This window comes from Bacillus sp. ISL-46 (genome assembly GCF_018613205.1).
This window is the reverse complement of record NZ_JAGGQR010000010.1, coordinates 115344-173014: the sequence shown is the minus strand read 5'-3', so window position 1 is coordinate 173014 and position 57671 is coordinate 115344. Positions and strand designations below refer to the sequence as shown.

Here is a 57671-nt window from a genome sequence, read left to right as displayed (position 1 = left end):
GAATTGTCCCTTCATTGCTAATCGGTTCGGTCATCAATATTTTAATTGCACTGGTAGCAATTCCACGGCTTTCTTCATTGGACACTTTTGGCTTAGCGAAGCGGGAAGAAAAATTATGAGAGATATTATAACCATTCCTTTTAACAATATGGACTCCCTCATTATTGCTTGTGATAATAGTGGAGCCATCGGGAAGAAGGAACAAGATCTAGTTCATGTCCCATACGAAACGGTAGCTTATTTTTCGTTTAGAGTTGCCGTTATGGAATGTATAGCAGCCGGGGGTGAGCCCATCTCAGTGGTGCTCCACAACTTCTGCGGAAATGAACCCTGGGATGAGTTAGTTTCAGGAATACAAAAAGGGCTGCGTGAACTAAATTTATCGGATGTACGGTTAACTGGTAGTACAGAAAGTAACTTTTCACTCATGCAATCTGCTGTTGGTTTAATCGTTCTCGGGAAAAAGTCTATTGCTCGAACGATAGAGATAGCTTACTCTGAGCAATTGAAGTTTGCAGTGGTAGGCAGGCCTCTTGTTGGAAACGAAGTGATCGAACAAAAGGATCAAGTTGCCCCTCTGTCCGTTTTTCAGAAGATCAGCAAGATTCATGATGTCATGGTCTGGCCGGTTGGTTCCAGAGGGATATTATATGAGATCAATCAGATGTTTCCTATTGAAGGATTTTCACAGGAAATGATCATCTCAAACGTGGATATTTTAAAATCTGCTGGTCCAGCTACCTGCTTTTTGGCCGTGTATGATCCAGGACAAGAAAAAACAGTAATGAAAACAGCAGGAAGATTTTTCAACCTATTGGAAATAAAAAAATAGCACGCATCGATTGCGTGCTATTCACGACTATTCTTAACTTTTTCAACTAATGAATTTACGGCCTCGCCGAGCTTATATAAAGCCTTATCCAAGCCCTTTTTCCATCCAGGGGCTTGTTCTTTTATGCTCTCACCTAGTTTTTGAGCATTTTCATTTAGTTCCTTGCTAATCTTCTTCGCCTGTTCATTGAATCTTAAATTAGGAGGAGCTTCACCGGCAAGCTGTGCATTAATTGAAGAAACTTCGAATCGTTCTTTCGGAAGATGCTGAAGAGATTCTTTCATCATCTCTTTAAAAATCGGCACCACATTGGCCGAACTCGCACTTGGCAGGTAATGCTGTCGGTCGGTTTGGTCAAATCCAATCCAGATTGCTCCGACAAGATTTGGGGTATATCCAACCATCCATTGATCCTTAGTTCCACTCACATTATTAAATGGTAATTGGGTAGATCCAGTTTTTCCGGCCAGTTGCACTCCGGAGATTTGGGCGCGTCTACCCGTCCCGGATTCTACTACATTTAAGAGCATCGAAGTCATTTCATCCGTGACCTCTTCTGACGTCACTTTTGTGGTTTTCGCTTCCCGCTCTGCTAAAACATTTCCAGTCGGCCCAACTATTTTAGTAATTAAGTGGCTATCTTCCCGCTTCCCGCCATTTGGGAAAGCTGAAAAAGCGTTTGCCATTTGAAGGGGAGAGACCCCTTGACTCATCCCGCCCAGTGCAATTGCCAGGTTTTTATCTTCTTTTGTAACAGGGATGCCAAACCTTTTTAATGAATCGATCCCTTTATCTAGGCCAATCTTATTTAACAGCCAGACAGCCGGGATATTCAGCGATTTCTCAAGTGCCTTATACATTTCAACCTTTCCTTCGTATGTTTTTGAAAAATTTTCTGGTTTGTAATTTCCGAAGGTGGTTGGTTCATCGACAAGCTTGGATGAATAGTTGTATCCTTCTTCAAGGGCAGGTGTATATACTGCCAATGGTTTGATCGTTGATCCCGGCTGTGCACGTAATTGTGTTGCTCGGTTAAAGCCTCGGAATACATGCTCACCGCGGCCTCCAACAAGGGCTAGTACTCCCCCTGATGCAGGGTCCATTAAGACTGAACCACTTTGAACTAATTTCCCCCCTTGGCTCCTTGGGAACAAGTAGTTTTTACTATAGACCTTTTCAAGGCCAGACTGAAGATCTTGATCCAAAGCAGTGTAAATTCGATAGCCTCTTGTTAAAATTTCCTCCTGTGTTATGCCATATTTATTGATAGCTTCATTTAAAACAGCATCCACATAATAAGGGTATTTTCGTTCAACAAAGCTCCCCCCGCCATCGTGAAGGCGAATCTTTTCTTTCTTAGCCTTCGTATACTGTGAATTATTTATCATCCCTAGTTCTTTCATTTTTGCTAACACTGTATTTCGTCTTTTCATCGCTAAATCATAGTTTTTATAAGGGTCAAGATAATTCGGTGAATGCAATAGTCCGGCTAGCATCGCTGCCTCACTGACCGTTACATCCTCGATATTTTTATTAAAATACTTTTTTGATGCATTGCTAATACCCCAGGCACCGCTCCCGAAGTAAACCTGATTGATATACATTTGCAGAATCTCGTTTTTGGTATAAACCTTTTCGATTTTTACAGCTAAAAATAATTCCTCAGCTTTTCGCTTATAGGTCCGTTCTGGTGAGAGAAGCGCATTCTTCGTTAGCTGCTGGGTTAAGGTACTGCCACCGCCTGTAATTCTTCCCGCAAACAAATTACTGAAAAAGGCACGGGCAATTCCTTTGATATCAAAACCACCATGCTGATAGAAGCGTTCGTCCTCAATGGCAACGACAGCATTGGGTACATACTTTGGCAAGTCCTCAATTTTTACGCCTTTCGTCCGATTAGTAGCGACATTGCTAGCTACTTTTCCATTTTTATCATAAATAACCGTCGGCTGGCTGAGACCCTGCTTCAAAGATTGGACATTTGCTCTCATCGCGAGCCAGCCGAAATAGAGGATGGTCGCTAAAACAACCACTAGAATAATTAATAAGAATATTTGTGTTAAATGTTTCTTTTTCCAGAAACGAACGATTTTTTCCCAAAATGGATGCAATTTCTCCATGTAATCTCCTTACTTTCAAAAAAGTAATTTTTAATTCTTTTATTATAAATTTTATCGAATAAAAAGACTAGCAAAAGCAATTTGACTAGTATTATTCCCTCTTGTCACAAATAAAACTTAGATACGTCTAACAAGTTAATAAAAAAATATTTTGAATTTGTGTAGGGTTCATTAAAAAAACCTTCGTCTATAAGGTGTAATGAATGGGAAACAGGAGGAAATAATGATTACAATAAAAAATTTAAGCCATGATTTTGTGATTGGAAAAAAAGGAAGACAAACGATTATTCCGGTACTCAGAGATATTTCTTTGACGGTCGAAAAAGGTGAAATTGTTACAATTGTTGGTAGGAGCGGATCGGGGAAATCGACGCTTCTTAATTTAGTGAGTGGCTTCATTCATCCGAAAGAGGGTGAAATTTGGATCAGCGGGGAAAAAGTATCAGATTTGAATGAAACGAAATTTGCAGATTTCCGGATTAATAATCTAGGATTTATTTTTCAAAGCTTTCAATTGATTCCGAGCATGACTGCCTTTCAAAACGTGGAGCTGCCGCTAATATTAAAAGGTATTAACGAAAAGGAACGAAAAATCCAAACGGATGAAATGCTTAAAAAAGTTGGGCTCCTAGATTACCAGGATCATTATCCAGGAGAATTATCAGGTGGGCAGCAGCAGCGGGTAAGTATCGCCCGTGCCTTAATTGTTAATCCCCCGATTATTCTTGCCGATGAACCGACCGGCAGCCTTGATAGTGAAACAGAGGAAGAGTTATTGAAATTCATTAAGGAATTAAATACGGATTTAGGAATCACCTTTTTGATAATCACCCATGATGACAAGGTGGCCGATATCGGCGACCGAAAGATTAAGTTAAAAGATGGCCGCATTGTCGAGGGGGTGCTGTTATGAAGTTAAAAGATCAATTCCGCTTCGTCCGCCAGAATATGAAGAAAAATAGAACGAGAGTATTTATGACGATTCTTGCGACAGCAATGGGTTGTGCCTTCCTAATTGTTCTCGCCTCTGTCGGGTTTGGCTTACAGAAATCAGTGGTAAAGGAAATTACTGAACGCAGGGTCATTACCCAAATTGATGTCCATGGCAAAGAAACAAAAGATCAAGGGATTTTTCGTCCTTTAAATGATAAAGATATTCAAATTTTTGAAAAAGTTAAAGATGTCAAAGCTGTCACAAGAAGGAAAATGTTGCAACAGGAAAGCACCTATACGATTGGGAATTATCAAGAAGCAACGCAAACTTTTGTGGCGAATTTTCCGGCAGAAATAAAATCCGGTTTTGAATTATCTGAGGGCAGGCTGCCAAAGGGGAAAGATGAAGTGGCTGTAGGCTATAATTTCCTAACTAATCTTGCAGATAAGGAGGCTGGCGATGATTTGTACGATGAGAAGGGTCAGGTTAAAGCGGAGTACCTCTATAAAGGCGAATTACTTGGCAAGGAAATTAAGTTAACGATCAGGCAGTTTAAAGAGGGCAAACAAGTAGTAAAAACGATTCCATTGAAGGTTGTTGGCATCTCTAAAAAGCCAACGAAAGAATGGGCCGAAGATAGAAGTGTGTTTATTTCGGATGAAATGCTAACGGAAATTGAGACGTTTACTGGAACACCAAAAGGGTACCAGCTCGATGCCAATGGTGTAGTACCTGTCGGCCTGAATGTCAATAAAAACTCGTATGATGAAGTTAAAATCTATGCTAAAAACATAGAAGCCGTCCAAAGTATCTCTGATCAATTAAAAGACAAGAATTATGCTTCGTATTCAGTGGTAAATGAATTAAAAGAGGTAAATATGGTGTTTATGATTGCAAAAGCAGGACTCATATTTATTGGAACGATCGCCATTTTAATCGCTTCTATCGGAATTTATAATACGATGACGATGGCGGTGACCGAGCGGGCGCCTGACATTGGAATTATGAAAGCAATCGGTGCGAATCCAAAAACGATTAAACGAATTTTTCTGCTTGAAAGCAGTTATATTGGGTTGATCGGTGCACTCATTGGTACAGTCGTTTCCTATGGGATTAGCTATGCGGTGAATTTTGCGATTCCATTAATTATCAAACAGGCATTTGGTCAAGAATCGGACTTAGACTTAATCTTTAGCGACATCCCGCTTATTTTACCAATCATTTGTATTGTAATTTGTTATGGTGTTACGATTATCTCAGGATTTCGACCAGCACAGCGGGCAACAAAAGTTGATGTATTAAAAGCAATGCGGAGAGAAGTTTAGTTACGAGGTTATCCAATGAAATTCCGCACCATTCGCGGACAACCAATTCCTAGTCCAAGCATATGTTAATAGAAAGATTGTTTAACATAAAGGAAAGGGCTGGGGAAGATGATTAACTGGAAGGTCCGACTAAGAAACCGGAACTGGGTTATCGCGTTTGTATCTCAAATTATGATTGTTGCTCAATTGGTGTTTGCGTGTTTAAATTCCTTTGGGATCATTGATTTTCAACTCACTGATGCTATTCAAAATTCTGTGTTAACCTTTTTAAATGCTGTATTTGTATTGCTGTCTATGTTAGGAATCGTACAGGATCCAACCACCAAGGGCTATGGGGACAGTGAACGGGCATTAAAATACAAGGACCCAAATTAATTAACCCATGTCAGTTCCAAATTGGAACTGACTTTTTTGTTAGTTATAGAGGAACAGTGAGAAAATTCTTTACATTATCCACTCAAATTGTTTTACTAGATATTGACTAAATATTCGTGAGAGGCAGTACATATATGTCAAAAGTAAAAAACTATATTGGGCAATTTCATCCAATTGTATGGGTTTTGTTATTAGGTACAGTTTTGTCAAGGGGCTCGGCTTTTATGACGCTCCCTTTTCTATCAATCTACTTATCGAGACATATGGACTTGTCACCAATCGTTATTGGGTTAACCGTTGGGATGAGTCCATTAATGGCGACCGTCGGCGGTTTTATTGGCGGCCACTTATCAGACCGGTTTGGTCGAAAACCTATTATGCTGACGGCTTTGTTTGCGCTAGCAATTGTTTATTATGGGTTCACCCTAGCGACAGGACAGGGGTGGTTTATCCTCTTAAATGCACTAAACGGCCTGTGTACCTCATTCTTCGAACCAACTTCGCAAGCCTTGATGGCCGATTTAACTAGCAAGGAAAAGCGGATGAAGGTTTACTCTTTACGCTACACAGCGATGAATATCGGAGCATCTGTAGGACCGCTTATAGGTGCATACTTGGCAAGTACGGCTGCTAAGCTTTCCTTTGCGATTACAGGAACAACTTATCTTATCTATGCGATTGTATTAGTTTATTTTATGAAAAAACTGGTTATCCAAGCAGAGAAGATTAGTAAAAAAGTGGTATCTCTTGGGGATGCTTTTTGGATTATTAAAACAGATAAGGCCCTAAGGTATTTAATCATTGGGATTATTTTAGTTAACATTGGTTATGTTCAAATAGATTCCAATTTACCGCAGATTTTAGAAGGTACGGTTGAAAATGGCATTGTGATTTTTTCCACGCTCATAACGATTAATGCCTTGATGGTTGTTTTCCTGCAGATGCCAATTAGCTATGTTGCTGAAAAGTTTAGATTAATGCAGGTAATGGTAATCGGTGCAGTCTTTATGGCGGCAGGTTTAATCGCATTTAGCTTTGTAAGTGGCTGGGTAACAGCTATTCTTGCTATCGTGTTATTAACCCTGGGTGAAATATTAATCTTTCCTTCCAACAGTATGATGATTGATCAATTGGCCCCTGAGCATTTGCGCGGCACTTATTTCGGAGCAGCTCAATTCCGGAAAATCGGGAATTTTCTTGGGCCAATCATTGGCGGCTACCTACTTAGCCAGTATCAAGGACAGATCATGTTTTGGTTTATTGCTCTAATAACACTAGGAAGTATCGTGTTCTTTACAGCTGGAAACAAAGTTTTCATTGACACTAAAGCTAGCATTGAAAAAACGACTTAAAAAGATAAAAAATGCCTCTGGTGATGAAAACCAGAGGCATTTTTTACATCGTGACCCAAAATAAAAACACTACATTTATTACTAAGATGCCCACAATTTCCCAAATTTTTGTTAAAATAAGGATGAGAGATATGGTAAGAGAAAAACTTAGGTTTGACCCTTTATAGTACTTCTTTGTTGCTTTAAGAATAGGATTAATTATCCATTTGAAAAGGGGGTCTCAAAATGTGGTTTTGGATAACTATTTCGGTTATAGTTTTCGTCCTATTGCTGATTGTAGAGGAATTCATCTACTATTTTTGGAACCGTTATGTGTATGGTGCAAATTATGAAAGACAGAGGAGATGGTGGGGTAGACTGTCTGCCTCAGGTGTTATATTTAAACGGTTGTTCCATAAAAGAGAAAAGGAAAGATCGAATACTAATTCAGATAAGGGCTTGCAATTATAAGGTAAGCACTTATCTTTTTTTTATTTTAAATTCTAGTTAGAAGAATTTCCCTTTTTCCTATTTAAAAAAGCACCTATGGAATCAATGACGAAAAACAATATAAATAATAAAACAATGATATATTCAGCTGCCTCCATTACCCTAAAAGGGTTAATAGCCTTCCAAATAATTCCTGAAATACTTACGCCCATCAAAAGATCCAACGAAATAATTAGTATTAAGCTGCCAACCGCCAGCAGGGTCGTTACAAACAATATTTTCAACCTCACCACACCCTTAGGAATTATCTTGTTTTTATTGTTCTTTTCTAAGCTGTTCCTTATTCTAACCTGTATATTTTAATTATGGTTGTATAAAAACCACTTTCAATGGGATAAAGTGATATACCTTGGGCAATATATCCAGTATTGGGAGAAAAGTGTTCAAATAATTTTTAAGGAGGCCGGTATTGTGTCGATTTTGTCTAAGATGCTTAAAAATAAACAAAAAAAGAGACAGGATGATAATTATAGGCAAAAACAAGATCCGCAAAAACCGGAGGACTTGCCGATTTTAAGAGACTATCAAGAGAATATATCTCGTCTAAAAGAGGAAGTTGGCAATAGTAGCGATATTAACGTTCGCGAGTTTAAAATTGGTCCACATAAAGGTGCTCTTGTTTACGTTGACGGAATGGCTAGTTCTGATGCAATAGCCGACTATATATTAGAAACAGTAATCGAAACAAAGGTACCTGATGAACCAGTCGATCTAATACAATACATGCTGGATAAAACAGTAGCACTTGGAAGTGTCAAGACAATTGATAATTGGAATCAGGTATTTGATTCATTGTTCTCAGGAGATACGGTCATCTTTTTACAGGGATGCAATAAAGCTATCAGTGGTGAAACAAAAGGATGGGAAAGGCGTTCGATTACGGAGCCTACCACACAATTATCAATTCGAGGTCCAAAAGATTCGTTTACGGAAACACTCCGTACGAATACGGCTTTAATTCGCCGCCGTATAAAAAGTCCAAATTTACGGGTGGATTCCATGAAACTAGGGTCTGTTTCCCAAACTGATATCGCCATTATGTATTTGGAAGGGATTGCCAATGAAAAAATTGTTGGAGAGGTCAAAGAAAGGCTTCAACGAATCAATATCGATTCCATCCTTGCTTCTGGATATATAGAGCAATTGATTGAAGATCAAACTTGGACAACATTTCCAACCACGTACCACTCAGAAAGGCCAGATGTCGTGACATCACATTTACTAGAAGGGAGAATTGCCATAGTAGTCGATGGGACTCCGTTTGTTGTTACAGTTCCAGCTATTTTTATTCAATTTTTCCAAGCACCGGATGATTACTATTCACGATTTGACATATCAACAGGAGTTCGATTGTTAAGAATTTTAGCATTTCTTATCGCAGTTATTGGACCTTCTGTTTATATTGCTGCGACCACCTTTCATCAAGAGATGATCCCGACGACGATGGCGATTGCTATTGCCGCTCAACGGGAGAATGTTCCCTTTCCTGCTTTTGTTGAGGCATTAATCATGGAGGTTACATTTGAAATTTTAAGGGAGGCGGGGCTTAGGCTTCCAAGGGCTGTTGGTCAGGCCGTATCCATTGTCGGGGCCCTCGTAATTGGTCAGGCAGCCGTACAGGCTGGGTTTGTCTCTCCTGTCATGGTTATTGTCGTTTCAATCACTGCCATCGCAAATTTTTCTACACCCGTTTTTGCAATGGCGATTGCGGCACGATTAGTTCGCTTTGTCCTGATGGGATTAGCTACAATGTTGGGCTTTTATGGAATCATGTTAGGGCTGATGTTCATGTCACTTCATTTATGTTCGCTGCGCTCGTTTGGAATTCCATACATGATGCCGCTCGCACCTTTCAACATCCATAATCAACAAGACGCATTTGTTCGCTTTCCAGTCTGGGCTATGAAAAATAGACCGATGTTTATTAGCAAAGGCAATATTAATAGGACCGGAGAAAATCAAAAGCCTGGACCCCCAAAACAAAATGAAAATCAACCTACAAATGGTGAAGAATGATGAAAAAATGGTTCATTATTATGTTGATATTAATAATGTCTCTGCCGGTACTGAGTGCTTGCTGGAATCAGAAAGAGTTAACTGATTTGGCCTTTGTGATGGCACTTGGTATTGATAAAGGAGAGGACGACTTGTACCATGTTTCGTTTCAGTTGGTTAACCCCGGGAACGTTACAGCTGGGCAAGGTGGAGGAGGAGGCCAGGGGCTGCCGATAGCCGTTTATAAAAGCACTGGTAGAACCATTACTGAAGCATCTAGAAATGCAACGAAAAAGGTTTCGCGCCGTTTATATTATGCGCACACCAATGTAGTCGTTGTTAGTGAAGAAGTGGCACGTGATAGAACTCTAATGCTTAATATGTTAGATGCCTTTGCAAGGGATCCTGAGTTTAGAACAACTACAGAGTTCGTTATCGCAAGAGATTCGACGGCAGAGGAGATTGTCACTACTCTGACTATTCTCGATAAACTGCCTGTTACCCTGATTACAAAAGAAATCGAATCTACTGAAGCTATGAAAGGAGAAAATATAAGTATAAGTATAGATGATATCATTGATGGAATTGTCGGCAGTGGGAAAGAGCCTATTGCAAACGGTTATCGACTAATTGGTATGAAAGAAGAAGCCAATAAAGCAGCTAATTTACAAAAAACAACAACCGATGCTTACCTCTCAGCTGATGGCTTAGCGGTTATTAAAGACGGTGAATTGATCGGTTGGATTGAAAGTAACAAGGCACGTGGAGTGACCTGGGTCTTGGATAAAGCGAAGAGCACAGATATAACTCTTAATTGGAAAGGGAAAAAAAATGCCATTAGTATGGTGCCTATTAGGTCAAAAACCAAAGTTTCAACTATCGTTAAAAATGGAAAACCTGTAATAAATATTAAAATTGAGAATGAGGGCTGGATTAGTGAAGCGAATATAGCAATTGAATTGATGGATCCAAAAACAATTGGAAAAATTGAAAAGTTAGTTGAAAAAGAGATTAAAAAGGAAATACAGTCTTCAGTAAAGGAAGCCCAGAAACTAAAATGCGATATATTCGGGTTTGGTGATGGTGTTCATAAAGCTAACCCTGAATTATGGAAGAAGCTAAAGGGGAATTGGAACGATTATTTTGCAGACCTGGAAGTGAATGTTAAGGTAGATTCTTACGTGCGGCGTGAAGGGGTTCGGACAAATCCATTTTGGTCAGACATTAATAAATAACCTTATATAAGGGCGGGAGGGGGGACAATCGTACATGGAAAAGGCAAAAATAAGTGGATACCAATTGTTCGTGCTGATCGTTTTGTTTGAAATGGGTAGTGCAATTCTTCTGGGTCTCGCATCAAACGTGAAACAGGACGCCTGGATAGCGATATTGCTCGGTTTAGCAGGCGGAATTCTTGTTTTTTTTATTTATTACCGATTATATATGTACTATCCTGACCTGCCCTTAACGAGTTATCTTCAAAAAATTTTAGGAAAATGGCTTGGACGGTTGATTGGGTTCTTATATATTGTCAATTTTATTTATCTTGCATCAAGGGTATTACGAGATTTTGGAGAGTTATTAACCACAACTATTTATAATAGCACTCCACTATTTGTGATCAATACTTTGATGATCCTTACTATTATCTATGGGCTCCATAAAGGGTTTGAAGTAATAGCCCGAGTTGGAGAAATTTACTTTGAAGTTATCTACCTGACGGCGATATTAGGCATGATGTTAATTACCTTTTCGGGTTTAATTCATTTGAGTAATCTAACCCCGATCTTAGAGAATGGATTGAAACCTGTTATTAAAACCTCTTTAACTCAAACCCTCAACTTTCCTTTTGGAGAAATGGTTGTTTTTACGATGCTGCTCCCGTTCTTAAATGATAAAAAAAAGGCCAAAATAGTCTGTGTGGGTGGGATGATATTAGCGGGAATAAATATTGCCATTACAGCGGTAGTAAATATTTCTGTTTTGGGAGTGGATCACTTTTATCGGTCCACTTTCCCCTTATTAACCACAGTAGGAAGAATCCAAATTGCCGATTTTATCGAGCGTTTAGATGTATTATTTATGCTCTATTTAATCATTGGTGGTTTCTTTAAAATTGCCATTTATTATTATGCTGCAGTGGCCGGAGCTGCCGATATCTTTCAATTTAAAGATCAACGCAAGCTTGGGTTTCCAATTGGAATGCTCGTTTTATTTTCATCAATAACGATTGCATCAAATTTTGCAGAATTTATAAAAGAAGGGCTGATTTTTGTACCAATTTATTTGCTTTGGCCTTTTCAAATTATCATCCCCTCAATCTTACTAATCATTGCTTTTATTCGTAACAGGAAGAAACAAACAAGCCCGGCTTAAATAAATAACCCTTTATAAGGGGGGATCAATTATATGGAAAAGGCGAAAATAAATGCAACCCAATTGTTCGTCCTGGTCGTTTTGTTTGAAATGGGAAGTGCTATTCTTGTTGGGATTGCATCAGATGCAAAACAGGATGCTTGGATAGCCATTTTGCTCGGTTTAACTGGCGGTATCATGATCTTTTTTATTTATTACAAATTATATATGTACTATCCTGACCTTCCCTTAACGAGTTATGTTCAAGAAATAACTGGAAAATGGCTTGGACGGTTGATTGGGTTCTTATATATTGTCTATTTTATGTATCTTGCAGCAAGGGTATTGCGAGATTTTGGCGAGTTATTAACATCAACTATTTATAATAGTACTCCACTGTTTGTGATCAATACCTTGATGATCATTACTATTATCTATGGGATCCATAAGGGATTTGAAGTAATAGCCCGAGTTGGTGAAATTTACTTTGGGGTTGTCTACCTGACGGCGATATTAGGCATGTTGTTAATTACCTTTTCTGGATTAATTCATTTGGGAAATTTAAAACCGATTTTAGAGAATGGGTTGAAACCGGTAATAAAGACATTTTTAACCCAAACCATCAACTTTCCTTTTGGAGAAATGGTTGTCTTTACAATGCTGCTCCCGTTTGTAAATGATAAAAAGAAGGTTAAAATAGTCTGTTTAAGTGGAATGATATTAAGCGGAATAAATATTACCATTACAGTTGTAGTAAATATTTCAGTATTAGGGGTAAATCTCTTTAGTCAATCCACTTTCCCACTATTAACGACCGTAGGGAAAATTCAAATTGCCGATTTTATCGAACGTCTCGATGTCTTGTTTATGCTCTATCTAATCATTGGAGGTTTTTTTAAGATTGCGATCTACTATTATGCTGCAGTTGCTGGTGCCGCTGATATCTTTCAATTAAAAAACCAACGAAAGCTCGGGTTCCCACTCGGAATTATCGTCTTATTTGCATCCGTTACGATTGCATCTAATTATTCGGAACATATAAAGGAAGGGCTGGTTGTTGTACCCACTTATTTACATTGGCCCTTTCAAATTATCATTCCTTCCATGTTATTAATTATTGCTTTTTTCCGAAATCGGAAGAAAAAGAAAAGCCCGTCGTAGTGGACGGGCTAATCACTTATTCATTTTACACTCCTTCAGGAATCGAGCGCTGGTTGTTTTTAGGGTCTTTTTGCTTGATCGGTAATGAAATTTGAACAGATGTCCCTTGATTTTTCTGACTATCAAAATGGATATTGCCTTGATGGGATTGAACAATCTTGAAACTAACCGTTAAACCTAACCCAGTCCCTTTTTCTTTAGAAGAGTAGAAGGGTTCGCCAATTTTCTCTAATCTTTCTTTAGAAATACCGCAGCCATTGTCTTTAATGGAAATTAACACATGACTATTTTCTATTTGCTCTAGAATAATGGAAACCGTTCCTCCATTTTGGCTTGCTTCTATCGAATTTTTAATCAAATTGATAAACAATTGCTTGAGTTGATTTGGTTCGCATTCAATCCATATGTCGTTTTCAGGAAAAAGAGCTTCAATTTGAACATTATATAAACTCGCTTCGGTGTTTAATAATGAAATGACATCCATTAATAGCTTTTGAAGATCTGCTTTGGTATATTTTAAAAGCTGAGGTTTTGCCAATAACAAAAGCTCACCAACAATGTCATTGATACGATTTAATTCGTCGAGCATAATTTGATAAAAAAATTGATGCTTATCATCTTCCATTTGTAAAAGTTGGACAAATCCTTTTAATGACGTCAGCGGATTCCGAATTTCATGGGCAACGCTGGCAGATAATTCACCAACGATTGATAGCTTTTCTGTCCTGCGAAGACGTTCTTCTGCATCCCTTAAGGTGGTCACATCACTGCCATAGCCAATAATTCCAGCGATATTTCCATTAATAATGATCGGAAGGGAAGTACATTGTAAGATAATCCGATTCCCGTTTGCATGTGGTATATACACCTCATACATGACCGGTTTTATTTCTTCCACAACAGTGGAAATGAACTTTGGAAGATATCGTTTATACCTTTTTGGTAATAATTGTTTTACATTTTTCCCAATCGCTTCTTCCCGTTTGAAGCCTGTAATGACATCATACTGTGGGTTTAAATTGGTAATAGTTCCGCCTAAATCCATCATATAAACAATATCTGGACTGTATTCAAATAATGACTTATATTGTTGCTGACTCTCTGCTAATTTTAATGCCATTTCCTTTTTTTCGGTAATATCACGTCCAATGATGACCAAACCTTGTCGACTGCCATCTTCGTGAAATAGTGGTACTTTAATCGTGTCAAATATTTTTACTGATCCATCTGGAACAGGAAGGACTTCCTCTATTCGAGTGATTTCTCGATTAATCCAAGCATCTTCATCAGAAGTTTCACAAAATCTGAGAGCATCACCGTAAAAGTCTGTATACTCGGCTAATTCCGAATCCTTTTTCCCCCGATAATCCACATTCTCAAGCTGGAACAATTGTAAACCAAATTCATTTGCTTCAATCCATCTGCCTTCACCGTCTTTAAAGTTAACAAAATCAACCATTGAATTGATTAAAGTAGATAGACGTTTCTGATCTTCCTGGGAAACATCTAACTCCTCTTTTTTACTAATGAAGAAATAAATGAACCCTCCAGTCATGGCAACATAAAAGATCTCTTTTGACCTTAACACCAACTCAATAAGTGAAGAAGGCACATATTGTTCGATTACATAATTGGACCCATATATCCAAATAATACTTGTAAAAAAGTAGAGGATGATGATCTTTATTTTATTCATGGAAATCTCCAGTTCTCTTCAAGGAATAAAGTTTATTAAAAACAAGGAGTAGTGAGTATTTATTACTCCTTAGTCTATAGTACTAGATAATCCATTATTTTGGAATAATGCAACGCTTGAAATATTAATAACTATAAAAACTTTTGCTACATTATTATCTGATTGCCTACATGGAAAAGGCTTATGGAGTGTATTCCATAAGCTATCTGTTCTTCGATTTCAAGATTTTTAGAAGAGTCTTTTTCCAAGGATAACTAAATCACGTTCAATCCCATCCAGCTCAGCCACATTCGGAAGCTGTGCCCATTTTTCAAATCCAAAACTTGAGAAAAGTTTAATGCTAGGTTCATTATGACCAAAAATAAAACCTAGTAAGGTTTTGATTTGCAGACTTGGACAGGCATCGATTGCTTTTTGGATTAAATATTTACCAAGTTTCCTGCCTCGAAAGTCGGGATGAATATAGATACTAATTTCTGCTGTCGCATTATAGGCGGGCCTGCCGTAAAAAGATTGGAAACTAACCCATGCGCAAATTTCTCCTTGATTTTCTACAACCCATAATGGACGAAAGGTTGATGAATGTTCGTTAAACCATTGAACTCTGTTTTCTACTGATATTGGTTCAAGATCGGCTGTAACCATCCTACTTGCTATGGTTGTATTGTATATATCAACAATTACAGGCAAATCACACATATCGGCATCTCTAATCGTAAAGTCATCAAACATGTTATGTACCACTCCCGTTTTTTTCTTAATAGATTTTATAATATCTTTTGGAACAAACATTATCAATATTGTAATAACAAATTACTTTGAAAAAGAAAAACCTTTTCTCGAAATTGCTGTTCGAGAAAAGGTCATTTCTAATGACAGTAAATGTTTATGCTGCCATTACTCGTTTCTTTGCCTAAGCCTTACCAACGGTGGGCCTTGGCATTGCTCCTTAAGATGATCGTGTTATGCGTCACTTGAGTTTGCCCATTCACTTGTGAATTTTGACGTTTTGGACGCGTCGTATGGTGGTGAAAGAGCTCTGAGTGCGGATCTAAATGGTCTTTATAACTCATCTAAAATCACCTCATCAAAGGATTTGAAACGACGATATTCTAATGAATATCACCATTATCTTTTGTAAAATGACAGGAAAATAGTCATCAAACTTGAATTTAATGAGAAATATCTTCAAAAACGTTAATAAAACGTTCACATGCATAGTCATGGAAATGAGTTAAAATGAATACATCGAATGATTGTGATTCAATTCACAAAACAAATTATTTTTAACAGCATGTCAAAACAATAAAAGAGGCGAATTTAAAATGGTTAGTTTATCACTTGGCGGACTGCTTCTTCGATTCCTTTTGGGAGGTCTAGCTGTAGTTGCCTGTACTGTCGTAGCAAAGAAGTTAGGGGAAAAAGCTGGGGGAATATTTGCTGCATTTCCTGCTGTTTAGCTGACAGCATTACTCACCATTAGTCTTGATTTTCACGGCGGTCAGCTTATTACCCATTCGATCATGTTATCTAAAGGCGCCATTTTTGGGATGGCAATCAATATTCTTGTCGCCATCCTCGCAGGCTACCTGCTTCCTAAGATAGGTTGGAAAAAAGGAATCCTACATGCAATGGCTTGCTGGTTTACTGTATCAATTGTTGTTGTATTCATTACATCTCATTAAATGAAAAAGGTGGACAACATGAATAAAAAGGACTTATTTATTCGGTTTTTACTAGGTGGGGCAGCAGTCTCCCTAAGTTATCTTATAACTATTATTTCCCCATGGAAGATTCTTGCCGGTATTTTTGCCGCTTTTCCAGCCGTTATGTTGACAGCCGTTATTATGGTGGGAATTGCCTCGGGGACTAAGAAAGCAACAAATATTGCTAGAGGCTCCGTATATGGAATGATTGGTGGAATCATTTGTGTAATAACAGTTTTAATAACATTGGAAACCAGTGAAAATTGGATTTTTAGTATCATTCTAGGTCTCCTATTTTGGCTTGGAAGTTCACTTACCATTTCCACCTTAAGAGAGCGGACAGCAAGAAAAGTAATTAGTCATGTATAGTTAACAAAAAATTCTTTGGCGCCATAGCTAGAGGATTTTTTTTATTAGGAAAATATTAACTTGTATTATCTGAAAGTTCGGAATAAAATAAAGTTAACATACCAACCGGTAGGTATGCCTACAATCGGTTCAGCATATTATAAATTAACGGCATTAAACTTGATGTTAAGAATAAGAATGGAGTGAATGGTATGTATTTACGATTGACTGATGAACAAAAAATGGTACAAAAAACAATTAGAAGATTCGTAGAAAAAGAACTTATTCCCCTTGAAAACGATGTACTTCGCAATGAACGAGAAGGTAAACCGAGTCTTCCTGCAAGTAAACTAAAAGAGCTGCAACTAAAAGCGAAGGAAGCAGGTTTTTGGGGAATTAACACTCCAGAGGAATATGGTGGTGCAGATCTTGGTCAAATGATGATGGCAATTGTGTTAATGGAAGTGTCAAAAACCTTTGTCCCATTCCAGTTCGGCGGTGGTGCAGATAATATTCTTTACTATGGTAATGAAGAACAAAAGAAAAAATACTTAATTCCGACGATTAATGGCGAGAAAAAGTCTTGTTTTGCAATGACCGAGCCAGGTGCTGGTTCTGATACCAGAAATATTAAAATGACAGCAGTGAAAGACGGCAGTGAATGGGTTCTTAATGGTGAAAAAACGTTTATTACCGGCGGAAACGAAGCGGACTTCGTTATGGCGATAGCGATTACGGATAAAGAACTACATCAATCAACACAAGGCCGCGAAGGGGTTACATGCTTTATTGTCGACCGTGATATGGGCTGGAAATCAGAGTATATACATACAATGGGAGAATGGGGTCCAGCCGGCTTAGTTTTTGATAATGTCCGTGTTCCGGAGGAAAATATCCTGGGTGAATTACACAAGGGCTATAATCTTGGTCTCGAGTGGATTGGGTTTGCACGCTGGGTTGTTGGGGCAAGAGCAGTCGGTGCCGCTGAACGCTTGCTGCAAATGGCGATTGATTATGCAAAGGAACGGGTTACATTTGGGAAACCTATTGCTGAAAGACAAGCAATCCAATGGCAAATCGCAGATTCTGCGGTTGAAATTGAAGCGGCAAGATGGCTAGTCTTGAACGCTGCCTTTACTTTAGATCATGGGGAAGATAATCGACACTTAGCATCGATAGCAAAATTATATGGTGCAAATATGGGCAACAATGTCGTCGACCGTGTCCTTCAAATTCACGGCGGGATGGGGTATACAAGAGAATTACCGATTGAGCGCTGGTATCGCGAAGCAAGACTATGGAGAATTTACGACGGCACAGACGAAATCCAACGAATGATTATCGCACGTAACCTGATTAAAGGTCATGTGAAGATTGGTCAATACGTGTAAACATTGTCTCTGTTATATTTCGATGTTCAAAATAAAGTCGTGAAGAGACATATTTATTGTATTTGTAAGGTCCAGACGATTGGCAACAGAAATCAGGGAAAAACAAAGAAAAGTGTCTCCAATGAGGGCTATTGGCAACAGAAATCAGGAAAAACAAAGAAAAGTGGTTCCAATGAGGGCTATTGGCAACAGAAATCAGAGAAACACAATGAAAAGTGTCTCCAATGAGGGTTATTGGCGACAGAAATCACGGAAAAACAAAGAAAAGTGGTTCCAATGAGGGCTATTGGCGACAGAAATCAGAGAAACACAATGAAAAGTGTCTCCAATGAGGGCTATTGGCGACAGAAATCACGGAAAAACAAAGAAAAGTGGTTCCAATGAGGGTTATTGGCGACAGAAATCAGAGAAACACAATGAAAAGTGTCTCCAATGAGGGTTATTGGCAACAGAAATCAGGGAAAAACAAAGAAAAGTGGTTCCAATGAGGGCTATTGGCGACAGAAATCAGAGAAACACAATGAAAAGTGTCCAATGAGGGCTATTGGCGACAGAAATCACGGAAAAACAAAGAAAAGTGGTTCCAATGAGGGTTATTGACAACTAAATCAAATGAAACTATAACATAGCCACAAATTAAATGTAAGCGCAATCTATAATTTTATTAAACTCAGGAGGAATAGAAATGGCAGGGAGATTTAAAGGAAGAGTTGCTTTTGTTACGGGTGGAAGCCGTGGAATCGGCAAAGGGATTGTCGAGCTTTTTGCACAAGAAGGAGCAAAGGTAGCTTTAATAGATTTGAACGAAGAGGCGTTAAGTGAAACAACCAGTGAATTAAAAGAAAAAGGTTATGACGTTTATTCAAAAGTTGCAAACGTCGTTGATGCCGAGCAGGTTGAAGATGCCATGAAAGAGGTTTATGAGAAATTTGGCTCCGTAGATATCCTCGTGAATAATGCCGGGGTAATCCGCGATAATCTATTTTTTAAAATGACCGATTCAGATTGGCAGACCGTTATGGATGTGCACTTAAAAGGATCATTCAATGCGGCCCGCGCTGCTCAAAAATATATGGTCGAAAATAAATATGGGCGTATCATCAATATTTCTTCGACATCAGCACTTGGAAATCGCGGTCAAGCTAATTATGCGGCGGCAAAGGCCGGCTTGCAGGGCTTTACAAAAACACTCGCAATTGAGTTAGGAAGATATGGGATTACAGCAAACTCAGTGGCGCCTGGATTTATTGAAACGGAGATGACGAAGGAAACCGCTGCCAGAATCGGCATTCCATTTGAGCAATTAATTCAAGCGAGTGTGGCACATATTCCAGTCGGCAGAAGTGGCAAGCCAGCAGACATTGCCAATACGGTAGCCTTCTTTGCTGATGAAAAATCGTCTTTCGTAAATGGCCAAGTAATATATGTTGCCGGTGGACCAAAATGTTAATAAGGTGAGGTGAGGATGAATTGTTTAAAGACCAGATAGGCAAACAATCAAACAAGGTTAAAAATGACGTTGAAAGAGGAGCCGTCAAAAAATTTGCGGAGGCGATTGGTGACCTTCATCCCATTTATTTTGATGAAGAAACTGGAAGAAATTCAAGAAACAAAGCCAACATTGCACCTCCTACCTTTCCAAGAACTTTTGATTATGGTGTCATCGAAGGATTAAATCTTCCCAATAAAGGTTTAATCCACGGAGAACAAACATTTCATTACGAGCGGCCATTAAGAGTTGGCGAAACAATTTACTGTTATACCAAAGTAAAAAGCTACTTTGAGAAAAAAGGGAACTTTGGGGAGATGGGATTCCTGGTTGTGGAAAATTACGGCGAGGATCTATCCGGCGCTTTAATTTTTAGCTCGTCCTCAACGATTGTCATCTCTGAAGCTGTGAGGAAGGTGTTGGCACGATGAGTACTCTTACTGAATTACAAGTTGGAGAATCGGTCAAAGAAATTCAACTGGCGCCTGTATTGCGGCTTGACTTAATCAAGTATGCAGGTGCATCAGGAGACTTTAACCCAATACACACGATTGATGATGAGGCGAAAAAAGCGGGATTACCAGGTATAATTGCCCATGGAATGTGGACAATGGGGAACCTTGCAAAGCTTTTTACTGCTTATTATGAAGAAGGCTTCGTACAGGATTACTCGATCCGTTTTAAAGGAATGGTATTTTTAAATGATGTGATTACACTGAAAGCGACACTGAAAGAGAATGAGGAACAAAATCTGCGCTTTACTGTCCAAGCGGTCAATCAACAAGGTAATGAAGTATTAAAAGGTGAGGTAGTTTATCGCCAATATTAATTACATGATGTGAATTTAGACCCGGCACCAAGAAGAAAAACCCCTTCTTGCTGCTGGGTTTATTGTTATCAAATTAGATGTTGAATATATGAAAATTTTGGTATTATAAGAAACATCTACATACCAACTGGTTAGTATTTAGTGGTTGTCTATAAAGGGACGTGCAGGAAGCTTTTCACCGGTTTCGGTGGTAACGGGCTCAATGAACAATGACGCTTGTAATAGGGGGAACGATCAATGAATGTGAAAGAGTTGTTTGATTTAACGGGAAAAGTAGCTATTGTAACAGGCGGCGGCAGGGGACTTGGCCAGCAAATCGCTGAAGGCTTTGCGGAAGCAGGTGCAAATGTAGTGGTTTGTTCAAGAAAATTGGAAGCCTGTGAGGAAGTAAGCGAAGGCATAAAAAGACTGGGTGTGGAGAGTTTTGCCTTAAAATGTGATGTCACCAGCCCCGAAGATATCAAGAATGTCGTCGAGCGGACGATTAAACGATTTGGGAGAATTGATATTCTTGTAAATAATAGCGGCGCCTCTTGGGGAGCACCGGTCGAGGAAATGCCGCTCGAAGCTTGGAAAAAGGTCATGGATGTCAATGTTACTGGTACCTTCTTAATGTCCCAGGCGGTTGGTAAGGTGATGCTCGAACAAAAATCAGGAAAAATAATTAACATTGCATCAGTGGCTGGTTTAAAGGGAAGTAATCCAAAGTATATGAATGCAATTGGCTATAACTCTAGTAAAGGAGCTGTGATTACTTTTACTAAAGATTTGGCTGTCAAATGGGGTCCAAGCGGCATTTATGTAAATGCCATCGCACCAGGATTTTTTCCGACGAAAATGTCAAAAGGGTTGCTGGATCAGGGGGGAGAAGCAATTCTTGAAGGCACCCCATTAAGAAAATTTGGTACTGATAATGACCTTAAAGGCGTTGCCTTATTCCTAGCTGCACCAGCTTCCGATTTTGTAACGGGAGATATCGTTGTTGTCGATGGAGGGGCGCATGCGATGTAGATATTGTCACCAAAATGAAATTCGCTGATTGAATACAATAACTACTGATAGAATCCTATTTTATGTAATAAATAGCTCTTAAAAGAGTTCTTCCTACGGAAAAAATCAATATTTTTCCTGAAAAATAATAAATTCAAATCCTAGGGGTGAATAGTGTAATGAAAAGAGATGCAGTCATCGTTTCAGCCGTCAGAACCGCGATAGGCAGACAAGGAAGTGCTCTTGCAGGTGTTCCTGCCCACGTATTGGGAGCAGAGGTTATTAAAGAAGCAGTTAAACGCGCAAATATTAATCCGGAAATCATAGACGATGTTGTATTTGGAAATGTCTTGTCCGGCGGTGGAAATATCGCTAGATTAACAGCCTTACAGACGGGGTTATCGCTAGATTTGCCAGGAATAACAGTAGACCGTCAGTGCGGGTCAGGACTGAATGCTATCAATCTTGCTGCCCAAGCAATACGTGCCGGGGATGGTGATGTCTATATTGCTGGCGGGACAGAAAGCATGAGCCGGGCCCCTTATTTGATGGATCGACCAGAAAAACCGTTTAGCCCGGTGCCGCCAAGTTTCAGGAGATCACAGCTGTCACCAAAAGAGATTGGTGATCCGCCCATGGGCATAACTGCTGAAAACCTTGTGGAAAAATATCAGATTACGAGAGAAGAACAGGATCAATTTGCCCTTCAAAGCCAACAGCGAATGGCGATTGCGATGGAGGAGGGCCGATTCGATGAACAAATTGTCCCAATCTCGATTCCAGTTAAAAAGGGAGAACCATTAATTTTTAAAATGGATGAACACCCGCGTCCGCAAACGACCTATGAGGCATTGGCGAAGCTGCAGCCAGCTTTTCTAAAAAGCGGTACAGTTACAGCGGGAAATAGCTCGGGCTTAAATGATGCAGCATCGGCACTTGTGATTATGTCGAGAGAAAGGGCAGAGGAATTAAATCTTACCCCTCTAGCCGTGATTCGCGCTTATGCCGTTGCGGGTGTAGACCCGATCTTTGTAAAATAAAAAAGGATACTCACCAAACTCGGCGATATTTGTTTCCAGCAGGTCTTTCAACTTCACAACATCCGCTCCTTTTTTAAAAATCTTATAAAACACCCGAAGGTATAGGACTACCACTATTACTAGATCGAACGATAAATAACAACTGAATCTTTTTGCTCATAACTAACCTGCTGTCTTTCTTCAAGCAAATCCAAGTGGCCTTGTATTTGTGATAGCCCTAAGAACACCGTATTTCCGTGCAAACGCGGATACATTTGCCTGCAGATTTCATAGATGCATTTTTCTCCTGTTGTAAGAGTCGCTAGAATTTGCTCACATCGTTTTTCTTGTTCTAGTAATCTTGTTTTGATCAAGGATAAATGTTCGCTAAATGCTTCGCCATGACCAGGGTAGATTGTTTTCAGCGGCAGTCTGCCTACTTTTTCAAGCGAGTTTCGGTATTGCATTAACGGCCGCGGACGATTGACCTCGCCTGGATTAGGCGGCTCGATAAAAGCATTCACGGAAAATGCCTTTAATAGATGATCACCGGCTAAAGTATCGCCAGTTTTTTTGTTCCATAGTAAAATATCAGATTGGCTGTGGCCGGGAACATGAACTACTTCAAACTCCTTCCCGCCTAACGGTAAAACATCACCTTCATTTAGATAGGTAACATTCCGCCACTTTTCCTCTTTAAATGGACGTTCGAAGATGTGATTGAATGGGTCAGCACCACAGCTCGATAAAAACTGATGAAAAAAAGCCTGCACTCGTTGATACTCGTCCATACCAACATTAATCGACCCTCTCGCCTGTTCATGGACATAGATTGGCAAATCTATTTCTTCCAAAATGTAAGGAATTGCACCCGCATGGTCGATATGGATGTGGGTAAGGACAATTTGATCAATCTCCTTCAATGTAACTCCGTGCGTATGTAGTTTGCTTTTAAGTTGTTGAAATGACGCTTTCCCAGGGTTACCTGTGTCGATTAACGTAACGGAATCTCCAATCGCCAAAAAGGCATTGACCGTCCCCTCAGCAAAATGGGTTTCTAATTCAAGCGGTACAATTCTATACAATTTAATATCCCTCCCTTCCAAACATTATTTAACTATCACTTTGACAGGAGGATTGACCTAAGCACTATCAAAACTATATTTCACTTTCACTAGAAATATGAATACGATTCATCCAAAAAATGAAAATTTTTATTTTTTTCAAAAAATGTTTTAATCACCAGAACCCCCATGATAAAAACGTAAATTATGTAATATTAACAAGGGGGTATTCACTAATAAAACTGTTATTTCTTCAACTTAATTGGGACAATTTTTCCATCCTCAAAAATCCTTTTACTTTTTTAACTCGGAAGGAGGCATGTCTGCCTCTACTTCCCCCGAGGTGACTAACAGCACGAATTATTCGCGTTCAATGATCGTTGCAATTCCTTGTCCGCCTCCAATACAGGCGGTGATCAGGGCATATTTTCCAGCTGATCGTTTTAATTCATAGATTGCTTTGGTGACGAGGATGGCGCCTGTTGCCCCGAGTGGATGTCCGTGAGCAATAGCGCCGCCGTTTTTATTTACTTTTTCAAGGTCCATCCGGAGTTCGCGATTACATGCTATTACCTGTGCCGCAAACGCTTCATTTATTTCAATGACGTCTATATCATTTAATGAATATCCTGACTTTTGAAGCACTTTTTTCACAGCAGGAACAGGTCCGATTCCCAAAACGTTCACTAATATTGAAACGAAGCAATTCTCGGACCAATTTGCATGTGGTTTGCGAAATCTTGGAATTGCTAAGGGCGACAGAGTAATAGTTTGTATGCCCAATTGTCCTGAGGTCCTCTTTGCCTATCAAGGAATTACCAGAGCAGGAGCAACGATTGTCCCGGTTATGTTTACTTTGCATCCAAAGGAGCTTCACTACATCGCACGAAATTCTGGCGCAAAAGCAGTAATTACCTCCTCCGCAGTAAGGAGTAATGTTGAAAGTTCATTAGAAGGATTACCGGCTAAACCACAGTTAATTGTTGTTGATCTGCCATCAGATGAGCGTGCGAAAAACTTCTATGACATGTTTGTCCCCGCCGAAAATCAACTTGTCGATGGTGGGAACTCAGATGATACAGCAGTCATTCTATATACCTCAGGTACGACTGGAAATCCAAAAGGGGTGCTATTAACCCATAAAAACTTATATTCTAATGCCGAGAATTCAGCAAAGCATAATGAAACAGAGCGGGGCACAACACTTGGAGTCCTGCCGCTTGCCCATGTGTATGGCTTCACGATTTCGAATATTTGCTTTCTAACAGGCAGTTCTATCGTTATTTTTTCAAGCTTTGATACAAAAGAGGTATTTAAAGCGATTGAAAGACATCAGGTTAAGACGTTCTCAGCTGTTCCCGCGATGATTCATGCCTTAGTATCTTATCCACATGCCGACCAATATAAAATCTCCAGTCTTGAATCAGTCGGATCAGGTTCTGCACCGCTGCCGGTTGCCTTATTGCACGCTTTTGAACAAAAATTTGGCGCAAAAGTGTATGAGGGCTATGGGTTATCAGAGGCTGCACCGGTTGTTACTGCTCATCGCAAAGGAATCGAAATAAAACCTGGCTCTGTTGGGATCCCGATTCCTGGGGTAGTGTTGAAAATCGTCGATGAAAATGGCGAGGAAGTTCCTGTTGGGGAAGTGGGTGAATTAATCGTCCGCGGTGATAATGTCACGCCTGGCTACTATCAAAATGCCGAAGAAACCAGCCGTGTCTTAAAAGATTCGTGGTTATTTACCGGGGATATGGCCCGGATGGATGATGAGGGCTATGTCTATATCGTTGACCGAAAGAAGGATTTAATTATTCGCGGCGGATTTAATGTGTATCCTCGTGATGTCGAAGAAATATTAAATGCTCATGAACAAGTTTTTGAGGTAGCGGTTGTTGGTATTCCCGATGAACGAATGGGCGAAGAAATGGTTGCCTGTGTCGTGAAAAAACCTGGTGCAAAAGTAACGGAAGAGGAGCTAATTCACTATTGCCAGGACCATTTAGCAAAAAACAAAACACCACGCAGAATCGTTTTCCTAAAGGCACTGCCAAGAAATGGTGTCGGGAAAATATTAAAGACGCATCTCCGCAGGCAAGCTTCAGAAATTGTAATCAAACCGTAAAAGAAAAAAGGAGGAGAACATATATGGAAAAAAGAACCATATTAACAACTAGCAGTCGAGGTTTGCTTGAAGATTCTTTCCCGTACCGCTTATTCCAAAAAGCAAAACGGTTAGGAACCTGGAACCCAGCAGATATAGATTTCAGTCAGGACCAAAAGGACTGGAAAACACTAAATACGGAACAACAAGCAGATATCTTGCGGCTTATTTCTCAATTTCAAGCCGGCGAAGAAGCGGTTACATTAGATCTTCTTCCACTGATTATGGCGATTGCGAAAGAAGGGCGCCTTGAGGAAGAAATGTTTTTGACGACCTTTTTATACGAGGAAGCGAAACATACAGAATTTTTCCGTCTAGTTTTGAATGCAATCGGGGAGCGAGGGGACTTATCTCACTTTCATACCGAAACCTATCAGAAGATTTTCTATGAGATTCTCCCAACAACAATGGAACGGTTGATTTCCGACCAATCCCCAGAAGCGATCGCCGAGGCATCCGTAGTGTACAACATGTTTGTTGAAGGAGTATTAGCAGAAACCGGTTATTATTCTTTCTATCAAACATTAGAAACCGCGGGTATCATGCCAGGATTGCTTGAAGGTGTTGGTAATTTAAAAAAGGATGAGTCCAGGCATATTGGCTATGGGACATTCCTTTTGCAACGGTTAATTTGTGAACATCCACATCTCTTTGATTTTGTGGCCGCCAAGATGGGCGAGCTGACCCCTTTAGCGATTAGGCTAAATCAAGAAGGCATCGCAGGAAGGGAGGTAAGTGCATTCGGCGGGGATCCTGAAGATATCATGAACTTTACCTTAAAACAACTCTCGGTCCGAATGGAAATCTTAGCGCGGGCACAAGGCAAAAAAATCGAGGAGATTTATAGATACACAGATAGTGACTTAGGAGTTCTATAAGTGATTTTAGAAAAGGAGGAATTATCATGACGGTAAAGGTTGATGTTCAAACATTTCCCCACTTTATTAACGGAAAGTGGGAACCAGCCTCCAGTCAAGAAACGTTTGATGTATTGAACCCGGCAAATGGTGAACTTGTAGCTAGAGTAGCAAAAGGAACTACGGAAGATGTTGACCGTGCTGTAAATGCGGCCCGTGAGGCATTTGATCAGGGTGACTGGAAAGACATGAAGCCAAAAGGCCGAGCCAAGGTGTTATATGCGATTTCCTATCAAATTGCCGAACATGCCGAGGAACTAGCATACTTAGAAGCGATTAGCTCAGGTGGAACGGTACGCCGAATTGGCAATAGTGATATTTTGCAAATGGTTGACTTGTTCCAAACATTGGCCAATTTTACGGTTGAGTATCCATTCTCGGAGACACTGCCAGTGCCGCCATTCCCAGGACCAGCACATAATTTTATTTGGCGTGAACCAATCGGTGTATGTGCAGCGATTACTCCTTGGAACTTGCCAATGGTGATTGCTACCTGGAAGATTGCTCCAGCACTGGCGATGGGGAATACAAATGTGATCAAGCCTGCCAGCTACACGCCGCTGTCCACTTTGAAGTTAGCAGAAATTATTTCAACCGTGGTCCCTCCAGGTGTAATTAACGTTGTCTCAGGTTCTGGTGCAGAAGTGGGCGAAGCTTTAGTTAACCACCCAAAGGTCGATAAAGTGGCATTCACTGGTTCGACTGAGATTGGCAGACGGATTATGGGACTTGCTGCAAGGACGATTAAGAAAACCACACTAGAACTAGGTGGAAAATCACCTAATATCCTTTTAGAGGATGCCGATCTTAGTATTGCTCTGCCTGGAAGTCTATTTGGAGTATTTCTCCATTCCGGTCAGCTTTGTGAATCAGGGACGCGTTTATTTGTACCAGATAAGCTGTATGACCAAGTGGTTGCAGGTTTAGTTGCTCTCACAAGTAAATTAAAGCTTGGGAATCCACTTGATCCGACCACCGATGTTGGTCCAGTAATCTCGAAAAAGCAAAAGGAAACCATCCTTTCCTATATTGAAGCAGGTAAACAAGAAGGCGCGACCCTTGTCTGTGGTGGCAAGGAAGTTAAGGTTGATGGCTGTGAGGAAGGATATTTCATCGAACCAACGATTTTTACAAATGTCACCAATGATATGAAAATTGCCCAGGAAGAAATTTTCGGCCCAGTCCTCTGTGTGATTCGTTATTCTGATCTGGACGATGCGATTCGAATGGCCAATGATACGATTTATGGCTTAGCTGCAGGAGTTTGGACACGTGATGTCAATAAAGCCTACGCGGTGGCTAGAAAACTGCAGGCGGGCGTGGTCTGGATTAATGACTGGCATATGCTCAGAAGTGATGCCCCGTTTGGCGGGTACAAACAAAGCGGAATTGGCAGAGAAATGGGACAGCAATCACTCGATGCCTATACCCAGGTAAAGCATGTCCACACATCGATGTCGCCTGAACTAGATCGACGCAATTGGTATGGAATTCTGTTTGGCCAAAACTAATGAAGAGGTGAGGATGAAAATGAAAACAACCTTATCACAGTTTATGTTACGTACGGGTATATACTGCGGTTCAAACTCAAGGGCGATGGTCCCAAGTCTTTTTGCTGGTCTGGGTGCCAAACGGGTGCTCCTTTTAAGTGATAGAGGACTAGAAGCAGCAGGAATTGTTGAAAAAGTGGCCGATATTTTTTCGCTGACAGGTCATGGCTCTGGCCCAGAACTTGTCGGTCAATTTCTTGATATCAAACAGGATGCCGAAAGCAGCTGCATCAATGAAGCTGTCCGCTATGCAAGAGAAATAGGTGCAGATTCCTTACTTGCAGTTGGCGGGGGCAGTGTTCTGGATACCGTAAAAGGGGTAAAGTATGCGCTCCACAAAGGATTGACAGATATAAAAGAGGCGATCCCTGGCGGTTTGTTGTACGAGTCATTCCCAAAAGCAGATTACATGCCGATTCCCCATATTGCCATTCCGACTACCGCGGGAACTGGTTCAGAAGTGTCACCGATTGCCGTTATTTTTAATGAAGAAATTCAAATGAAGACGAATATCATCAATCCGTTTATTAATGCCGATATGGCGATATTGGATCCAGATTTAACCGTCGGACTACCACCAGTCATTACGGCATTTACTGGATTTGATGCCTTAACGCATGCCATCGAGGCGCTCGCATCACCAACCGCAACAGGTCTAACCGATGCCTATGCCCTCCATGCAATTCGCCTTATTGAAAAAAATCTACCAGTTGCCGTTGTTGATGGTTCGAACCTTGATGCCCGCATGGATTTATTGCAAGCTAGCTTAATGGGGATCACAGCTTTCAGTTTCGCCTTAAATGCGATACCTGTTCACAATATGGCTCACGCGTACGGGGCCTTGTTCCGAATTCCACATGGCTTAGCAAATGCAGTCTTTTTGCCGGTGGTCATGGAATTGGTACCTGAGTTATATTTGCCAAAGGCTGCTGAATTAGCACAAGCCTTGAATGTGGATGTAAAGGGTGATACCCCACAAACGGCATTAGCAAAAGTGATTGGGAAAATTAAATTGCTTCAGTATAAGGTTGGATTACCGGCTGATTTCAAGCAATTTAACATTAGCGAAGAGGCACTCCAGTTAGCGATTCCAGCGGTCATGAAGGACCCAGCTGCATTAAGCTTCCCAATGCCAAAAGAATTAATTGCGGCAATTGGGCAAAAGGTTGTTCCCTTGACAGTGAAATAGATTTTTAATGTGACCCAGCCAGCGCAAAGACAAGCTGGCTGGGTTTAATAAATTGCTGAATGTAGTTATACATACCAAAGGAAGAACCTAGTCGCCATTAAAAAGAGGCCATCTACCAGTAAAAGGAGCCATCCACTAGAAAGGGTTGAAAATATGAAAATTACATTTAAAAGATTAACAGAATGCACCATACAAGATACGATAACGGCTGGTTAATGAAGAATTATCTTTGAAGCACTCTTTAGTTGCTTTTGATGGAGTAGAACCTGTAGCGATTGTATTAAATGGATTTCGTGTGATCGACGGAAAAAAAACTGCATGGAATGGCGGGACAGGAATCGCCCCCAAATACCGTGGAAGGGGTGTGTCAAAGCTTTTAATGGAGGCAGCCATAAAAGATTACTCCGAAGAAGAGGTCGAGGTTGCCACACTAGAAGCCATTAAGGAAAATGAAAGGGCCATTCGATTATATAAAAGTCATGGCTATGAAATAATTAATTCACTTGTTTATCTAAATGGGACCATATTGTTTGATCACACTCCCATTGCCTTAAAATCTATCCGGCCCGAGCAACTGCCAACTTTCCATTTTTATAATGAAAAGGTTCCATGGCAATGTCAGTGGCAGAGTGTTAAGTCGGGTGAAACACAGATCTATTTCGACAGTAAACAAAAGCCGTTAGGATATTCATTATTTAAAAGAGTGTGGAACCAAGACGGGCAACTGGAAAAAGTAATTTTATATCAGCTTGAACTATTCAATGACATTAAAAAGGAAACGATAAAGTCTATTTTCACTTCTATATCTGGAGAACATCAAAAGCCTGTCAGCTTCATGATAATTAATTCCATATTATCAAATCCTGTTATTCCATTCTTACTAGATTTAGGCTTTGAGAAAAAAACGGAGCAAGTCCAATTGATAAAAAAATGTAATTAATAAAATTTTTTTGAATCCTAATTCATAATATTATATAATTTTCGTTAGGGCCATTCTCAGGTAGATTGGGCTTGATCTACATAAATTCATTGGATTAGGAGAAATAAAATGGAAAAAGTACTTATTTTCGGTCATAAAAATCCTGACACAGATACGATTTGTTCTGCAATTGCCTATGCAGACTTAAAAAAACAATTAGGTATGGATGTTGAACCAGTGCGCTTAGGACAAGTAAATGGTGAAACACAATATGCACTAAACCAGTTTAATGCAGAGGCTCCACGCCTTGTTGAAGCAGTTTCGAGTGAAGTGAACGCGGTCATCCTAGTTGATCACAATGAGCGCCAGCAAAGTGCAAATGATATCGCTGATGTTCGTGTATTAGAAGTAATCGATCACCACCGGATTGCTAACTTTGAAACAAGTGATCCGTTATATTACCGCTGCGAGCCAGTAGGATGTACAGCAACAATCCTAAATAAAATGTACAAAGAAAACAACAAAGAAATAAGCAAAGAAATTGCCGGATTAATGCTTTCTGCGATTATTTCTGACTCATTATTATTTAAGTCCCCAACTTGTACGCCAGAAGACGTAGCAGCAGCACGTGAGTTAGCTGAAATTGCTGGTGTCGATGCAGATGCATATGGACTTGAAATGTTGAAAGCTGGAGCAGACGTTCGCGACAAATCAATTAACGAACTGCTAAGCCTAGATGCTAAAGGATTTGAAATGGGCTCAAGTAAAGTAGAAATTGCTCAAGTCAATGTGGTTGATACGGCAGATGTGCTTGCTCGTCAAGAAGAATTAGAAGCGGCGATCTCTACGATTATCGAAGAAAAGAACTTAGATTTATTCCTGTTTGTGGTAACTGACATTTTAACAAACGATTCAGTTGGTTTAGCTTTAGGAAGCAAAACAGTTGCAGTAGAAAAAGCATATAATGTTACACTTGCTAATAACACTGCTACCTTAAAAGGTGTCGTTTCACGCAAAAAGCAAATCGTACCTGTGTTGACTGATATTTTTACTAAAGGTTTATAAGATAGACCGTCCATGGACATTTTCATGGACGGTTTTTTCTATCCCTATAAATACTCAAAATTAATTCCTTCTTTCCATCAACTGACTTTTGTTGTAATCTATTAAATATTTAGAAAATCGAAATTCTCTAATATTTTAATTGAGAGGAAGGAATAATCGCATGCTGTTTTTGTCACTGATCAGTTCTTTTTTTAATGCACTGAATGCACTTTATGCAAAGAAAATTGTTGGAGAAATGAAGGATAATAATAGTTTCATCGTTACATCATTTGCATATATAGGTTTGTTTCTTGGACTTACATTACCATGGCTTTATTTATTTAAAATGAACGCGATCTCGATTTCCTTGCTAATTTTGGTTGTCCTGCTAGATATGTTAGGAAATTTACTATTCTTTAAAGCAATGAACAAAATCGAGGTATCAGTCCTTTCCGTTTACATGGCATTAACACCATTATTCACATTTATTCCGAATAGCGTCTTATATGGATTTCATCCATTTGTACTTGTGTCTGTTTTATTTATCATGGTCGGTGTTTATTTTTTAAATTTGAAAGGTCGGAACCCGCTGACTCCATTTCTTGAATTAAAAAAACCTGGAAATTTATTGGGGATCGCATCAGCAGTTGTGTTTGGAGTTAGTATGGTGCCTTCGCAGCAGTTACTTGTTCATGGATGGGTAAATCCAGTGACGCTTTACTTCTATCGAGCCTGCGGTATTGCCCTAATTACCTATCTAGTTTACCGTCCAAAGGTGTGGTTTCCTAGCCTGCATAAACATCTAAGTTTACGCGGAATTACGGTCATCATCCAATGGATTTGTCTTTTTACTGCCTTAAAATTTGCCGATGGAACACTTGTTGTGTCACTCGCTTTCACTTCACCGTTATTTGCTGTTTTCCTAGCATGGTATTATTTTAAGGAGCAAATTACGCCCGCTAAGCTAACTGCTTGTGTGATTACGATCTTAGGTATTATTATTACAGTCGTATAAAGGGAACAATGAACAAAGGAGGGATGAACAGTGAACCGAATGCACTCGACCACCATGTTCTTGGCTGGTCTGCAATGGTTATTTTTCATGTTTGCAAATACTGTGGTCATCCCGTTAACTATCGGGGATGCCTTTGACTTATCATCAGTTGAAGTGGCTAGTACACTGCAAAGATCATTTATCTATACAGGGACAGCCTGTATCCTGCAAGCTGTTTTTGGGCATAAGTATCCACTTATGGAAGGACAATCTGGCTTGTGGTGGGGTGCCATCCTAAGTCTTTGTGCTTCAGCTTCTTCAGCGGGAATCAGTTTGACTGAACTAGGGGGTGGTCTTGCGCTTGGTATTATTATTTCAGGCGCTTTAGTTATCATTCTCGGAGCTTTAGGAATGGGACAGGTGTTAGAGCGGTTATTTACACCCGTAGTTATGGGTACCGTGCTATTTCTGCTTGCAAGCCAGCTTATTGTCATTTTTACAAAAGGGATGCTCGGATTGGGAACAGCAACTCAGATTGATATACCAACAGCAGGATTATCGGTCCTGTTAATTATACTCGTTGTATGGATTAATCTTAAGGGGCATGGAGTGATTCGGAATTTTTCCATCCTAATTGGGATTGTAACTGGGTGGGTGGTTTACGCAATATTTTTTCCATCAACCCCAACTAATCCGAGTACATCAACGGAACTTTTTCAGTTATTTCCTTGGGGGAAACCTAGTTTTAGCTTTGGTCTAATTCTGATGGCAGTCATCACTGGTTTGGTTAATACAACGAATACTATGGCTTCCATAAAAGGGATTGAGCCAATCATAAAGACGAAAACCACAAATAATCAATACCGCCGCTCATTTGTTTTAACAGGGATTAATTCGATCGTATCGGGCCTATTTGGTTTGGTTCCGTATGCACCCTATATTTCTTCACTGGGATTTTTACAGTCAACGCTCATTTTTGATCGGGCACCAATCGTCATTGGAGGTGCTTTGTTTATATTACTTGGTTCGGTGCCTGCGATGAGTCAACTGTTTTCTACTTTGCCCATCAGTGTCGGGGATGCAGTTTTATTTGTAGCCTATTTGCAATTATTTAGCGGAGCACTTACAAATTTGAATGGAATTCGCTTTAACCAAAGAACAATTTATCGAATCGCTGCACCTGTTCTACTAGGAATTGCGATCATGAATATTCCTGCTGAAATGTTTGGTTCCATCCCGATGCTTGTTCGACCGCTATTAAGCAGCGGTTTACTTGTAGGAATTTTGCTTGCGATTGTGCTTGAAAATACAATTGATTGGTCCAAACTAGAGAAATCGATACCAAGTCCCAAAAAAAAGATCAGTTGAATAAATAAAAGGCGCCCCGTTTAAATTAGGAGCGCCCTGTTTTTTAATATCGGTATTAAGCGAGTGGAGTAAGCTTTTCTTTTATAAAAGGATAAAGGCTTACTGCTAGATGAATATTCAAAAATTGTTGACTATCAGATAAATCAGTGGAAAGAATTTCTTCAATCCTTTTTAACCGATACATCAATGTATTGGTATGAACATGGATGGATTCTGCTGCTTCTTTCGCATTTTGATTGTGTTCAAGATATGCAAACAACGAAGGTAGCAGTTCGCCTTTACGGGATTGGTCATATTCAAACAGAGGCCCGAGTACTTCCATGATAAAATCAATAAGTTCTTCTTCGGTATTTTGTAGCAAAAGTCTTTGAACGCCAAGTTCTTTATAACTAATTACTTGGTTTTTCCCTCCATAACTTTGAAGGAATTGAAGACATTTCGCTGCCTCCTGCATCGATTTAGTAACTTTTAATAAGCTGGAATGAATTCTCCCAATACCTATCGAAACATTAGTGCCCCAATTTTTAACTTGGATTTCCTGTTGAAATTTAGACACCAGCTCTTTAACTTGATGGTGTGCATAGGCAGGTGAAACCTTTTGTTGAAAAGTAAGCAGTACAACGATTTGGTCGTGATTTCTAACCGCCATCCCTTTTAAAGAATTTTTTAAAAATACTCGGTTGGCCAACTGAACAAGGTGGCGAATGATGCTGTTCCTTTTATGTGTATTGTCCATTTCGTCTAACCGGATAATAACAGCTAAATAATCACCCATCGGATCGAAATCCATCTGTTTCGCTTTTTGAAGAATGGTGCCGTCTACTTTTCCGGAAAATAGAACATCAATGAGCTCCCCATTTATTTTTTCCTGTGCATCAAAAATAGCTTGATCCTTTACAAGTTCGAGTGAGATAACGGTACATGCATGCTCCAATGCTGCGATATCAACATCACGCATTTTTTCAGGAGAAACGATAATTAGTGAGCCATAAAGCGTTGGCTTGGCCCCAATTGGAAGGACGGTTATACACTGATTTGCTTTATTCATGTTGGTTTCAATGAATGAACGGACGTTTCCAGGTGTTTTTATCGCATTCTGTGCCAATTCTCTTATTGTATATAACTCATCATCGGATAGCTTATCTTTATATGCATAGGAGATCAGTTCTCCAAGATCATCATATAACAAAACATTGTGTCCGGTTGTTTCATTCAAATAAGTGATAATCGAATCGAGCCCTTCACCGTGTAAAACAAGGGCAGCCAATCGATTATGGATATCCACAGACCGTGATAGCATCTCATTTTGTTTGGAAATCGTGTTATTTAATTCCTCCAGCTGTCTTACCGTCTCTTCTTGCTCACTGTAAAGGTTTGCTTTCTCAAGTGCTACAGCAGCTTGATGGGCAATAGCAGTTAGAAGATTAATATCCTCAGGGATAAAGTGAAGGGACTGATCAAAAGAATCAAGTGTAATAACTCCAATACATTCTCCTTTTAATAGGATTGGTGCACAAATAGATGAATAAGGAAGTGTGGGGATCGATTGATCCATGAGCATATGATTCGTTTCTGACAGGGTTGCCGTTGCTTTTTCCACTTCCGTTCTGTTATGAAAAATCAAGCATTTTTGGGCGGTGAAAGCCAGGCCCGTCATAGATTCACCTGGTTTTAACCGTACCCTTGTAATTTCTGACTTAAAATTGCTGTCAGACTTTGGAATAAGCAAATCTTGTTTAGGGTCATAAATGAATAAAACCCCACCGTGGGCTGCATCAATGACTGAGACCGTTTGTACCATAATTGAGTCTATAATCGTATCGATATCTAAGGATGAGTTTAATACATTGGAGACGTGTATTAATGACTGCAGCTGGCGATGACTAAGAGTTTCCTTCATGGTGCACCTCACAATCTAATGATAGGAATAATGAAAAAATTAAATTTCTTTTGTCTATTGTAACAAACTCTTCTCGACAATGTGTGATTTTTATCAGTAATTATTAGGTAAAAGTGAGATTTATGTGATTTTTTTGTGTTTTTACACAAATTGTTTATTAAGAATTTTGTAGAAAACAACATAACAAATAATCTGATAAGTTTTATAATTATAAATAAATAAAAAATTACTTGCCATTCCATTAAAGCGACAAACTAATCGGGAGTGTGGCAGAAAGGATAGGGCATTGATTAACAAAGAAAGATTATGGAGTCGGTTGAATCTTCTAAGCGAAATTGGGAAAACAGACACAAACGGAGTCACTCGCTTATCTTTCACTCCAGAAGAAAGAGCAGCGAAGGATCTTGTAGCTGCATTTATGATAGAAGCAGGGCTGAAAGTTCGTGAGGATGAAGTTGGAAACCTAATTGGCAGGAAAGATGGAGGAAATCCAAATGCATCTGTGGTTTTAACTGGTTCCCATATAGATTCTGTCCTTAACGGTGGGAATTTTGATGGACCACTGGGTGTTCTTTCAGCGGTTGAAGCACTTCAAGTCATGAATGAGCAGAATATTGAGACAGAGCATCCCATTGAAGTGATTGCTTTTACGGATGAAGAGGGGGCAAGATTTAGTTTTGGGATGATTGGAAGCAGGGGTATCGCTGGCACCCTTACGCAAGAAGAATTGCTTAATAAGGATAAACACGGGATCACGATTGCAGAAGCGTTTGTCGCTAGTGGTCTAAAGCCAGATACGATAGGAAAAGCAGCACGCAAACCTGAGGATGTTAAAGCATATATCGAGCTTCATATTGAACAAGGGAAAGTCCTTGAAGGTCAAAACCTCTCTGCCGGGATTGTTTCAGGATTAGCTGGTCCGTTATGGCTCAAGTTTATTTTAGAAGGAGAAGTCGGTCATGCAGGTGCGACCCCGATGTCCATTAGGCATGATGCATTGACTACAGCTGCAAGAGTGATGCTAGTGATTGAAGCAGAAGCAGCTAAAACTGGAACTACAGTTGGTACAGTGGGACAAGTTCAGGTACAGCCAGGTGGAATTAACATCATTCCAGGTCGGGTTGAATTCTCATTAGATCTTCGGGATATAAGTGAAGTAGTCCGTGATGAGGTAGAGCAGAATATTAGGGAACAGGCGCAACAGATTTGTGAGACCCAAGGTGTTAAATTGACGATTGAAGACTTACAGCGGGTTGCACCAGCCCCATGTTCTGTAATTGTAAAGAATGCAGCAAGAGACGCTTTTGAAAAATTAGGACTAGAAAGTTATTATCTTCCAAGTGGAGCAGGACATGATGGGATGCAATTGTTGGATTTATGTCCAATGGGAATGATATTCATCCGCTCCAAGAATGGAATTAGTCATGACCCAGCTGAATGGAGTTCAAAAGAGGACTGTGCAGACGGTGCGAATGTTCTTTATCATACGGTTCTAAATCTAGCGGTTCAAAAAGTGAATGCAGCAACAAACTAATAGGAGATGACAAGCATGAGTATTAGTACAACAGTAAACCTTAACCAATTAGCAGAAGAAACAAAAGAGCAAGTCATTGCCTGGAGAAGGCATTTGCATCAAAATCCGGAACTATCCTTCCAGGAGGAAAAAACATCTCAATTTATTTATGATACGTTACAATCGTTTGGAAACATGGAGATTTCCCGTCCAACAAAAACTAGTGTGGTTGCACGTTTGATCGGCCCTGTGCCAGGAAAAACACTTGCCATTCGTGCGGATATGGATGCACTGCCAATCCAAGAAGAGAACACATTCGAATTTGCTTCCCAAAACCCTGGTGTGATGCATGCATGTGGTCATGACGGTCATACAGCAATGCTACTCGGTACAGCCAAAATTCTTTCGGGCTTAAAGGAGCATATTAAAGGGGAAGTTCGTTTCTTGTTCCAGCATGCAGAAGAGTTATTCCCTGGCGGTGCTGAGGAAATGGTGCAAGCAGGAGTAATGGACGGGGTAGACCTTGTAATCGGTACACACCTCTGGTCACCAATTGAAAAAGGCAAAGTTGGGGTTGTCTACGGTTCGATGATGGCTTCTCCAGATACCTTCTGGATCACTGTGAATGGAAAGGGTGGACATGCAGCACTTCCACACCAAACAATCGATTCAATCGCCGTTGCTGCACAGGTTGTAACCAACCTTCAGCATATTGTCTCAAGGAATACAGACCCGCTAGATAGTTTGGTTATTTCTGTAACCCAATTTATTGGTGGGACAACACACAACGTGATTCCTGGACAAGTTAAAATTTGGGGGACTGTTCGCAGCTTTGATCCAACACTTCGTGAATCCATTCCTGCAAAAATGGAGCGCGTCGTCAAGGGAATTACCGAAGCGCATGAAGCCACTTACGACTTTAAATATGAATTTGGCTACCGTCCTGTCATCAATGATAATGAAGTGACAGCTGTGATTGAAGAAACGGTTCGAGAAGTATTTGGTGAAGAGGCACTTGATATGATGAGACCCAATATGGGTGGAGAAGATTTCTCTGCATTCATGGAAAAAGCTCCAGGCTGCTACTTCTATGTTGGAGCCGGTAATGAGGAACAAGGTATTAACTACCCGCATCATCACGAACGCTTCACAATCGATGAGGATGCACTAGAAATTGGTGTAAAAACATTCCTTCATGCGACATTTAAGTTTTTAGCTTAAGTTATCATCTGGATCTTCGTGAAATAAAGAGACCAGCGAAGGTCCGGTTAAAAAAAAGGCATGATTATTATCAATTAAAATTAGGGGGTTATTTTATGAAATTACATCAGCTTATCGCAATTATACCGTTCATTGGTTTACTCGGCGGAGTTCCTTTCGCCAATAAAGTCACTCCCTATGTGTTCGGGATGCCTTTTGTGCTCTTTTACATTGTTTTGTGGGTAGTAATTACTTCTGGAATTATGGCAATTGTTTTCAAATTGGACCCCAAAAATAAGGAGGAGGAAATCTAATGAATACAGCATTAATTATCATTTTCGGATTTTTAGCATTATCCATCTTCCTTGGTGTACAAGCTCAAAAGGGCAAGGACATGAGCCTCGAGCAGTGGTCAGTAGGGGGACGCGGGTTCGGAACAATCTTCGTATTCCTATTAATGGCAGGGGAGATTTATACAACATTTACGTTCCTTGGCGGAAGCGGATGGGCTTACGGTAAGGGTGGCCCAACTTATTATATCTTAGGGTACGGCTGTTTAGCTTACATCATGTCCTATTGGTTACTTCCAGCCATTTGGAAATATGCGAAAGATAACAAATTAATGTCACAATCCGACTTTTTTGTTAGTAAATATAAAAGTCCATTACTTGGTGTTTTTGTATCTATAGTTGGTGTAGTTGCATTGATTCCATATCTTGTCCTACAATTAAAAGGACTAGGAATCATTGTTTCTGAAGCTTCTGGTGGTTCGATTTCATCTACTGCAGCTATCTGGATTGGAGTTATTGCTGTAACGGTTTACGTAATGATTTCAGGAATTCACGGTTCTGCTTGGACAGCTGTTATTAAAGATATCATGATTTTAGGTATTGTTTTATTCTTAGGTATTTATTTACCAATTCACTATTACGGCGGCTTCCAGCCAATGTTTGAAGCAATTGAGGCTGCTAAACCAGGTTTCCTTGCTCTTCCAGAGACTGGTTTAAGTGTATCGTGGTTTATTTCTACAGTATTATTAACTGCACTTGGTTTCTATATGTGGCCGCACACATTTGGATCGATTTATTCTGCACAAAGTGCAAAGGTATTCCGTAAGAATGCGATTATCATGCCACTTTATCAGCTAGTATTATTGTTTGTATTCTTTGTAGGCTTTGCCGCTATTCTTCAGGTTAAGGGTTTGGAGGGTCCAGCGGGTGACTTGGCATTATTAAAACTATCGATGCAGACATTTGATCCATGGGTAGTTGGATTAATCGGAGCAGCTGGCTTACTGACGGCAATTGTTCCAGGTTCCATGATTATGATGGCAGCTGCTACTTTATTAGCGAAAAACGTCTATAAGGTGTTTGTGCCAAAAGCATCTGACCAACAAGTATCTAAATTAGCGAAGAACTTAGTACCAGTTGTTGCACTCATCGCTCTATACTTTACCTTTAAAGGTGGAGATACTCTAGTAACATTGTTATTAATGGGCTACAGCCTTGTAACACAATTGTTCCCAGCATTGGTATTCAGCTTAGCTAAAAAGAACGTGGTGACAAAAGCTGGTGCATTCGCGGGTATTGCAGTAGGGGTGTTTACAGTTGCCTACATTACAATTAGTGCTTCTACTGTTGGTACAATATTCCCAGCGCTTCCACAATTCATTAAAGACCTCAATGTGGGTGTTATCGCATTAGTAATTAATCTTGTTGTTACATTTGTTGTAAGTTTTGTAACGAAATCAGCAAGTGCTGCCAATAACACGAATGAGCATGTGGCATAATTTTAGAATGAATAACTAAAACACCTCCAAGTCGTTAAAAAGTATTGACGACTGGGGTGTTTTATTTTTGTAACGTTTAAATCAGTGAAGTTAATCAGTATGTTTTTGAATTTCTTCTTTCTTATGATTCATCAAGAAAAATGTTAATGGCTGGTCGGAACCCGTCATTAATTTATACACATAGGAAGAAGTAAGTTTATAGCCGTCGTCTATTTTTGTGGCCAAATAATTCGTCCGTTCGAACAGAATGGAACGGATATGATTGATTTGACGGGAGATTTTGTCCATTAGTGCTTCTTGATTGTCTAAGCGCTGTAAAACTCCGCCTTGAAACGCCTCTTGTTTCGCCATTTTTTCTGCAACCTTTTTTTGTAATTCGAGCTGTTCATTCAATTGGAGGACAAGCTGATGATTCGCATCCTCGTACCTCTCCAACCTTCTTTGTAAATCATTTAATTGATTTCCAACATGGTTCCACTGGTTGAAGTGTGTTTCTTCTTGATGCTGGGATTGCATACCTAATTCAGATAAGGCTTTTTTGAGTGCAGTATTCGCTATTTGCTGTTCAGAAATTAATTGAGACAGGAAATCCTGTCTTGATATGACTTGATTGGTCGCTTGTGGATTTTGTTTGTTTTTATAAACATCTGGATGGTCACTGTTATTAATGAATAATCCCATACCTCTCCCCGCCTTTTTTTATAATTGGTTGTGATAGTTTATGCTTGAAAATCTAAAGAGGGGACATGATTGGGCAGTTGGAGAGGAAAGGGTGAAAAAATAACGCTCGGAAAACTTCCAAGCGTTATTTCGGTAAAATATTTTTTAAACAAGAGTCGGTGTTTTCAATATGAATTTTTCTACAACCTTTGCGACACCGTCATTCATATTGCTGTCGGTGACAAAGTTAGCTTTTTCTTTAATATCGTCTGGAGCATTCCCCATAGCAACACCTAAGCCTGCAAACTCAATCATCGCTAGGTCATTATAGCTGTCACCCATTGCAATGACTTCTTCGCGCTTAATCCCCAGCTGTTGAATCAAGAGGCTAAGGCTTGTACCTTTCGTGACGCCATGCTCCGTAAATTCTAGAAAGAATGGTTTGGAACGCATGACACTTAGATGACCAGCTAACTCTCGCTGCAGTTTTTCTTCTACTTCCGCAAGTTTTGTTTCATCTTCAAGCATCAGCACTTTTACCACAGGTTCCGATACAGCCTCCACGAAACTGCCGACTTCAATTATTTCTAGGCCAGTAATTTCTCCTTCAATATTTGTGAATTGGTTTCCAGCCTCGGTAACAATCTGATCCCCAACATACGTATGAATCCAAACATTTTCACGACGACTTACTTCATATAAATAGTGAACGACATCAGGCGATAAAGTGCTGCTAAACAGTTCTTCACCAGTCTGACAGTTAGTAATTTTAGCGCCATTAAAAGAAAGAATAAAGCTGCCGAAATCATTCAACCGCAGTTCTTTAGCAATAGCATACATGGCTGACGTAGGCCGGCCAGAAGCTAACACCACTTTCACTCCTAATTCTTGTGCATCCATAAGTGCACGCTTTGTGCGGTCAGATATCGTGTGGTCGTCCTGCAATAGTGTATCGTCTAAATCAAGTACAATCATTTTATAAGGCATTCTTGAAGTCTCCTTTAAACATATGTCATCTAACTATCTTACTATAAATCTAGTAAAAATACGTCTTACAATTGAAACCAATTCGTATTATAAAAAGATAATAATTTATTCTGTACTATTTTTTTGTACAAATATAATTACTTATTATGGTGAAAACTAGTCGGATATGAGTATGACCAACAGTTATCGAAACATAAGGATCGAATCATTGGAGGGGAAATTGTGTGGAAAATATAAGTCATAATCCGCGGCTGTCTTCGGCAGAAATTGCTAATCTTTGGTCACAATATATGAATGATAGCATGGCTGCTTGTGTTGTTCGTTATTATTTGGAGAAGGTTGAGGACAAGGATATTCGCCAGGTATTAGAGCTTGCCCTGCAATTATCACATTCTCATCTAAAGAGTATAAGTGAATTTCTTGACCAAGAAAAATATCCAACTCCGATTGGTTTTACAGAAGAAGATATAAATCTGAATGCTCCCCCGTTATTTTCAGATCTCTTTATGCTGTTTTATATGTACATAATGACACTGCATGGGTTAACTGGCTATGCAGGTGCGGTAGGTACATCTATCCGCGCAGATCAAAGGAGCTACTTCATTCAGTGCAACACTGAAACGATGAAATTATACGATATGGTCATGGATGTTATGGTCCAGAAAGGCATTATTAACAGGCCTCCTAACATCAATGCACCAAATGAAGTTGATTTTGTAACAAAACAGAGTTTTTTAACCGGCTGGTTTCGTGACAGAAGGCCTTTAAATGCGATTGAAGTGAGCGGTATCTATTTTAATATGCAAAAGACGATTGCGAAGATTGTGTTGGAAATTGGGTTTTGTCAAGTGGCTCAATCAAAGGAACTTCGCGATTACATAAAAAGAGGAGAAAAGATTTGTGATCGCCAATATGAAACGCTAAGTGATATTTTATTTGAAAGTAACTTACCTGCACCAAGAAAATGGGATTCAGAGGTATCAAAATCTACCATAGCACCGTTTTCAGATAAACTGATGCTATTTCATATCGTTACATTGGTTGCAACCGCTTCAGGTTATTATGGGGCTGCTTTTGCTCTCTCCCAAAGACGTGATTTAGGTCTAAAGTATGAATTGCTAATTGCAGATATAACTAAATACGCAGAAGACGGTGCCAATCTGTTGATTAAAACCGGCTGGATGGAACAGCCGCCGACTTTTGATGACAGAGATAAATTGGCAAAACAGTAAACCTGCGATTTCATAAACCTCCCATTTTAATGATGGGAGGTTCATATTTTTGAAAAAATATGTCATACTTAAGTGAACGTAAGTTATGAAATCAACGGAAGTACTGGAGGCTTTTCAAAGATGAATCGATGCGGTTGGGTAAATCAGGATCCACTATATATTGATTATCACGATTATGAATGGGGAGTTCCGGTCTATGATGATCGCCTGCTATTTGAGTACTTAAATCTCGAAGGGGCCCAGGCAGGACTGAGTTGGTACACCATTTTAAAAAAGAGAGAGAACTACCGGAAAGCTTTTGATAACTTTGAAGCCGAAAAAATTATCCGCTATGATGAAAAGAAAATCGAAGAATTAATCCATAATGAAGGAATTGTCCGAAATAAGCTAAAAATCAATGCAGTCATTACCAACGCACATGCGTTTTTGAAAGTTGTGGAGGAGTTTGGCTCATTTAGTAAGTACATATGGTCCTTTGTTGGAGGTAAGCCTATTCAAAACCACTTCCGCGAAATGAAAGATGTTCCAGCTATCACGGATATTAGTGATCAATTAAGTAAGGATTTAAAGAAGCGCGGCTTCAAATTTGTTGGCTCGACCATCTGTTATGCGTTTATGCAAGCAACAGGGATGGTGAATGACCATATCGTGACCTGTGAATGTTATCAAAAAGCACATCAAATAATGAACTAATGAAAAAAGCGATTATCTCAATGAAGAGACATCGCTTTCCTTAGTTTGTGTAAAGAAAAATATAAAAATGGCAATTGACAGTAAAAATAGAAATATCTCTGCTTTAGAGGGCTCGAATGTTGGGAGGTCTGTTAAGGACAACATGACCACTTCCTTCTTAATTAGATTTGAATAGAATTTCAGGTTCGATTTTAAAATGTTCAGATATAATCCAACGAAATTGCGTAAAGACTTTTTCTAAATCAGGCAATGTTGGTTCGTGTTTAGGAACTCCAAAAATAGGTCCTGTAATATTAAAGCTAAACCTTCCTGGACCTATAAAGATACCTGACACATTTGTCTGATCGCTAATCAATAGTATGGCTAATAGGATATCCCCAATGTCCAATAACAAACTAAATGTATTATGTCCTGATTTACCTTCTAAACGCGCTATTCCAGTTAGCGGCCCACCAACAGATAGGGCAAATCCTCCTGGTTCTATAATAAGTCTAACAACTGTCACTTGCCCTGTTAATAATAAAAATGCCGTTATTATATCAATATTTCGTTGGATGGAACTAACTGTTCGTAGGCCTTTTTCTAATTCACAACTACTTTTCAACGATTTTCACAACCTACTCAACTTAAACTCTTCATATATAAAGATAATGACAAGGACAGAAATCAGTGCAGCCAAAGCATATCTTTTGTATATTATGAAATGAATCGAAGGATGCTACTCATTTTACAAAATGAAAGCCCATCACAATTGTGATGGGCTTTCTTGGTAATTAAAAAGGTTTGCTTATGACTGTGCAGGTTTATCAAGCGCGAAATCTGATGTGGGCAAAGTAATGATCTTGCCGCCGATTTGGACATGAATGGTGTCGTTGAAAATGGCTTTCACAATTCCCTTTAAGGAGATGGTTGAATTGACAGAGATTTTTTTGGATTCAGCTTGGTTTGCCACAATATCAACGCCTTTCGAAAATTGGTAGAAATATAGGAACTTATAGAAAAAAATTAAAATAAAGATACATTAAATTATTCGGAAAAATATTAGAAACTCCTGCTAAGGCAAGGGGATTTTTATAAAAAAATCGGTCATGTTTTGATCTACCTATATTGCAAAGGGGTGTTTAAACAATAATAGCGACTAACATGAACCGTAGGTCAAGTATCGCATTTTTGAAGTTGTCTGTCAACGAAAACATGAACTGTGGTTCAAATTTTAAAATCGTGGTATGATATATTTGAGGTGATAAAATGCCAGACAGTGATGACCTATTAATTGGTGAATTCCCTTTTCTCCCAAAACAGGAACGGGCGCAACAAAAAAGAAATGCACTGCTCGAAAGTGGACAAACTTTGTTTATTTCTAAGGGGTACGAGCAAACTACTGCTAAGGAAATTGCTGCCCATGCAGGTGTTGCTACCGGTACCTTTTATCGTTATTTTTCAGATAAACGCCAACTTTTAATGTCATTATTAGAAGACAAATTAGACAAGCTTCTCCCACCTGAACCTAGTTGGATTTCCCATGATCCAGTATCATTATTAGCATCGCTTTTAGGAGCCCATAATAAACGCCTTAATGAGTTAGGGATACAGCGTGTGTTGCCTGAGTTAGTGATGAAAGATCCTAGTCTTGCTGAATTTTTGGGTGACGCACGAAGGAAAATTCATTCGAGAATTTTGTTAGGGCTAAAACAAGCGGAAGAAAAAGGATTAACCTGGGAGGATCTCGATTTAGAAACTGTCGCGTGGGCAATTTTAGTCTTAGTGGAAAATGGTCATGGGAAAGAAGGACAAACTGGGAAAAGAGCGGATTTTCTAGATATTTCGAAAGTAATTTGCCGGATGGTTTTTCCACCAGATGTGTTACAGCAATTGCAAAATACGGATGAAACGAATAATCCAATATCCAAAAAATGAAGGTGATGTCGATATGATAAATGTTCAGGTAAAGGACTTTATGGTTAAGGATGTTATATCAGCTAGTCCAAGTGCTTCCATTAAAGATGTAATGACATTGTTTGTTGGGAAAAAAATTGGCGGTTTACCGATTATCGATGAGAATGGTGTGCTACGTGGATTTGTAACAGATGGAGACGTTTTACGGGCAATCAGTCCAGTCGATCGTCGGATTCATGATTATTTCTCTCTTATCACATATGTTGCAGAAGAAGACATGGAGAATCGGTTGAGAGAATTGGCTGACAGGGAAGTCATTCGGATTGCAAAAACCCACGGAATCGTAACCGTCCATCCTGAAGATGAAATGAAAAAAGTTGTCTCTCTATTGTCTAAGCATCACTTTAAAAAACTACCTGTTGTTGATGAGTCTAATCATGTGGTTGGTGTAATTAGCAGGGGAGATGTCATTCGCAGCATACAAGAAACGATTATTAATGATTGGCAATGATAGTCATGCAACTGAGACAGCCCTTCACTTTAAAGGGAAGGGCTGTCTTTGGAAAGAATATACTCCTATTGTTCCATTATAATAACCTTTGTAGGACTAAACTATTGAAGTGGTTTTTCAAGCAGGAGCTCAGATGCTGGGAGCGTTATGATTTTCCCGCCAATTTGCACATGAACGGTATCGTTGAAAATGGCTTTTACAATTCCTTTTAATGAAATTGTCGAATTAACAGAGATTGTTTTCGCTTCAGCTTTGTTTGCCAAATTAACCAACACCCTTCGAGATAGTTATGAAAATATTATATATGAAGATAAGGAAATAAAGCTAGAATAAATAATCAGAAAAGTTAAAAAATATTTTACGTTATGTGAACACGAAAATAAATTATCTTTTATAAATATGTGGGAAGCAAAAGAATGATGAGTAATTCTCATGTTTTTAAAAATGTAAGATTTATTTGAATGATTTCAGAACGACTGCCAATCCGAAGTGGAGGACCCCAAAAACCAAAACCGGATGAAACAATGGAATGAAGCTGACTTTTCTGAAGATAGCCCCAATCATTTTCAAATATCCTTTTTGTAATCAGATGATTCGGTGCCATTTGCCCTCTGTGTGTATGGCCTGATAAAAGTAAGTCGACACGATTTTCTTGCGCTTGAGTTATTTCAGCAGGCTGATGATCCATCATAATAATTGGCAGGGATGGATCAATATCTGTTAGTAAAGCTTCAATCGGTAGCCGATTTCGATCAGTTTTGTCTTTTCGACCTGCAAGATAAAAGCTGTCGGCTATTTTGATTACTTGATCTAAGAGGATAGTTATCCCGATTCTTTCCATTTCCTGCAAAAACTTTGGAATCCCGCCGCCATAATATTCATGATTTCCTAGGACTCCATAAACACCTAATGAAGCCGATAACTCCTTCATGACATCACCCATTTTCTTTTGAGTAAATGGCAAGGGATCGTCGTCAATGATATCGCCTGGCAGTAAAATGATATCCGGATTTAGCGCATTTACTTTACGAACAAGCCGGCGAACATGTCGGATGCCTGAAAGTCTGCCAAAATGCATATCAGAGGCCATGGCAATTCGTAGCTCAGTTAGATTGCCCACCTGTTTTGGAATGACAAGTGAAAAAGTCCGAACGACAGGGCTATATGCATTAAACGTTCCGTAGATAAATAGAATAACAAAAGATATTAATACCGCTCCTCCTACCCAATTGATGACAGATGTTGTGGAAAGATCAGCAAAAATGAGAACAAAGGCAACAAGATTGGAAAGAGGCAGGAAAAGGATGGCATATTGGAATAATCCAAACCAATAAGAGCCGATCATTTTAAATAGTGACACTTTTTTTGTGAAATGTCCGATGATGTATGAATAGGAAATGAGACTAACAACTAAACCGTATATCCATTTATCCTGCAAATCGAAAACTGAATGCAGCCAAACCCAGCCGTTCCAACCGATATAAAATGTTATGGCAGAATAAACAATTATGATGGTCATGAAATTTATCAAGTAGCGTGGTTTCATTAATTGCTCCTTCATTGAGGGAATATTTCATAAAACATGAAATGTAGTTCAAGTATTGCATGGATTTGGAAGGACTGTCAATTAATCAAGCCTTAGGAGTAAACCTGTATTTTAACTAAATTATTTTGATCTAGTGACTTAATCATAGCGGTAATAAATAGGAAGTTTAATAAATTCTATCAACCGTTCCCGTCACTTTCCGGAGGTATGATATAATAAGCCCAAAAAGGAGGCGGACCAATGTCTAATGAAGTAGGGAAGGTAGATGAACTTTTTGAAGAAACCTGCTGCACAGATGAAGGCAGCGATCGTAAGAGTCATCATCCGGATAAAGTGAAAAATAATCTTGTTACGAGACTAAACCGGATTGAAGGGCAAATTCGCGGTATAAAAGGCTTAATTGAAAAAGATACGTATTGTGATGATGTCATTAACCAGATATCGGCCACTCAATCCGCCTTAAATAGCGTAGCCAGAATCCTGCTTGAAGGTCATATGAAAAGCTGTGTTGTCGAAAGAATTCAAGAAGGTGATTTTGAAGTCTTGGATGAAGTTCTGGTCACCATCCAAAAATTAATGAAAAAATAATCGAGACAATTGATGTTCCAAGGACAATAAAAAATAATATTTTTAAGATTTAAAAATTTGAGAATTGCAAATGTCCCAATTTTTCATTTTAGATATAAGTAAAACTAAGAAATCCCTTGCTGGAAAGGTACTAGATATTAGTAGACTTTCCAGCTTTTTTTTGATTTGGGATACAACATCTTTAAAGAACGTCCCATTCCAAAGGTGAATATAATATTTACAAGGAAGGGTGGGTGCACATGTTTTTCTGTGGGTTAGTTCTTATTGGGATGGTCATTCCATTCGTGTTAATGAAAATAGATTCCAGATGGGTAAACTGGATCCCAGCGGTATTCTTTTTAGCAGCAGCATTTATAATGGGTGCGAAGGCGGTACTTTATCCAGGTGAAGGAATGGCTGATTTAGCTGAGAGAATCTATTTTATGATGTTTGGATCCGTTGCGATTGGTTCCATTATTGGTGGGACAATCGTTCACTTTATAAAAAGTAAAAAATAAACGCGCTCTTTCTAAAAGATTGTAGATTCTTAAATTCGCCCAATTATTGGTGTCAGGCACCATTTTATTAAAAAAAATAGACCTCAAGGTGAGGTCTAGTAATTTTTATTGAGAAATAGAATTTGATTGTGATATGCTGGTGGACTCCGGTACGCGTAGGAGGATGATGCCCCCGATGATGAAAAGAACAATTAAGCTAAACACGCCGCTATTGGTATTGCCGGTCATATATGCGGTGAATCCCATAAGAGACGGCCCTAAAATGGCTGCGAATTTATAAAAAATACTATAGAAACCAAAAAACTCATTCGCATGTTCTTTTGGAACAAGTTTGGCAAAGTAGGAGCGGCTTAAGGCCTGGATCCCGCCTTGTGAGGAGGCAACGAGCATCGCCAAAATCCAAAAATCTAACGTCGTTTTTAAGAAATAAGCATACGTACATATGACAATATAAACAAAAATTCCAACCAGAAGCATGGTTTTGCTTTTGAATTTATCGGCAAGTTTCCCGTATAAAATGGCGAACGGTGCAGCCACAACTTGTGTTGCAAACAAGATAATGAGTAGATTAGTAGAAGTGATTCCTAGATCGGATCCGTATGCTGTAGACATGGTAATAATCGTATTAACTCCGTCGATGTAAAAGAAATAGGCTATTAGAAATAGAAACAATGGACGGTATAACTTAATTTTCTTGAATGTTTCAAACAGCTGTTTAAAGCCATTGGAAATGGGGTTTGACACAGCCTCTTTATAATATACCTGTTTTACATTTTTTAGCATCGGAATCGTGAATAAGCCCCACCATAGGGCGGTAATTGCAAAAGCCGCTTGACTTGCAACCGTAACAGATAGTGGGAGAATGTTTTGCTGCGATAATATGATCAGGGCAATGCTGATAATAAAGGGGATCGTACTTCCGATATAACCCATCGCATAGCCTTTTGAAGATATCTGATTCATCCGATCCTCGGTCGTAACATCGACAAGGAAGGCATCGTAGAAAATATTTGTTCCACCAAAACCAATAACGGTAACCATGTAACAAATTAATAAAATTAGCCATTGATTACTAGGTACAACAGCAAGCAGCAAGGTAAATACAATCCCTAATACAAAGAAAAAGGTGAATAAGCGTTTCTTTAACCCTTTGAAATCTGCAATACTTCCCAAAATTGGGGCACAAAGCGAAATAAGCAGAGTGGCAAACGAATTAGCATATCCCCAATAGGCAGTGGAAGTGGTAGCAGCAAGCCCCGCATCGTTTGCAGCCGCTTTAAAATACAACGGAAATATTGCCGTGGTGATTAGGATCGAATAAGCAGAGTTAGCCCAATCATATAACACCCAGCCTTTTTCTTGTTTCGACATCCGACTCATGAATTTACCCCCTTTTCATTTTTCAAAATCTCTTCTATAGCCCTTCCATCTGTTTGGCCTAAATTTACGCCTAAAAGCCTTGCGAATGTGGGGCCTTCATCAATGAGACGGATTGAAGGCAGGGTGATTGATTTTATCCCTTTTCCGGCTGCCATAAAAATGGTTCCGTAATTTTCTTTCTCAGGTGAATAGCCATGACAGGCCAATGTGTATTTATGATTCGCGTTTACGTCCTCCTTCGTGATCGTTTTGATGAACTCTCCTTCAAAGTCTTCTAAAAAGAAATATCCTCTTTGGGCTTCAACCATAAAGGAACACGTTCCATCTGCGCCTTTTTCCGCAGCTTGTTCCCCAGTGATAACGTTTTCAATCCCGTTTTCAGAATCCTCATACAAGGAATCTAGCAATCGTCTCACTTTATCCTGTGTGGCGAAATCTTTTTTGTCTTTAATGTAAATATATGCGGAGCCATCACAACTTTTACAATAAGCCTTCCAATTAATTATTTTCCCTTTTCCGTTAGAAGTGATCATATTTTGCTCATGGAGAAGAACATTTAGGTTGACGGCTTTATTTTCATCTAAAGCACTATGATCACCTAATGCAACCACAGTGGAATTCTCATAGATTCCGCTTTCCTTTAAGGCATCGATAATTCTGCCAAGTCGGCTATTGTGGCGGTCGATTGCCGCGAGTGCTTCCTCCGAAGAAAAACCATGATAATGGCGCTGGGTATCCAAATCAGTAAAGTGGACCATCAATAAATTCGGCTTCTTTGATTTAATGGTATCGACGGTTGACTCTAAGACGAAGTCATCCAATTCCGGTTGACTAAGGCCTTTTCGGATATGACCGTAACGTTTATTGAGATCCCACTGAAAGCGGGGACTTCCACTCATCAGTGAAACAAGAATTTGATTATGCCAAGGGCGGTTCGCAAAAATTTCGGGCATATTATAGTCAATTTTTGCTTTGGCTGTTACTGGCCATAATAGAGCAGCTGTTGTCATATTTGCCTTTCTTACCTCGTCATACAAGGTTGTTCCTCGAATACAATCTCTGAACCAGTTCCAATCAGGAGAAACCATGCCTGGCTGTAGAAGAGTGTTATTAATTACACCATGTCGGTTCGGATAATTACCTGTGACAATCGTTGCATGACAAGGATAAGTGACGGAAGGGTAAATGGATTCGACTTTCTCTACATAGGCCCCATTTTTTAATAGGGTTTGAAAGTGTGGTAGTTCTTTTAACTTAGGAAAATCTAAGGCTGAAAGGCAATCAAATGAAATGATAATTAAATGGTCAGTCAGTCGTTTCATAAATTGGAAAACCTCCGAAAATATCTACCAGTTACTACAATTGTACTACAGGTAGGCGGAAATGGAAGAATGGTTACAGAATATTTACAATATTGTTGAAAGCATTGATTTAATAGAAGGTTTTTCTAGTATAATGATATTAGCAAATTCTGGATTAATGGGGGTAAGAAGATGCCAAGTATCCGAAGCTATTTTTTTGAAAAAGGAATTAAACTTTCGGTAAAAAGAGCACTAAAGAAGGGGATATCAGATCGAGCGATGGATGAACAGCGGCAGATGCTCGACACGGCTGCAAGAAAACTGGGGAAACTCCCAAAAAACTGCCAGGTTGAGCAACTTGAAATTGAAGGCTTGTACGCTGAGTGGCTTAGTTCCGAAAACATTTTAGCTGACAAGGTGATCCTTTATTTACACGGTGGTGGTTATGCATTTTGTTCAGCCAATACCCACCGCCCACTAGCGGCTCGTATTGGGAAAGCGGCGGGTGTAAAGGTGTTATTTCCAGAGTATCGTCTTGCACCAGAGCATCCATTTCCAGCTGCAATCGAGGATGCTGTTACCGTGTACCGCTGGCTATTGCAACAAGGTTATGATTCCTCCAAAATAATTTTGGCAGGAGATTCTGCAGGAGGTGGCTTAAGCATTGCTGCCACTTTGGTCTTAAGGGATCAAAATGAACCGCTGCCGGGGGCAATTGTTTGTCTTTCTCCTTGGGTCGATTTAACCAGCAGCGGGGAAAGTTATCGTAAAAACAAGGAGGTTGATCCATATTTAAGTGTGCAAGGTGTAAGGGATGCAGCACTAATGTATGCGGGGAATGAGAATTCCCTCAACCATCCGCTCGTATCACCTGTCTTTGCAGACTTGACCGGGCTTCCGCCATTATTCATCCAAGCAGGGAATCATGAGATCTTGCAAAGCGATGCAGAATTGCTCGCCACACAAGCACGTCATGCAGGTGTTGATGTCACTTTTAAAGTATGGGACAAGATGTGGCATGTCTGGCAAATTAGTGGTGATACTTTACCAGAAGCGAAAAAGGCTGTAAGCGAAATAGGGAATTACCTAAAGAAAACCTTCCAATAATTTTTTTAAGCATACCTTGGCCAGATCTTGGGTCGGTCCAAGTTATAAATGAAAATCTGAGAACTCCTGAGATCCTGAATCAGGAGTTCTTTCACGTGTAGATAACAATAATTCAACCTATGAACTTTATGAACAAAATGGTAGTTAAGTTTTTAATGCTATTTAAATGAATAATCTATGAAAACCTCAAAATTTTTGTAAAATTAAGAAAACGTTAAGAAAACGTTTACAAAGGGGGAAATGAAATGTTTTCTATCAAAAGAATTTCAGCAGTAATGTGTGCAGGAGCATTGGCATTAAGTTTGGGGGCTTGCAGCAGTAAGGAAACAGCGAGTACAAGTAAAAAAGAGGAAGGAACCGGTTATCCAACAAAGGCCATTAGCGTGGTAGCACCTTCAGGAGCAGGTGGAGGCTGGGATTTAACAGCCCGCTCGTTTACAAAAGTGTTAAGTGAAACAAAGCTTGTAAAACAGCCAATGACAGTTGAGAATAAGCCTGGTGGCGGTGGAGCAGTATTTATGGCGGAATATGCAACCCAGCAAGTGGAAAATAATGACATGCTGTTTGTCAATTCACCGCCGATTATTATCAACAATTTAAAGAAAGAAGGAAACAGTCCGTACGGTTATAAGAATACCACACCATTAGCACAACTTACGAAAGACTATGGAGCGATAGTTGTAAAAGCCGATTCCAAATTTAAAGATTTAAAATCAGTTTTGGAAGAAGTAAAGAAGGATCCTAGTAAGTTGACTTTTGCTGGTGGCTCGGCACCAGGCTCGATGGACCATTTAGTTTCCATTCTACCAGCCTATAAATACGGAGTTGACCCAACCAAAATTAAATACGTTTCCTATGATGGCGGTGGCGAAGCGATTACCGCATTACTTGGAGGAAACGCAGATGTCATTGGGACGGATGCCTCTAGCGTAAAAGAGTTTCTTAAGGCAGGCAAAGTAAGGGTGCTGGCGATTACATCCACTGAACGTTTATCCGGTGACTTTAAAGATGTCCCTACAGCGAAGGAACAAGGTGTCGATGCAGAATTTACGATTTGGCGTGGTGTATTTGGTCCAGAAAAAATGTCCGATGAAGCAAAAGCTTATTGGGAAAAAACCATTGATAAGTTAGTTCAATCACCTGAATGGAAAAAAGAAGTCGAGACACAAGGCTGGGAATTAGAGTATAAAAATGGGGCAGATTTTAAAAAGTTCTTAGATGATCAGGAATCACAAGTACAACAATTATTAGAAGCATTAGGAATGCAGAAGTAGAAGTAATCCAAGAGGGAAGGAACGACTTTCTCCTTCCCTTTTATTTTAAAATCGCACGGATTGGGGGGATTGCGGATGGACATTAAATTTGATCGCATCGCTGCTATATTGTTTCTAGCTGTAGGAGTCCTATTTATTATCGGAAGCAGAAGTATTGCAAGCTCTTCTTATGGAAGTGTAGTCGGTCCAGATATTTTTCCATTTTTTCTTGGGGTATTGCTGACGATTTTAAGTATTCGCTTATTTTATGAAACCTTTAATGGAAAAACGCAGGAAAAGAAAAAAGAAAAATTGCAGTATAAGCCTTTTTTAATTATATTGGCAGCCACATTAATCTATATTTTGACGCTAGAATCTGTTGGTTATGTGATCACAACATTTTTATTTCTTTTTGTCTGCTTTCAGACAATGGAACGTGCTAAATGGCTGACCTCACTAATAATCGCTGGATGTTTTTCTGGATTTGTCTATTTCTTATTTGTCGAAGTATTAAAAGGAACGCTTCCAGGGTGGCCAATTTGGTTTTAGTCAACTAAGTTATGGTGTCAGGCACCACGTTTCTTGGAAGGGAAGGGGGATATGTAATGAATACTCTTGATTATTTGATGCACGGATTCGGTTCGGCACTTATTTGGTATAATTTACTTTTTGCATTTGTTGGAGTTTTGATTGGGACAGCCGTTGGGGTGTTACCGGGGATTGGTCCGATGAGCGGCGTTGCCTTGCTTATTCCTGTTACCGCTTCCATTACGGGAGGACTTCCTCCTGAACAAGCCGCAACTAGTGCCATCATTCTCCTTGCTGGTGTCTACTACGGAGCCATGTATGGTGGATCAACCACTTCTATTCTATTAAATACTCCTGGCGAGTCATCGTCCGTAGTGACAACATTAGATGGTTATCAGATGGCAAAGAAAGGACGAGCGGGTAGTGCGTTATCGATTGCGGCAATTGGGTCGTTTGTGGCTGGAATCGTCACGTTGGTCGCACTAATTGCCTTAGCGAAACCATTGTCAAATCTAGCACTTAAATTTGGTCCTGCTGAATATTTCTCTCTGATGCTCTTAGGACTAGGCGCTGTTAGCGGATTGGCAGGAAAGTCCGTTACGAAAGCCTTAATTATGACGGTAAGTGGGTTGCTGCTTGCTACGATCGGAATTGACAATGTTTCTGGGATAGGCCGTTTTACCTTTGATATTCCTTGGTTATACCAAGGGATTGAATTCTTGACCATTGCCGTAGGTTTGTTTGCCCTTGGCGAGGTGTTTAAGACCATCTTAGAAAAAGATGGAGAAGATACACAAATGGCAAAGATTAATAATTTACTGCCTTCTAAAGAAGAGTTGAAAGAATCAGCTGGACCAATCGCCAGAGGATCCATCTTAGGCTTTTTTATCGGGATTCTACCCGGAGCGGGCGCTACTCTAGCATCCTTTTTTTCTTACATTTTAGAAAAGAAGATTTCCAAAGACCCATCAAAATTTGGAACTGGGGCGATTGCTGGTGTGGCAGCACCAGAATCTGCGAATAATGCCGCTTCAGGCGGAGCAATGATCCCATTGTTAACATTAGGAATTCCGGGTTCAGGCACAACTGCCATCCTGATGGGGGCACTGATGATGTATAACGTTCAGCCGGGTCCGTTATTATTCGAAGATCATCCCCAGGTTGCGTGGGGGTTGATTGCTAGTATGTTTATTGGAAATATTATGCTGTTAATACTCAACCTCCCGCTTGTTAAGGTATTTGCAAAAATCATTCAGACACCCAAGCAATATTTGATTCCAATAATTATTGCCATCTCTATTTTCGGGGTTTATGCGGTTCAAGTTTCGATTAATGACCTGTTGCTTCTATTAGGATGCGGTTTAGTTGGCTATTTTCTTAATAAACATGATTACCCGATTGCACCATTGGTGTTAGGACTTGTACTAGGTCCAATGCTTGAGAATAACCTGCGCAGAGCCTTAACGATTTCAAATGGAGATTTTGGACCATTTTTCACACGTCCTATCTCATTAAGTTTCTTAATTATGACAGTTCTTTGGTTGGTTATTCCGGTTATAATGAAGATGCGAGGAAAAAATGTCGTTATAAACGAAGAAGGATAATCTTTTTAAAGTTCTGATTATTGAAAAAAACCCCTTTTTTTAAGGGGTTTTTTTCTATATGATAGATGTAGAGGTGCTTGTATGCGATTACATACGAAATTAATGTTAGGTATTTTTATATTAATCATCCTAATTGGCGGGGTTTTTGAAATAACTTTTAAAAACATAATGGAATCCAATCTTAAGCACGAAAAAGGGACGAAGGCCTTATCGGTGGCACAGTCCATCTCAAATATGCCAGAGATTCAAAAAGCCTTTTATAGTACCGATCCTGCTGCCATTATACAACCGGTCGCAGAAAAAATTAGAAAACAGGTTGGAGCGGAATTTATTGTTATCGGGAATCGAAAGGAGATTCGCTATTCACATCCAGACCCGAACCGATTAGGACAAAAAATGGTAGGCGGAGATAATGAACGAGTCTTTAAAGGAGAATCGGTTATCTCAGAATCGATTGGAACCCTTGGGCCTTCCTTGAGAGGAAAAGCACCCATATTTAGTGATGGCGGCGAAGTTATTGGAGTGGTTTCAGTAGGATATCTTCAAACGGATATTGATAAAGAAGTTTCAAAGATTAGAAGAAAAATCTTTATGGTGACAATGATTATATTACTGGGAGGATTAATAGCCGCATTATTAATCTCCTTAAATATTAAGAGAGCGATTTTCGGACTTGAACCAAAAGAAATAGCTTGGATGTACCAGGAGAAACATGCCATATTAGAATCCATCCATGAAGGAATTATCGCAGTCGATACGAATGGGCGAATAACAGTTGTCAATGAAACCGCACATAAATTTCTCAATGTTCCGAAAGAGGTCCTTCTCCGTGGAAAAAGAATTGAAGATGTACTTGAAAATACGCATCTATATGAAGTTGTTCGAACGGGTCTTGCGGAGTATGATCGGGAATTTGCCATTTTTGGAGAGGTATTTTTGGTTAATCGTATTCCCATTTTTAATAAAAAGGGAGAAGTAATTGGAGCAGTTGCTAGCTTCAGAAACAAGTCAGAGCTTTCCAATCTGATTCAGGAATTGTCCCATGTAAAAGCATATGCTGAAGGACTAAGGGCACAGACACATGAATATTCCAATCGTCTTTACACACTTCTTGGCTTGATTCAGCTTGGTTCTTATAAAGAAGCGATTGATTTCATTTCAAGGGAAGTGGATGTCGCGCAAGGTTTCATAAGCTTCCTAATGAAGGAAATTCCTGACCCGATCATAGCCGGATTTATTTTAGGTAAGGTTAGTTTATCGAGCGAGTTAAAAATCAATTTTACAATAGACCGAGAGAGCAGCTTTAAGGATGTTCCAGCGGAAATCAGTAGGGATACGTTAGTCACAATTATAGGTAACCTTGTCAATAATGCCTTCGATGCTGTAAGAGAAAATGATAAGGAAGAAAAAAGAGTTTCTTTGTTTTTAACAGACCTGGGAAAAGAATTGATTATTGAAATAGAAGATAACGGAAAAGGCATTGACCCGAGCCTAAGTGAACAAATTTTTCAAGATGGATTTTCAACGAAAAATCGTCAAAGCAATGCGGGGATTGGGTTAAGTCTTGTTAAGAAAGCCATAAAGGGCTTAGGGGGATATATCACCTTTTCCTCGAATGAAGGAGCAGGGACGATTTTCACAGTAGCGATACCAAAAAGCAGGGGGTGTTTGAATGAAGCAGAACCCGGATATAGAAGTGTTAATTGTTGAGGATGACTTACGAATTGCAGAAATTCAAAAACGATTTATTGAACAGATTGCTGGTTTTCAAACGGTAGGAATTGCGGCAAGTTATCAAGAAGCAAAGACCTATATTGATCTACTACAGCCAGACCTTCTCTTGCTGGATGTATATTTTCCAGACATGAATG

The 57671-nt window shown here is 39.5% G+C and carries 56 protein-coding genes and 3 pseudogenes (2 of these 59 cut by a window edge); 43 read left to right on the top strand and 16 right to left on the bottom strand.

Features of this window, described 5'->3' with window-relative positions; translation table 11 throughout:
• Both J7E67_RS05115 and J7E67_RS05110 read left to right on the top strand, forming a co-directional pair.
• Nucleotides 1-119: the end of an ECF transporter S component gene (locus J7E67_RS05115; protein WP_214716894.1), read on the top strand. Its footprint begins 373 nt before the window's first position; the window shows 119 of its 492 coding nt (coding positions 374-492); the start codon falls outside the window, past its left edge; it ends in the stop codon at nucleotides 117-119.
• On the top strand, nucleotides 116-832 hold the full coding sequence (locus J7E67_RS05110; protein ID WP_214716893.1) for an ATP-binding protein: 717 nt from the start codon (nucleotides 116-118) through the stop codon (nucleotides 830-832). Before J7E67_RS05115 ends, J7E67_RS05110 begins: the two co-directional genes overlap by 4 nt.
• A gap of 17 nt (nucleotides 833-849) precedes the next feature.
• On the opposite strand, the gene J7E67_RS05105 is transcribed toward J7E67_RS05110, so the two are convergent.
• Nucleotides 850-2952 carry a transglycosylase domain-containing protein gene (locus tag J7E67_RS05105; protein ID WP_214716892.1) on the bottom strand — a complete coding sequence of 701 codons (2103 nt, stop codon included), beginning with the start codon at nucleotides 2950-2952 and terminating at the stop codon, nucleotides 850-852.
• A gap of 223 nt (nucleotides 2953-3175) precedes the next feature.
• Here J7E67_RS05105 and J7E67_RS05100 point away from each other — a divergent pair, with 223 nt between their 5' ends.
• From J7E67_RS05100 to J7E67_RS05080, 5 genes are all read left to right on the top strand, one after another.
• Nucleotides 3176-3865 (top strand): ABC transporter ATP-binding protein, encoded by a 690-nt coding sequence (locus tag J7E67_RS05100; RefSeq protein WP_214716891.1) that lies wholly within the window; start codon nucleotides 3176-3178, stop codon nucleotides 3863-3865.
• On the top strand, nucleotides 3862-5211 hold the full coding sequence (locus tag J7E67_RS05095) for an ABC transporter permease (RefSeq protein WP_214716890.1): 1350 nt from the start codon (nucleotides 3862-3864) through the stop codon (nucleotides 5209-5211). The genes J7E67_RS05100 and J7E67_RS05095 overlap by 4 nt, the downstream gene beginning before the upstream one ends.
• 108 nt (nucleotides 5212-5319) lie before the next feature.
• Entirely contained in the window at nucleotides 5320-5586 is a 267-nt protein-coding gene (locus tag J7E67_RS05090; protein WP_214716889.1) for a phage holin, read from the top strand.
• Between the two features lie 134 nt (nucleotides 5587-5720).
• Nucleotides 5721-6938 carry an MDR family MFS transporter gene (locus J7E67_RS05085; RefSeq protein WP_214731122.1) on the top strand — a complete coding sequence of 406 codons (1218 nt, stop codon included), beginning with the start codon at nucleotides 5721-5723 and terminating at the stop codon, nucleotides 6936-6938.
• Between the two features lie 225 nt (nucleotides 6939-7163).
• Nucleotides 7164-7388: a DUF3723 domain-containing protein gene (locus tag J7E67_RS05080; RefSeq protein ID WP_214716887.1), complete on the top strand. Its 225-nt coding sequence runs from the start codon at nucleotides 7164-7166 to the stop codon at nucleotides 7386-7388.
• Between the two features lie 32 nt (nucleotides 7389-7420).
• On the opposite strand, the gene J7E67_RS05075 is transcribed toward J7E67_RS05080, so the two are convergent.
• Complete coding sequence (locus tag J7E67_RS05075; RefSeq protein ID WP_214716886.1) at nucleotides 7421-7651, bottom strand: YczF family membrane protein; 231 nt, start codon at nucleotides 7649-7651, stop codon at nucleotides 7421-7423.
• A 205-nt stretch (nucleotides 7652-7856) separates the two neighbouring features.
• Here J7E67_RS05075 and J7E67_RS05070 point away from each other — a divergent pair, with 205 nt between their 5' ends.
• The 4 genes from J7E67_RS05070 to J7E67_RS05055 are packed head-to-tail and all read left to right on the top strand — an operon-like array spanning nucleotide 7857 to nucleotide 12938.
• Nucleotides 7857-9443, top strand: coding sequence for a spore germination protein (locus J7E67_RS05070; RefSeq protein WP_214716977.1), 1587 nt, complete (start codon nucleotides 7857-7859; stop codon nucleotides 9441-9443).
• Complete coding sequence (locus J7E67_RS05065) at nucleotides 9440-10657, top strand: Ger(x)C family spore germination protein (RefSeq protein ID WP_214731121.1); 1218 nt, start codon at nucleotides 9440-9442, stop codon at nucleotides 10655-10657. The genes J7E67_RS05070 and J7E67_RS05065 overlap by 4 nt, the downstream gene beginning before the upstream one ends.
• Nucleotides 10658-10691: 34 nt before the next feature.
• On the top strand, nucleotides 10692-11798 hold the full coding sequence (locus J7E67_RS05060; protein ID WP_214716884.1) for a GerAB/ArcD/ProY family transporter: 1107 nt from the start codon (nucleotides 10692-10694) through the stop codon (nucleotides 11796-11798).
• Between the two features lie 33 nt (nucleotides 11799-11831).
• A complete protein-coding gene (locus tag J7E67_RS05055) occupies nucleotides 11832-12938 on the top strand; it encodes a GerAB/ArcD/ProY family transporter (RefSeq protein ID WP_214716883.1) in 1107 nt (368 codons plus the stop codon).
• Nucleotides 12939-12963: 25 nt separating this feature from the next.
• Here J7E67_RS05055 and J7E67_RS05050 read toward each other — a convergent pair whose 3' ends face one another.
• From J7E67_RS05050 to J7E67_RS05040, 3 genes are all read right to left on the bottom strand, one after another.
• Nucleotides 12964-14634, bottom strand: a complete 1671-nt coding sequence (locus J7E67_RS05050) for a PAS domain S-box protein (RefSeq protein WP_214716882.1) — start codon at nucleotides 14632-14634, stop codon at nucleotides 12964-12966.
• 228 nt (nucleotides 14635-14862) lie between these two features.
• A complete protein-coding gene (locus J7E67_RS05045) occupies nucleotides 14863-15366 on the bottom strand; it encodes a GNAT family N-acetyltransferase (protein WP_214716881.1) in 504 nt (167 codons plus the stop codon).
• 188 nt (nucleotides 15367-15554) lie between these two features.
• Nucleotides 15555-15707 carry a YpzG family protein gene (locus J7E67_RS05040; protein WP_214716880.1) on the bottom strand — a complete coding sequence of 51 codons (153 nt, stop codon included), beginning with the start codon at nucleotides 15705-15707 and terminating at the stop codon, nucleotides 15555-15557.
• A gap of 252 nt (nucleotides 15708-15959) precedes the next feature.
• On the opposite strand from J7E67_RS05040, the pseudogene J7E67_RS05035 reads away from it, so the two are divergent.
• From J7E67_RS05035 to J7E67_RS05000, 8 genes and pseudogenes are all read left to right on the top strand, one after another.
• Nucleotides 15960-16319, top strand: a pseudogene (locus tag J7E67_RS05035) (DUF3147 family protein).
• Nucleotides 16320-16337: 18 nt separating this feature from the next.
• Nucleotides 16338-16709, top strand: a complete 372-nt coding sequence (locus tag J7E67_RS05030; RefSeq protein WP_214716879.1) for a DUF3147 family protein — start codon at nucleotides 16338-16340, stop codon at nucleotides 16707-16709.
• A 191-nt stretch (nucleotides 16710-16900) separates the two neighbouring features.
• Nucleotides 16901-18079, top strand: coding sequence for an acyl-CoA dehydrogenase family protein (locus tag J7E67_RS05025; protein WP_214716878.1), 1179 nt, complete (start codon nucleotides 16901-16903; stop codon nucleotides 18077-18079).
• 685 nt (nucleotides 18080-18764) lie between these two features.
• Complete coding sequence (gene fabG, locus J7E67_RS05020) at nucleotides 18765-19529, top strand: 3-oxoacyl-ACP reductase FabG (RefSeq protein ID WP_214716877.1); 765 nt, start codon at nucleotides 18765-18767, stop codon at nucleotides 19527-19529.
• A gap of 20 nt (nucleotides 19530-19549) precedes the next feature.
• Entirely contained in the window at nucleotides 19550-19999 is a 450-nt protein-coding gene (locus J7E67_RS05015) for a MaoC family dehydratase N-terminal domain-containing protein (protein WP_214716876.1), read from the top strand.
• A complete protein-coding gene (locus tag J7E67_RS05010) occupies nucleotides 19996-20397 on the top strand; it encodes a MaoC/PaaZ C-terminal domain-containing protein (RefSeq protein ID WP_214731119.1) in 402 nt (133 codons plus the stop codon). Before J7E67_RS05015 ends, J7E67_RS05010 begins: the two co-directional genes overlap by 4 nt.
• A gap of 237 nt (nucleotides 20398-20634) precedes the next feature.
• A complete protein-coding gene (locus tag J7E67_RS05005) occupies nucleotides 20635-21408 on the top strand; it encodes an SDR family oxidoreductase (protein ID WP_214716874.1) in 774 nt (257 codons plus the stop codon).
• Between the two features lie 158 nt (nucleotides 21409-21566).
• Nucleotides 21567-22412: pseudogene (locus tag J7E67_RS05000) on the top strand (thiolase family protein); the annotation flags it as partial.
• Nucleotides 22413-22546: 134 nt separating this feature from the next.
• On the opposite strand, the gene J7E67_RS04995 reads toward J7E67_RS05000, so the two are convergent.
• Complete coding sequence (locus J7E67_RS04995) at nucleotides 22547-23491, bottom strand: MBL fold metallo-hydrolase (RefSeq protein ID WP_214716872.1); 945 nt, start codon at nucleotides 23489-23491, stop codon at nucleotides 22547-22549.
• Between the two features lie 339 nt (nucleotides 23492-23830).
• Nucleotides 23831-24154: pseudogene (locus J7E67_RS04990) on the bottom strand (acetyl-CoA C-acyltransferase); the annotation flags it as partial.
• On the opposite strand from J7E67_RS04990, the gene J7E67_RS04985 reads away from it, so the two are divergent.
• The 8 genes from J7E67_RS04985 (at nucleotide 24141) to J7E67_RS04950 (ending at nucleotide 33615) form a co-directional block, all read left to right on the top strand.
• The gene (locus J7E67_RS04985) at nucleotides 24141-25595 is read left to right on the top strand and encodes a long-chain-fatty-acid--CoA ligase (RefSeq protein ID WP_214731124.1); all 1455 of its coding nucleotides are present in this window, start codon (nucleotides 24141-24143) and stop codon (nucleotides 25593-25595) included. The pseudogene J7E67_RS04990 and the gene J7E67_RS04985 overlap by 14 nt on opposite strands.
• A gap of 23 nt (nucleotides 25596-25618) precedes the next feature.
• Nucleotides 25619-26512, top strand: coding sequence for a R2-like ligand-binding oxidase (locus J7E67_RS04980; protein ID WP_214716870.1), 894 nt, complete (start codon nucleotides 25619-25621; stop codon nucleotides 26510-26512).
• A gap of 26 nt (nucleotides 26513-26538) precedes the next feature.
• A complete protein-coding gene (locus J7E67_RS04975; protein ID WP_214731117.1) occupies nucleotides 26539-28062 on the top strand; it encodes an aldehyde dehydrogenase family protein in 1524 nt (507 codons plus the stop codon).
• 19 nt (nucleotides 28063-28081) lie between these two features.
• Nucleotides 28082-29290 (top strand): iron-containing alcohol dehydrogenase, encoded by a 1209-nt coding sequence (locus tag J7E67_RS04970; protein WP_214716868.1) that lies wholly within the window; start codon nucleotides 28082-28084, stop codon nucleotides 29288-29290.
• A 229-nt stretch (nucleotides 29291-29519) separates the two neighbouring features.
• Nucleotides 29520-30230, top strand: coding sequence for a GNAT family N-acetyltransferase (locus tag J7E67_RS04965; protein WP_214731115.1), 711 nt, complete (start codon nucleotides 29520-29522; stop codon nucleotides 30228-30230).
• A gap of 108 nt (nucleotides 30231-30338) precedes the next feature.
• On the top strand, nucleotides 30339-31274 hold the full coding sequence (locus J7E67_RS04960) for a manganese-dependent inorganic pyrophosphatase (RefSeq protein WP_214716866.1): 936 nt from the start codon (nucleotides 30339-30341) through the stop codon (nucleotides 31272-31274).
• 160 nt (nucleotides 31275-31434) lie between these two features.
• A complete protein-coding gene (locus tag J7E67_RS04955) occupies nucleotides 31435-32268 on the top strand; it encodes a DMT family transporter (RefSeq protein WP_214716865.1) in 834 nt (277 codons plus the stop codon).
• 39 nt (nucleotides 32269-32307) lie between these two features.
• Nucleotides 32308-33615, top strand: a complete 1308-nt coding sequence (locus tag J7E67_RS04950) for a uracil/xanthine transporter (RefSeq protein WP_214716976.1) — start codon at nucleotides 32308-32310, stop codon at nucleotides 33613-33615.
• Nucleotides 33616-33670: 55 nt separating this feature from the next.
• Here the strand turns inward: J7E67_RS04950 and J7E67_RS04945 are convergent, their stop codons facing one another.
• Nucleotides 33671-35515 carry a helix-turn-helix domain-containing protein gene (locus J7E67_RS04945; protein ID WP_214716864.1) on the bottom strand — a complete coding sequence of 615 codons (1845 nt, stop codon included), beginning with the start codon at nucleotides 35513-35515 and terminating at the stop codon, nucleotides 33671-33673.
• Between the two features lie 286 nt (nucleotides 35516-35801).
• Between J7E67_RS04945 and J7E67_RS04940 the strand changes: the two genes are divergently transcribed.
• The 4 genes from J7E67_RS04940 to J7E67_RS04925 all read left to right on the top strand — a co-directional run bounded on the left by J7E67_RS04940 (nucleotide 35802) and on the right by J7E67_RS04925 (nucleotide 40017).
• Complete coding sequence (locus J7E67_RS04940) at nucleotides 35802-37049, top strand: Zn-dependent hydrolase (protein ID WP_214716863.1); 1248 nt, start codon at nucleotides 35802-35804, stop codon at nucleotides 37047-37049.
• Between the two features lie 15 nt (nucleotides 37050-37064).
• Complete coding sequence (locus J7E67_RS04935; protein WP_214716862.1) at nucleotides 37065-38249, top strand: M20 family metallopeptidase; 1185 nt, start codon at nucleotides 37065-37067, stop codon at nucleotides 38247-38249.
• 95 nt (nucleotides 38250-38344) lie between these two features.
• A complete protein-coding gene (locus J7E67_RS04930) occupies nucleotides 38345-38542 on the top strand; it encodes a DUF3311 domain-containing protein (RefSeq protein ID WP_214716861.1) in 198 nt (65 codons plus the stop codon).
• Nucleotides 38542-40017, top strand: coding sequence for a sodium:solute symporter family protein (locus J7E67_RS04925; RefSeq protein ID WP_214716860.1), 1476 nt, complete (start codon nucleotides 38542-38544; stop codon nucleotides 40015-40017). Before J7E67_RS04930 ends, J7E67_RS04925 begins: the two co-directional genes overlap by 1 nt.
• Before the next feature lie 90 nt (nucleotides 40018-40107).
• On the opposite strand, the gene J7E67_RS04920 is transcribed toward J7E67_RS04925, so the two are convergent.
• Both J7E67_RS04920 and J7E67_RS04915 read right to left on the bottom strand, forming a co-directional pair.
• The gene (locus J7E67_RS04920; RefSeq protein WP_214716859.1) at nucleotides 40108-40698 is read right to left on the bottom strand and encodes a hypothetical protein; all 591 of its coding nucleotides are present in this window, start codon (nucleotides 40696-40698) and stop codon (nucleotides 40108-40110) included.
• Between the two features lie 144 nt (nucleotides 40699-40842).
• A complete protein-coding gene (locus tag J7E67_RS04915) occupies nucleotides 40843-41664 on the bottom strand; it encodes a Cof-type HAD-IIB family hydrolase (RefSeq protein ID WP_214716858.1) in 822 nt (273 codons plus the stop codon).
• Between the two features lie 224 nt (nucleotides 41665-41888).
• On the opposite strand from J7E67_RS04915, the gene J7E67_RS04910 reads away from it, so the two are divergent.
• A complete protein-coding gene (locus J7E67_RS04910; RefSeq protein ID WP_214716857.1) occupies nucleotides 41889-42896 on the top strand; it encodes a DUF3231 family protein in 1008 nt (335 codons plus the stop codon).
• A 120-nt stretch (nucleotides 42897-43016) separates the two neighbouring features.
• Nucleotides 43017-43589 carry a DNA-3-methyladenine glycosylase I gene (locus tag J7E67_RS04905; protein ID WP_214716856.1) on the top strand — a complete coding sequence of 191 codons (573 nt, stop codon included), beginning with the start codon at nucleotides 43017-43019 and terminating at the stop codon, nucleotides 43587-43589.
• A gap of 157 nt (nucleotides 43590-43746) precedes the next feature.
• Here the strand turns inward: J7E67_RS04905 and J7E67_RS04900 are convergent, their stop codons facing one another.
• Together J7E67_RS04900 and J7E67_RS04895 are read right to left on the bottom strand one after the other, a co-directional pair.
• A complete protein-coding gene (locus J7E67_RS04900; RefSeq protein WP_214716855.1) occupies nucleotides 43747-44193 on the bottom strand; it encodes a hypothetical protein in 447 nt (148 codons plus the stop codon).
• A 183-nt stretch (nucleotides 44194-44376) separates the two neighbouring features.
• Nucleotides 44377-44541, bottom strand: coding sequence for a hypothetical protein (locus tag J7E67_RS04895; protein WP_214716854.1), 165 nt, complete (start codon nucleotides 44539-44541; stop codon nucleotides 44377-44379).
• A 296-nt stretch (nucleotides 44542-44837) separates the two neighbouring features.
• Between J7E67_RS04895 and J7E67_RS04890 the strand changes: the two genes are divergently transcribed.
• Together J7E67_RS04890 and J7E67_RS04885 are read left to right on the top strand one after the other, a co-directional pair.
• Nucleotides 44838-45506 carry a TetR/AcrR family transcriptional regulator gene (locus J7E67_RS04890; RefSeq protein WP_214716853.1) on the top strand — a complete coding sequence of 223 codons (669 nt, stop codon included), beginning with the start codon at nucleotides 44838-44840 and terminating at the stop codon, nucleotides 45504-45506.
• Nucleotides 45507-45519: 13 nt separating this feature from the next.
• Nucleotides 45520-45996, top strand: a complete 477-nt coding sequence (locus tag J7E67_RS04885) for a CBS domain-containing protein (protein ID WP_214716852.1) — start codon at nucleotides 45520-45522, stop codon at nucleotides 45994-45996.
• Nucleotides 45997-46097: 101 nt separating this feature from the next.
• Here the strand turns inward: J7E67_RS04885 and J7E67_RS04880 are convergent, their stop codons facing one another.
• Complete coding sequence (locus J7E67_RS04880; RefSeq protein WP_214716851.1) at nucleotides 46098-46259, bottom strand: hypothetical protein; 162 nt, start codon at nucleotides 46257-46259, stop codon at nucleotides 46098-46100.
• 167 nt (nucleotides 46260-46426) lie between these two features.
• On the bottom strand, nucleotides 46427-47542 hold the full coding sequence (locus J7E67_RS04875) for a metallophosphoesterase (RefSeq protein ID WP_214716850.1): 1116 nt from the start codon (nucleotides 47540-47542) through the stop codon (nucleotides 46427-46429).
• 240 nt (nucleotides 47543-47782) lie between these two features.
• On the opposite strand from J7E67_RS04875, the gene J7E67_RS04870 reads away from it, so the two are divergent.
• A complete protein-coding gene (locus J7E67_RS04870; protein WP_214716849.1) occupies nucleotides 47783-48130 on the top strand; it encodes a metal-sensitive transcriptional regulator in 348 nt (115 codons plus the stop codon).
• 239 nt (nucleotides 48131-48369) lie between these two features.
• Nucleotides 48370-48627, top strand: coding sequence for a hypothetical protein (locus J7E67_RS04865; protein WP_214716848.1), 258 nt, complete (start codon nucleotides 48370-48372; stop codon nucleotides 48625-48627).
• A gap of 105 nt (nucleotides 48628-48732) precedes the next feature.
• Here J7E67_RS04865 and J7E67_RS04860 read toward each other — a convergent pair whose 3' ends face one another.
• Together J7E67_RS04860 and J7E67_RS04855 are read right to left on the bottom strand one after the other, a co-directional pair.
• Entirely contained in the window at nucleotides 48733-50007 is a 1275-nt protein-coding gene (locus J7E67_RS04860; protein ID WP_214716847.1) for an MFS transporter, read from the bottom strand.
• Entirely contained in the window at nucleotides 50004-51329 is a 1326-nt protein-coding gene (locus tag J7E67_RS04855) for an alkaline phosphatase family protein (protein ID WP_214716846.1), read from the bottom strand. The genes J7E67_RS04860 and J7E67_RS04855 overlap by 4 nt, the downstream gene beginning before the upstream one ends.
• A gap of 171 nt (nucleotides 51330-51500) precedes the next feature.
• Between J7E67_RS04855 and J7E67_RS04850 the strand changes: the two genes are divergently transcribed.
• The 6 genes from J7E67_RS04850 to J7E67_RS04825 form a co-directional block, all read left to right on the top strand.
• Nucleotides 51501-52415, top strand: a complete 915-nt coding sequence (locus J7E67_RS04850) for an alpha/beta hydrolase (protein WP_214716845.1) — start codon at nucleotides 51501-51503, stop codon at nucleotides 52413-52415.
• Nucleotides 52416-52660: 245 nt separating this feature from the next.
• Nucleotides 52661-53689: a Bug family tripartite tricarboxylate transporter substrate binding protein gene (locus J7E67_RS04845; protein WP_214716844.1), complete on the top strand. Its 1029-nt coding sequence runs from the start codon at nucleotides 52661-52663 to the stop codon at nucleotides 53687-53689.
• A 75-nt stretch (nucleotides 53690-53764) separates the two neighbouring features.
• Nucleotides 53765-54217: a tripartite tricarboxylate transporter TctB family protein gene (locus tag J7E67_RS04840; RefSeq protein WP_214716843.1), complete on the top strand. Its 453-nt coding sequence runs from the start codon at nucleotides 53765-53767 to the stop codon at nucleotides 54215-54217.
• A 56-nt stretch (nucleotides 54218-54273) separates the two neighbouring features.
• Nucleotides 54274-55800, top strand: coding sequence for a tripartite tricarboxylate transporter permease (locus J7E67_RS04835; RefSeq protein ID WP_214716842.1), 1527 nt, complete (start codon nucleotides 54274-54276; stop codon nucleotides 55798-55800).
• Between the two features lie 81 nt (nucleotides 55801-55881).
• Nucleotides 55882-57510 carry an ATP-binding protein gene (locus J7E67_RS04830; RefSeq protein WP_214731113.1) on the top strand — a complete coding sequence of 543 codons (1629 nt, stop codon included), beginning with the start codon at nucleotides 55882-55884 and terminating at the stop codon, nucleotides 57508-57510.
• Nucleotides 57473-57671: the 5' portion of a response regulator gene (locus tag J7E67_RS04825; protein WP_214716840.1), read on the top strand. It continues 518 nt past the right edge of the window; the window shows 199 of its 717 coding nt (coding positions 1-199); the start codon lies at nucleotides 57473-57475; its stop codon lies off the right edge, out of view. Before J7E67_RS04830 ends, J7E67_RS04825 begins: the two co-directional genes overlap by 38 nt.

Coding starts and splice junctions, on each gene's coding strand:
- J7E67_RS05030 (WP_214716879.1), top strand. CDS start 16,338: ATGAATAAAAAGGACTTATTTATTCGGTTTTTACTAGGTGGGGCAGCA.
- J7E67_RS04850 (WP_214716845.1), top strand. CDS start 51,501: ATGCCAAGTATCCGAAGCTATTTTTTTGAAAAAGGAATTAAACTTTCG.
- J7E67_RS05105 (WP_214716892.1), bottom strand. CDS start 2,952: ATGGAGAAATTGCATCCATTTTGGGAAAAAATCGTTCGTTTCTGGAAA.
- J7E67_RS04970 (WP_214716868.1), top strand. CDS start 28,082: ATGAAAACAACCTTATCACAGTTTATGTTACGTACGGGTATATACTGC.
- J7E67_RS05025 (WP_214716878.1), top strand. CDS start 16,901: ATGTATTTACGATTGACTGATGAACAAAAAATGGTACAAAAAACAATT.
- J7E67_RS04890 (WP_214716853.1), top strand. CDS start 44,838: ATGCCAGACAGTGATGACCTATTAATTGGTGAATTCCCTTTTCTCCCA.
- J7E67_RS04955 (WP_214716865.1), top strand. CDS start 31,435: ATGCTGTTTTTGTCACTGATCAGTTCTTTTTTTAATGCACTGAATGCA.
- J7E67_RS04870 (WP_214716849.1), top strand. CDS start 47,783: ATGTCTAATGAAGTAGGGAAGGTAGATGAACTTTTTGAAGAAACCTGC.
- J7E67_RS04920 (WP_214716859.1), bottom strand. CDS start 40,698: ATGGGATTATTCATTAATAACAGTGACCATCCAGATGTTTATAAAAAC.
- J7E67_RS04930 (WP_214716861.1), top strand. CDS start 38,345: ATGAAATTACATCAGCTTATCGCAATTATACCGTTCATTGGTTTACTC.
- J7E67_RS04925 (WP_214716860.1), top strand. CDS start 38,542: ATGAATACAGCATTAATTATCATTTTCGGATTTTTAGCATTATCCATC.
- J7E67_RS04875 (WP_214716850.1), bottom strand. CDS start 47,542: ATGAAACCACGCTACTTGATAAATTTCATGACCATCATAATTGTTTAT.
- J7E67_RS04980 (WP_214716870.1), top strand. CDS start 25,619: ATGGAAAAAAGAACCATATTAACAACTAGCAGTCGAGGTTTGCTTGAA.
- J7E67_RS04915 (WP_214716858.1), bottom strand. CDS start 41,664: ATGCCTTATAAAATGATTGTACTTGATTTAGACGATACACTATTGCAG.
- J7E67_RS04950 (WP_214716976.1), top strand. CDS start 32,308: ATGCACTCGACCACCATGTTCTTGGCTGGTCTGCAATGGTTATTTTTC.
- J7E67_RS04845 (WP_214716844.1), top strand. CDS start 52,661: ATGTTTTCTATCAAAAGAATTTCAGCAGTAATGTGTGCAGGAGCATTG.
- J7E67_RS04960 (WP_214716866.1), top strand. CDS start 30,339: ATGGAAAAAGTACTTATTTTCGGTCATAAAAATCCTGACACAGATACG.
- J7E67_RS04860 (WP_214716847.1), bottom strand. CDS start 50,007: ATGAGTCGGATGTCGAAACAAGAAAAAGGCTGGGTGTTATATGATTGG.
- J7E67_RS05095 (WP_214716890.1), top strand. CDS start 3,862: ATGAAGTTAAAAGATCAATTCCGCTTCGTCCGCCAGAATATGAAGAAA.
- J7E67_RS05065 (WP_214731121.1), top strand. CDS start 9,440: ATGATGAAAAAATGGTTCATTATTATGTTGATATTAATAATGTCTCTG.
- J7E67_RS05070 (WP_214716977.1), top strand. CDS start 7,857: ATGCTTAAAAATAAACAAAAAAAGAGACAGGATGATAATTATAGGCAA.
- J7E67_RS05060 (WP_214716884.1), top strand. CDS start 10,692: ATGGAAAAGGCAAAAATAAGTGGATACCAATTGTTCGTGCTGATCGTT.
- J7E67_RS05080 (WP_214716887.1), top strand. CDS start 7,164: ATGTGGTTTTGGATAACTATTTCGGTTATAGTTTTCGTCCTATTGCTG.
- J7E67_RS04865 (WP_214716848.1), top strand. CDS start 48,370: ATGTTTTTCTGTGGGTTAGTTCTTATTGGGATGGTCATTCCATTCGTG.
- J7E67_RS04905 (WP_214716856.1), top strand. CDS start 43,017: ATGAATCGATGCGGTTGGGTAAATCAGGATCCACTATATATTGATTAT.
- J7E67_RS05085 (WP_214731122.1), top strand. CDS start 5,721: ATGTCAAAAGTAAAAAACTATATTGGGCAATTTCATCCAATTGTATGG.
- J7E67_RS04840 (WP_214716843.1), top strand. CDS start 53,765: ATGGACATTAAATTTGATCGCATCGCTGCTATATTGTTTCTAGCTGTA.
- J7E67_RS05110 (WP_214716893.1), top strand. CDS start 116: ATGAGAGATATTATAACCATTCCTTTTAACAATATGGACTCCCTCATT.
- fabG (WP_214716877.1), top strand. CDS start 18,765: ATGGCAGGGAGATTTAAAGGAAGAGTTGCTTTTGTTACGGGTGGAAGC.
- J7E67_RS04945 (WP_214716864.1), bottom strand. CDS start 35,515: ATGAAGGAAACTCTTAGTCATCGCCAGCTGCAGTCATTAATACACGTC.
- J7E67_RS05005 (WP_214716874.1), top strand. CDS start 20,635: ATGAATGTGAAAGAGTTGTTTGATTTAACGGGAAAAGTAGCTATTGTA.
- J7E67_RS04830 (WP_214731113.1), top strand. CDS start 55,882: ATGCGATTACATACGAAATTAATGTTAGGTATTTTTATATTAATCATC.
- J7E67_RS05045 (WP_214716881.1), bottom strand. CDS start 15,366: ATGTTTGATGACTTTACGATTAGAGATGCCGATATGTGTGATTTGCCT.
- J7E67_RS05040 (WP_214716880.1), bottom strand. CDS start 15,707: ATGAGTTATAAAGACCATTTAGATCCGCACTCAGAGCTCTTTCACCAC.
- J7E67_RS05055 (WP_214716883.1), top strand. CDS start 11,832: ATGGAAAAGGCGAAAATAAATGCAACCCAATTGTTCGTCCTGGTCGTT.
- J7E67_RS05100 (WP_214716891.1), top strand. CDS start 3,176: ATGATTACAATAAAAAATTTAAGCCATGATTTTGTGATTGGAAAAAAA.
- J7E67_RS05010 (WP_214731119.1), top strand. CDS start 19,996: ATGAGTACTCTTACTGAATTACAAGTTGGAGAATCGGTCAAAGAAATT.
- J7E67_RS04885 (WP_214716852.1), top strand. CDS start 45,520: ATGATAAATGTTCAGGTAAAGGACTTTATGGTTAAGGATGTTATATCA.
- J7E67_RS04975 (WP_214731117.1), top strand. CDS start 26,539: ATGACGGTAAAGGTTGATGTTCAAACATTTCCCCACTTTATTAACGGA.
- J7E67_RS05050 (WP_214716882.1), bottom strand. CDS start 14,634: ATGAATAAAATAAAGATCATCATCCTCTACTTTTTTACAAGTATTATT.
- J7E67_RS05090 (WP_214716889.1), top strand. CDS start 5,320: ATGATTAACTGGAAGGTCCGACTAAGAAACCGGAACTGGGTTATCGCG.
- J7E67_RS04935 (WP_214716862.1), top strand. CDS start 37,065: ATGAGTATTAGTACAACAGTAAACCTTAACCAATTAGCAGAAGAAACA.
- J7E67_RS04835 (WP_214716842.1), top strand. CDS start 54,274: ATGAATACTCTTGATTATTTGATGCACGGATTCGGTTCGGCACTTATT.
- J7E67_RS04855 (WP_214716846.1), bottom strand. CDS start 51,329: ATGAAACGACTGACTGACCATTTAATTATCATTTCATTTGATTGCCTT.